General features: G+C 64.1%; 59 protein-coding genes (2 of these 59 running past the window's edge). 25 read left to right on the forward strand and 34 right to left on the reverse strand.

The genetic code is table 11. The features are described 5' to 3' along the window. Positions 1–588, reverse strand: the 5' portion of a protein-coding gene (locus CK230_RS21380) for a response regulator transcription factor (protein WP_095819116.1). The gene continues 114 nt to the left of window position 1, outside the view; the window shows 588 of its 702 coding nt (coding positions 1–588); it begins with the start codon at positions 586–588; its stop codon lies beyond the left edge, outside the window. A 341-nt stretch (positions 589–929) separates the two neighbouring features. Between CK230_RS21380 and CK230_RS21385 the strand changes: the two genes are divergently transcribed. The 3 genes from CK230_RS21385 to CK230_RS21395 all read left to right on the forward strand — a co-directional run bounded on the left by CK230_RS21385 (position 930) and on the right by CK230_RS21395 (position 3,803). Beyond that, entirely contained in the window at positions 930–2,540 is a 1,611-nt protein-coding gene (locus tag CK230_RS21385) for a phosphoenolpyruvate carboxykinase (RefSeq protein WP_095819117.1), read from the forward strand. A gap of 78 nt (positions 2,541–2,618) precedes the next feature. Further along, positions 2,619–3,056 carry an alternative ribosome rescue aminoacyl-tRNA hydrolase ArfB gene (gene arfB / locus CK230_RS21390; RefSeq protein WP_095819118.1) on the forward strand — a complete coding sequence of 146 codons (438 nt, stop codon included), beginning with the start codon at positions 2,619–2,621 and terminating at the stop codon, positions 3,054–3,056. 90 nt (positions 3,057–3,146) lie between these two features. Continuing rightward, positions 3,147–3,803 (forward strand): alpha-ketoglutarate-dependent dioxygenase AlkB, encoded by a 657-nt coding sequence (locus tag CK230_RS21395; protein WP_095819119.1) that lies wholly within the window; start codon positions 3,147–3,149, stop codon positions 3,801–3,803. Here CK230_RS21395 and CK230_RS21400 read toward each other — a convergent pair. Genes CK230_RS21400 through CK230_RS21410 form a run of 3 tightly spaced genes read right to left on the reverse strand, consistent with a single transcriptional unit; the run spans position 3,770 to position 6,878 of the window. Beyond that, positions 3,770–5,356, reverse strand: a complete 1,587-nt coding sequence (locus CK230_RS21400) for a hypothetical protein (RefSeq protein WP_141246069.1) — start codon at positions 5,354–5,356, stop codon at positions 3,770–3,772. The two genes, CK230_RS21395 and CK230_RS21400, sit on opposite strands and share 34 nt — an antisense overlap. Further along, a complete protein-coding gene (locus CK230_RS21405; protein ID WP_095819121.1) occupies positions 5,353–5,838 on the reverse strand; it encodes a GtrA family protein in 486 nt (161 codons plus the stop codon). The genes CK230_RS21400 and CK230_RS21405 overlap by 4 nt, the downstream gene beginning before the upstream one ends. A 2-nt stretch (positions 5,839–5,840) precedes the next feature. Further along, positions 5,841–6,878 carry a glycosyltransferase family 2 protein gene (locus tag CK230_RS21410; RefSeq protein ID WP_095819122.1) on the reverse strand — a complete coding sequence of 346 codons (1,038 nt, stop codon included), beginning with the start codon at positions 6,876–6,878 and terminating at the stop codon, positions 5,841–5,843. Positions 6,879–7,049: 171 nt separating this feature from the next. Between CK230_RS21410 and CK230_RS21415 the strand changes: the two genes are divergently transcribed. Then, positions 7,050–8,279 (forward strand): glycosyltransferase family 87 protein, encoded by a 1,230-nt coding sequence (locus CK230_RS21415; RefSeq protein WP_095819123.1) that lies wholly within the window; start codon positions 7,050–7,052, stop codon positions 8,277–8,279. A gap of 41 nt (positions 8,280–8,320) precedes the next feature. On the opposite strand, the gene coaA is transcribed toward CK230_RS21415, so the two are convergent. From coaA to hisB, 9 genes are all read right to left on the reverse strand, one after another. Beyond that, positions 8,321–9,280 (reverse strand): type I pantothenate kinase, encoded by a 960-nt coding sequence (gene coaA / locus CK230_RS21420; RefSeq protein ID WP_095819124.1) that lies wholly within the window; start codon positions 9,278–9,280, stop codon positions 8,321–8,323. Between the two features lie 23 nt (positions 9,281–9,303). Next, positions 9,304–9,627, reverse strand: a complete 324-nt coding sequence (locus CK230_RS21425) for a phosphoribosyl-ATP diphosphatase (protein ID WP_095819125.1) — start codon at positions 9,625–9,627, stop codon at positions 9,304–9,306. A gap of 71 nt (positions 9,628–9,698) precedes the next feature. Further along, positions 9,699–10,493, reverse strand: coding sequence for an imidazole glycerol phosphate synthase subunit HisF (gene hisF / locus CK230_RS21430; RefSeq protein ID WP_176480166.1), 795 nt, complete (start codon positions 10,491–10,493; stop codon positions 9,699–9,701). Next, complete coding sequence (locus CK230_RS21435; protein ID WP_095819127.1) at positions 10,490–11,329, reverse strand: arginase family protein; 840 nt, start codon at positions 11,327–11,329, stop codon at positions 10,490–10,492. The genes hisF and CK230_RS21435 overlap by 4 nt, the downstream gene beginning before the upstream one ends. Continuing rightward, the gene (gene hisA / locus CK230_RS21440; protein ID WP_095819128.1) at positions 11,329–12,072 is read right to left on the reverse strand and encodes a 1-(5-phosphoribosyl)-5-[(5-phosphoribosylamino)methylideneamino]imidazole-4-carboxamide isomerase; all 744 of its coding nucleotides are present in this window, start codon (positions 12,070–12,072) and stop codon (positions 11,329–11,331) included. Before hisA ends, CK230_RS21435 begins: the two co-directional genes overlap by 1 nt. A gap of 2 nt (positions 12,073–12,074) precedes the next feature. Beyond that, positions 12,075–12,365: a DUF1330 domain-containing protein gene (locus CK230_RS21445; protein ID WP_095819186.1), complete on the reverse strand. Its 291-nt coding sequence runs from the start codon at positions 12,363–12,365 to the stop codon at positions 12,075–12,077. A gap of 2 nt (positions 12,366–12,367) precedes the next feature. After that, a complete protein-coding gene (hisH, locus tag CK230_RS21450; protein WP_095819129.1) occupies positions 12,368–13,018 on the reverse strand; it encodes an imidazole glycerol phosphate synthase subunit HisH in 651 nt (216 codons plus the stop codon). A gap of 1 nt (position 13,019) precedes the next feature. Continuing rightward, complete coding sequence (locus CK230_RS21455) at positions 13,020–13,493, reverse strand: DUF2628 domain-containing protein (RefSeq protein ID WP_095819130.1); 474 nt, start codon at positions 13,491–13,493, stop codon at positions 13,020–13,022. A gap of 3 nt (positions 13,494–13,496) precedes the next feature. Then, entirely contained in the window at positions 13,497–14,093 is a 597-nt protein-coding gene (hisB, locus tag CK230_RS21460) for an imidazoleglycerol-phosphate dehydratase HisB (protein WP_095819131.1), read from the reverse strand. A 217-nt stretch (positions 14,094–14,310) separates the two neighbouring features. Between hisB and hslV the strand changes: the two genes are divergently transcribed. The 5 genes from hslV to CK230_RS21485 all read left to right on the forward strand — a co-directional run bounded on the left by hslV (position 14,311) and on the right by CK230_RS21485 (position 18,571). Then, positions 14,311–14,862 carry an ATP-dependent protease subunit HslV gene (gene hslV, locus CK230_RS21465; RefSeq protein WP_042637558.1) on the forward strand — a complete coding sequence of 184 codons (552 nt, stop codon included), beginning with the start codon at positions 14,311–14,313 and terminating at the stop codon, positions 14,860–14,862. A 50-nt stretch (positions 14,863–14,912) separates the two neighbouring features. Then, a complete protein-coding gene (locus tag CK230_RS21470) occupies positions 14,913–15,434 on the forward strand; it encodes a GNAT family N-acetyltransferase (protein WP_095819187.1) in 522 nt (173 codons plus the stop codon). A 4-nt stretch (positions 15,435–15,438) separates the two neighbouring features. Then, complete coding sequence (locus CK230_RS21475; protein WP_095819132.1) at positions 15,439–16,035, forward strand: DUF2585 domain-containing protein; 597 nt, start codon at positions 15,439–15,441, stop codon at positions 16,033–16,035. A 5-nt stretch (positions 16,036–16,040) separates the two neighbouring features. After that, on the forward strand, positions 16,041–17,351 hold the full coding sequence (hslU, locus tag CK230_RS21480) for an ATP-dependent protease ATPase subunit HslU (protein WP_095819133.1): 1,311 nt from the start codon (positions 16,041–16,043) through the stop codon (positions 17,349–17,351). A 260-nt stretch (positions 17,352–17,611) separates the two neighbouring features. Next, entirely contained in the window at positions 17,612–18,571 is a 960-nt protein-coding gene (locus CK230_RS21485) for a DUF1402 family protein (protein WP_095819134.1), read from the forward strand. Between the two features lie 15 nt (positions 18,572–18,586). On the opposite strand, the gene CK230_RS21490 is transcribed toward CK230_RS21485, so the two are convergent. From CK230_RS21490 to CK230_RS21505, 4 genes are read right to left on the reverse strand one after another with little or no spacing between them, the layout of a single operon-like run. After that, the gene (locus CK230_RS21490) at positions 18,587–19,396 is read right to left on the reverse strand and encodes a 3-methyl-2-oxobutanoate hydroxymethyltransferase (protein WP_095819135.1); all 810 of its coding nucleotides are present in this window, start codon (positions 19,394–19,396) and stop codon (positions 18,587–18,589) included. Between the two features lie 34 nt (positions 19,397–19,430). Further along, a complete protein-coding gene (locus CK230_RS21495) occupies positions 19,431–20,657 on the reverse strand; it encodes an FAD-dependent oxidoreductase (protein WP_095819136.1) in 1,227 nt (408 codons plus the stop codon). Positions 20,658–20,661: 4 nt separating this feature from the next. Continuing rightward, a complete protein-coding gene (locus CK230_RS21500) occupies positions 20,662–20,976 on the reverse strand; it encodes a MocE family 2Fe-2S type ferredoxin (RefSeq protein ID WP_095819137.1) in 315 nt (104 codons plus the stop codon). Positions 20,977–21,015: 39 nt separating this feature from the next. Continuing rightward, on the reverse strand, positions 21,016–22,122 hold the full coding sequence (locus CK230_RS21505; protein WP_095819138.1) for a fatty acid desaturase family protein: 1,107 nt from the start codon (positions 22,120–22,122) through the stop codon (positions 21,016–21,018). A 188-nt stretch (positions 22,123–22,310) separates the two neighbouring features. On the opposite strand from CK230_RS21505, the gene CK230_RS21510 reads away from it, so the two are divergent. The 7 genes from CK230_RS21510 (at position 22,311) to CK230_RS21540 (ending at position 29,773) form a co-directional block, all read left to right on the forward strand. Next, positions 22,311–23,342, forward strand: coding sequence for a LacI family DNA-binding transcriptional regulator (locus CK230_RS21510; protein WP_095819188.1), 1,032 nt, complete (start codon positions 22,311–22,313; stop codon positions 23,340–23,342). 340 nt (positions 23,343–23,682) lie between these two features. Then, positions 23,683–24,624, forward strand: coding sequence for a sugar ABC transporter substrate-binding protein (locus tag CK230_RS21515; protein ID WP_095819139.1), 942 nt, complete (start codon positions 23,683–23,685; stop codon positions 24,622–24,624). A gap of 108 nt (positions 24,625–24,732) precedes the next feature. Further along, a complete protein-coding gene (locus CK230_RS21520; protein WP_095819189.1) occupies positions 24,733–25,809 on the forward strand; it encodes an ABC transporter permease in 1,077 nt (358 codons plus the stop codon). A gap of 2 nt (positions 25,810–25,811) precedes the next feature. After that, a complete protein-coding gene (locus CK230_RS21525; RefSeq protein ID WP_095768022.1) occupies positions 25,812–26,582 on the forward strand; it encodes an ATP-binding cassette domain-containing protein in 771 nt (256 codons plus the stop codon). 79 nt (positions 26,583–26,661) lie between these two features. Next, on the forward strand, positions 26,662–27,654 hold the full coding sequence (iolG, locus tag CK230_RS21530) for an inositol 2-dehydrogenase (protein WP_095819140.1): 993 nt from the start codon (positions 26,662–26,664) through the stop codon (positions 27,652–27,654). 32 nt (positions 27,655–27,686) lie between these two features. Further along, positions 27,687–28,481, forward strand: a complete 795-nt coding sequence (locus CK230_RS21535; protein WP_095819141.1) for an SDR family oxidoreductase — start codon at positions 27,687–27,689, stop codon at positions 28,479–28,481. Between the two features lie 200 nt (positions 28,482–28,681). Next, on the forward strand, positions 28,682–29,773 hold the full coding sequence (locus CK230_RS21540; RefSeq protein ID WP_095819142.1) for a 3-deoxy-7-phosphoheptulonate synthase: 1,092 nt from the start codon (positions 28,682–28,684) through the stop codon (positions 29,771–29,773). Between the two features lie 22 nt (positions 29,774–29,795). Here CK230_RS21540 and CK230_RS21545 read toward each other — a convergent pair whose 3' ends face one another. Further along, positions 29,796–30,431, reverse strand: a complete 636-nt coding sequence (locus CK230_RS21545; protein WP_095819143.1) for a LysE family translocator — start codon at positions 30,429–30,431, stop codon at positions 29,796–29,798. A 127-nt stretch (positions 30,432–30,558) separates the two neighbouring features. On the opposite strand from CK230_RS21545, the gene CK230_RS21550 reads away from it, so the two are divergent. Beyond that, on the forward strand, positions 30,559–31,263 hold the full coding sequence (locus CK230_RS21550; RefSeq protein ID WP_095819144.1) for a YafY family protein: 705 nt from the start codon (positions 30,559–30,561) through the stop codon (positions 31,261–31,263). Between the two features lie 15 nt (positions 31,264–31,278). Here CK230_RS21550 and CK230_RS21555 read toward each other — a convergent pair whose 3' ends face one another. The 4 genes from CK230_RS21555 to CK230_RS21570 form a co-directional block, all read right to left on the reverse strand. Continuing rightward, positions 31,279–32,079 carry a class I SAM-dependent methyltransferase gene (locus CK230_RS21555; protein ID WP_095819145.1) on the reverse strand — a complete coding sequence of 267 codons (801 nt, stop codon included), beginning with the start codon at positions 32,077–32,079 and terminating at the stop codon, positions 31,279–31,281. 147 nt (positions 32,080–32,226) lie between these two features. Continuing rightward, on the reverse strand, positions 32,227–32,763 hold the full coding sequence (locus CK230_RS21560; protein WP_095819146.1) for a GNAT family N-acetyltransferase: 537 nt from the start codon (positions 32,761–32,763) through the stop codon (positions 32,227–32,229). Beyond that, complete coding sequence (locus CK230_RS21565) at positions 32,763–33,068, reverse strand: DUF1778 domain-containing protein (protein ID WP_095819147.1); 306 nt, start codon at positions 33,066–33,068, stop codon at positions 32,763–32,765. The genes CK230_RS21560 and CK230_RS21565 overlap by 1 nt, the downstream gene beginning before the upstream one ends. A gap of 89 nt (positions 33,069–33,157) precedes the next feature. Further along, entirely contained in the window at positions 33,158–34,264 is a 1,107-nt protein-coding gene (locus CK230_RS21570; RefSeq protein ID WP_176480167.1) for a LacI family DNA-binding transcriptional regulator, read from the reverse strand. Positions 34,265–34,889: 625 nt separating this feature from the next. On the opposite strand from CK230_RS21570, the gene CK230_RS21575 reads away from it, so the two are divergent. The 7 genes from CK230_RS21575 (at position 34,890) to CK230_RS21605 (ending at position 41,921) form a co-directional block, all read left to right on the forward strand. Further along, the gene (locus CK230_RS21575) at positions 34,890–35,852 is read left to right on the forward strand and encodes a sugar-binding protein (RefSeq protein ID WP_095819148.1); all 963 of its coding nucleotides are present in this window, start codon (positions 34,890–34,892) and stop codon (positions 35,850–35,852) included. Positions 35,853–35,958: 106 nt separating this feature from the next. Beyond that, positions 35,959–37,524 (forward strand): sugar ABC transporter ATP-binding protein, encoded by a 1,566-nt coding sequence (locus CK230_RS21580; protein ID WP_095819191.1) that lies wholly within the window; start codon positions 35,959–35,961, stop codon positions 37,522–37,524. Further along, positions 37,521–38,516, forward strand: a complete 996-nt coding sequence (locus tag CK230_RS21585) for an ABC transporter permease (protein WP_095819149.1) — start codon at positions 37,521–37,523, stop codon at positions 38,514–38,516. The genes CK230_RS21580 and CK230_RS21585 overlap by 4 nt, the downstream gene beginning before the upstream one ends. A 182-nt stretch (positions 38,517–38,698) precedes the next feature. Then, positions 38,699–39,541 (forward strand): transporter substrate-binding domain-containing protein, encoded by an 843-nt coding sequence (locus CK230_RS21590; protein ID WP_210201488.1) that lies wholly within the window; start codon positions 38,699–38,701, stop codon positions 39,539–39,541. Between the two features lie 77 nt (positions 39,542–39,618). Then, entirely contained in the window at positions 39,619–40,365 is a 747-nt protein-coding gene (locus tag CK230_RS21595; RefSeq protein ID WP_245430002.1) for an ABC transporter permease subunit, read from the forward strand. Positions 40,366–40,374: 9 nt separating this feature from the next. Beyond that, the gene (locus CK230_RS21600; RefSeq protein WP_245430003.1) at positions 40,375–41,106 is read left to right on the forward strand and encodes an ABC transporter permease; all 732 of its coding nucleotides are present in this window, start codon (positions 40,375–40,377) and stop codon (positions 41,104–41,106) included. Continuing rightward, entirely contained in the window at positions 41,106–41,921 is an 816-nt protein-coding gene (locus tag CK230_RS21605) for an ATP-binding cassette domain-containing protein (RefSeq protein WP_095819151.1), read from the forward strand. The genes CK230_RS21600 and CK230_RS21605 overlap by 1 nt, the downstream gene beginning before the upstream one ends. Positions 41,922–42,118: 197 nt before the next feature. Here the strand turns inward: CK230_RS21605 and phnN are convergent, their stop codons facing one another. The 10 genes from phnN to CK230_RS21655 form a co-directional block, all read right to left on the reverse strand. Beyond that, positions 42,119–42,745, reverse strand: coding sequence for a phosphonate metabolism protein/1,5-bisphosphokinase (PRPP-forming) PhnN (phnN, locus tag CK230_RS21610; protein WP_176480168.1), 627 nt, complete (start codon positions 42,743–42,745; stop codon positions 42,119–42,121). Further along, the gene (locus tag CK230_RS21615) at positions 42,742–43,881 is read right to left on the reverse strand and encodes an alpha-D-ribose 1-methylphosphonate 5-triphosphate diphosphatase (RefSeq protein WP_095819152.1); all 1,140 of its coding nucleotides are present in this window, start codon (positions 43,879–43,881) and stop codon (positions 42,742–42,744) included. Before CK230_RS21615 ends, phnN begins: the two co-directional genes overlap by 4 nt. A 122-nt stretch (positions 43,882–44,003) precedes the next feature. Further along, a complete protein-coding gene (locus tag CK230_RS21620; RefSeq protein ID WP_095819153.1) occupies positions 44,004–44,711 on the reverse strand; it encodes a DUF1045 domain-containing protein in 708 nt (235 codons plus the stop codon). Between the two features lie 420 nt (positions 44,712–45,131). Next, positions 45,132–45,944: a 5-deoxy-glucuronate isomerase gene (iolB, locus tag CK230_RS21625; protein WP_095819154.1), complete on the reverse strand. Its 813-nt coding sequence runs from the start codon at positions 45,942–45,944 to the stop codon at positions 45,132–45,134. A gap of 16 nt (positions 45,945–45,960) precedes the next feature. After that, entirely contained in the window at positions 45,961–46,173 is a 213-nt protein-coding gene (locus CK230_RS21630) for a hypothetical protein (RefSeq protein WP_059186834.1), read from the reverse strand. Positions 46,174–46,255: 82 nt separating this feature from the next. Then, positions 46,256–47,170, reverse strand: a complete 915-nt coding sequence (iolE, locus tag CK230_RS21635) for a myo-inosose-2 dehydratase (RefSeq protein ID WP_095819155.1) — start codon at positions 47,168–47,170, stop codon at positions 46,256–46,258. Between the two features lie 150 nt (positions 47,171–47,320). Further along, positions 47,321–49,171, reverse strand: a complete 1,851-nt coding sequence (gene iolD, locus CK230_RS21640) for a 3D-(3,5/4)-trihydroxycyclohexane-1,2-dione acylhydrolase (decyclizing) (protein ID WP_095819156.1) — start codon at positions 49,169–49,171, stop codon at positions 47,321–47,323. 53 nt (positions 49,172–49,224) lie between these two features. After that, positions 49,225–51,159, reverse strand: coding sequence for a 5-dehydro-2-deoxygluconokinase (iolC, locus tag CK230_RS21645; RefSeq protein WP_095819157.1), 1,935 nt, complete (start codon positions 51,157–51,159; stop codon positions 49,225–49,227). Positions 51,160–51,358: 199 nt separating this feature from the next. Then, the gene (locus CK230_RS21650; protein ID WP_095819158.1) at positions 51,359–51,679 is read right to left on the reverse strand and encodes a hypothetical protein; all 321 of its coding nucleotides are present in this window, start codon (positions 51,677–51,679) and stop codon (positions 51,359–51,361) included. A gap of 8 nt (positions 51,680–51,687) precedes the next feature. Then, complete coding sequence (locus CK230_RS21655) at positions 51,688–52,533, reverse strand: MurR/RpiR family transcriptional regulator (protein WP_176480170.1); 846 nt, start codon at positions 52,531–52,533, stop codon at positions 51,688–51,690. A 152-nt stretch (positions 52,534–52,685) separates the two neighbouring features. Here CK230_RS21655 and CK230_RS21660 point away from each other — a divergent pair, with 152 nt between their 5' ends. Beyond that, positions 52,686–53,801: a Gfo/Idh/MocA family oxidoreductase gene (locus tag CK230_RS21660; protein WP_176480171.1), complete on the forward strand. Its 1,116-nt coding sequence runs from the start codon at positions 52,686–52,688 to the stop codon at positions 53,799–53,801. Between the two features lie 68 nt (positions 53,802–53,869). Here the strand turns inward: CK230_RS21660 and CK230_RS21665 are convergent, their stop codons facing one another. Both CK230_RS21665 and iolG (CK230_RS21670) read right to left on the reverse strand, forming a co-directional pair. Further along, a complete protein-coding gene (locus tag CK230_RS21665; RefSeq protein WP_095819161.1) occupies positions 53,870–54,808 on the reverse strand; it encodes a sugar phosphate isomerase/epimerase in 939 nt (312 codons plus the stop codon). A gap of 34 nt (positions 54,809–54,842) precedes the next feature. Then, positions 54,843–55,170, reverse strand: partial view of an inositol 2-dehydrogenase gene (gene iolG / locus CK230_RS21670; protein ID WP_095819162.1) — the end only. 665 nt of this gene lie beyond the right edge of the window; 328 of the gene's 993 nt are visible here — the last part of the coding sequence; the start codon falls outside the window, past its right edge; its stop codon occupies positions 54,843–54,845.

The following is a 55,170-nucleotide window of genomic DNA, read 5'->3' on the forward strand; positions in this document are numbered from 1 at the left end:
GTCGTCGACATAGACCTGCTCATCATAGGCCGAATCCATCAGCGCATCACGGCTTTTCACCACGCCGGGGCGCTGCGCCAGCGAATGCAGGATGAGGAATTCGGTCACCGTCAGCGTCACCGGCTCGCCCTTCCAGGTGCAGGTATGGCGTTCCTGGTCCATTACCAGCTGGCCGCGTTCGAGCGAGCGGGCCTGCTGGGCGGGCGCCTTGGCCGCCGCCTCGCGGGCACTGGTCCGGCGCAGCACCGCCCGCACGCGCTCGACCAGGAGCCGCTGCGAGAAGGGTTTGCGGATGAAGTCGTCGGCGCCCATCTTGAGGCCGAACAATTCGTCGATCTCGTCGTCCTTCGACGTCAGGAAGATGACCGGCAGGTCGGATTTCTGCCGCATGCGGCGCAACAGTTCCATGCCGTCCATGCGCGGCATCTTGATGTCGAGGATGGCGAGGTTCGGCGGCCGCGCCGCCAGGCCCTCCAGCGCCGACGCTCCGTCGGTGTAGGTTTCGACCCGATAGCCCTCGGACTCGAGCGCGATCGACACCGAGGTCAGAATGTTGCGGTCGTCGTCGACAAGCGCGATTGTTGCCATTTCAAGCGGCTCCCTCATGAGCTGTCCCTTCTGTCGTCGAGAAGGGGCTTTTGCAGGACAAATTGGGTACAAAATGTGGCACGGGCCCTGTCCGAAGTCACGGGCGGCCTGCCGCTACACACCATCGCACCTATATCGGGATTGGACGATTGAAGTCTGCCAATCCTTTGTGCAACCTCCGTGATTTTTTGCACATATAAACGATTTAAACAACTTTCAAATTTTTTAAATCGATTAATGATTTGATATCATTCGGCTTTTCTGGTTCTGAACCTGACAGCCCCGGCGCGGGCTGCGGGAAATCACCCGTCACATGCGGCCAAATCCAGAGAGGAAATTTGATGTCGGAAGCCGGCAAACGCAACCCCGACTGCGCTATTGACGCGATCGGTCTGAAGACCACGGGCGTGGTGCGCTACAATTTCGGCGCGGCCGAACTCTACGAGGAAGCGATCCGGCGCTGCGAGGCAAGGCTGACCGCGCAGGGCGCGCTGGTCGCCGAGACCGGCCAGCACACCGGGCGTTCGCCGAAGGACAAATTCGTTGTCCGCGACGAGGCGACTGAACCGCATATCTGGTGGGACAACAACAAGGCGATCTCGCCCGCCCAGTTCGAGGCGCTGTTTGCCGATTTCCGTGCCCATGCGGCGGACAAGGATCTCTATGTCCAGGACCTGGTTGGCGGCGCAGACGCCGACCTCAAGCTGCCGACCCGGGTCATCACCGAATACGCCTGGCACTCGCTTTTCATCCGCAACCTGCTGATCCGCCCGCAAGCCGCCGAAGTCGAGCGCTTCCTCCCCGACATGACGATCATCGACCTGCCGTCCTTTCGCGCCGATCCGGCGCGTCATGGCACCCGCGCCGAAACGGTGATCGCGGTCGATCTGATCCGCAAGATCGTGCTGATCGGCGGCACGTCCTATGCCGGCGAGATGAAGAAGTCGGTGTTCACCATGCTGAACTACCTGCTGCCGGAAAAGAGCGTGATGCCCATGCACTGCTCCGCCAATGAAGGCCCGGCCGGCGACGCGGCCGTCTTCTTCGGCCTGTCCGGCACCGGCAAGACGACCCTTTCCGCGGATCCGTCGCGCACGCTAATCGGCGACGACGAGCATGGCTGGGGTCCGCACGGCATCTTCAATTTCGAGGGCGGCTGCTACGCCAAGACCATCAGGCTGTCGGCCGAGGCCGAGCCGGAAATCTTCGCCACCACGCAGCGCTTCGGCACGGTGCTGGAGAATGTCGTGCTCGATGCCGGCCGCGTGCCGGATTTCAACGATGGCAGCCTCACTGAGAACACGCGCTGCGCCTATCCGCTGGACTTCATCCCCAACGCCTCGAAGACCGGCCGCGCCGGCCATCCGAAGAACATCATCATGCTGACCGCCGACGCTTTCGGCGTGATGCCGCCGATCGCGAAATTGACCCCGGCGCAGGCGATGTATCACTTCCTTTCCGGTTACACCGCCAAGGTCGCCGGCACGGAAAAGGGCGTCACTGAGCCGGAAGCGACCTTCTCGACCTGCTTCGGCGCGCCCTTCATGCCGCGCCATCCCTCGGAATACGGCAATCTGCTGCGCGAGCTGATCGCCGAGCACAAGGTCGATTGCTGGCTGGTCAACACCGGCTGGACCGGCGGCGCCTACGGCACCGGCCGTCGCATGCCGATCAAGGTGACGCGCGCTCTTCTGGGCGCCGCGCTCGACGGTTCCTTGAAGTCGGCCGAGTTCCGCACGGACGCCAATTTCGGCTTCGAGGTGCCGGTGGCGGTTCCGGGCGTCGACGGCGCCATCCTCGACCCGCGCTCGACCTGGGCCGACAAGGCGGCTTATGACCGCCAGGCGGCAAAGCTGGTCGGCATGTTCGCGGTCAATTTCGAGAAGTTCGAGAAGCATGTCGATGCAACGGTCATGGGCGCGGCTCCTCGCCTGCAGGAAGCGGCCGAATAATCGCAGGCATCTTTCTTCCCAGGGCTCGGCTTGCGCCGGGCCTTTTCTTTTTGCGGCCGTCGCGTCATGAGTGCGTGCATGGCGAGCGACGACGACATCATTATCTCAGGCGAAGCGGTTATCCGTCCGGGCGACCTGCACGAGGATTTCATCCGATCCTCCGGTCCGGGCGGCCAGAACGTCAACAAGGTGGCCACCGCCGTGCAGTTGCGCTTCGACGCGGCGAACGCTTCGGGCCTTAGCGAGCGGGTCCGCGCCCGCGCGATCAAGCTTGCCGGCCAGCGCGCCACCAAGGACGGCGTCATCGTCATCGAGGCCGGCCGGTTCCGCACCCAGGAGCAGAACCGCGCCGACGCGCGGGCGCGCCTGACCGCGCTGGTCGCCAAGGCGGCCGAGCCGCCACCGCCACCGCGCAAGAAGACCAGGCCGTCCAAAGGCGCCGTGGAGCGCCGCCTCAAGAGCAAGGCAGGCCGGTCGACGGTGAAGAAGCTGCGGGGTCGGGTCGACAGCGACTGAGAACAGCATGCCGGAAGCGAGCGGCCGTTTTCGGGTCGCGGAACTGTTCCTTCGGTGGCATGCTCTCGGGCCAATTGATCGGATCGATCCATGCTCGTTCTGCCCAAAGGCGTCCGCCATATGCCGGGCTACATTGCTCGCCCCGCCCAGGAAGCGCTGGTCGAGGAAATAAGGCGCGTCGTGCAGGCGGCGCCCCTCTACGTGGCCGCCATGCCGCGCACCGGCAAGGAGATGAGCGTGCGCATGACCAATTGCGGCGCGCTCGGCTGGGTGACCGACAAGGAGCGCGGCTATCGCTACCAGCCGACGCATCCGGTGACGGGCGAGCCTTGGCCGCCGATCCCCGAGGCGCTACTGCAATTGTGGCGCGAGGTCGCGGCCTACCCGCATCCGCCCGAGGCCTGCCTTGTCAACTTCTATGCGGCGGATGCCAAAATGGGCCTGCACCAGGACCGCGACGAGCAGGATTTTGACGCACCCGTTGTGTCGGTCTCGCTGGGCGACGACTGCCTGTTCCGGGTCGGCCAGAGCACGCGGGAAGGCGGCACCAAATCGTTCAGGCTGAAGAGCGGCGACGTTGTCGTGCTCGGCGGAGAGGGGCGCCTCGCCTTCCATGGCGTCGACCGCATCTATCCCGCGACATCGGCCCTCCTGAAGAATGGCGGCCGCATCAATCTGACTCTGCGGCGGGTCACGATGCCGGCGGAGGCTGTTCAGCCTGCCGAGGGCCGATCGGGCCTTGCATAGTCGTTGCGCAGATAGATACGCAGGCGGCCTCGTTCGAAGAGCACGCGATAGCCGGCCAGGAAGCGATCGAAGCCGAAACGCTCGATCAACCGGTGTGTCCAGGGGCCGTCGTCCTTCTTGAAGATGATGAGATCCGGACGGAGGCGGTCGAACGCCTGGCGCTTTTCTTCGGCGTAGCGCGTCATGATCGCCTCGTAACGCGCCGCGCTGGCAGTGTCGCCGCTGCGGGTGGCTTGCACGTAGAGCGTCGTTGCATCTTGCCCGACCCAATCGTTGGCTCCGGCTGAAACATATCGCCCCCCGATCATGCGGCTCAGCGGATGTGCCGTATCCAGATCCGGACTGATGGTGGCGACGGTTGGTTCGAACACAGCCGCGCGAATGGTGTTCACCAATGCGCTGTCCGGCTTTTGCGTGACCCAGTTCAAGACAAACGCGGTCATGATCGCAAGCGACAGCAGTGCCGGCGGCGGATACGCCAGATAGGAGAGCAGTCCCGCCGATTGGCGTTTCATCCGTGGCAGGGCAAGCAGGCAGAGATTGGCCGCGACAGCCAGCGAAAGCGCGGGATAAGCGTGATAGGGCCAGCCCTTGGCTTGATAGAAGAGCGGCACCAGGGCCGCCGCCGATGCCGCCAGCGTTACGGCGGCCAGTTCCGGGAACCGGCCGACCGGCCAGCACCACAACGCGAGGAACCCCATGAAAAGCCAGGCGCAGCCGTAATAGGCCATGACATGCGCGGAGACGCTGCTTTTCGCGTAAAGCTCCACCAGCAGCGGGTAAACGTCGCGCAGGAATTCCGGATAGACGAGGAGGACGGCGACCAGATAGGCGACGCAAATGCCGCCGATGACCCAGTGCTCCAGCGCGAAGATCGGTTTCAGGCTGCGCCGATGCGCAGCGACAACCAAGGCCGAGGCCAGCACCATCACCGCATAGTAGGGCTTGACCAGCAGCAAGACGCTTCCGCAAAGGCCGGCAGAAGCCGCTATGGCGGCGCCCGGCTTGGCCTCGGCGTCCTTGCGCGCCCGCCAGGCATGAAGCGCCAGCAAAGGCATGAAAAGCGCGACGCCGAGGTGCTCGCGCTGGCTGAAGACGTTGCCGGGGAAGATCACCAGCACTGCGTAAAAGGCCGGTCCGAGAGCGGACAGGCTGGCCCTCTCGGGAAATCCCGCTCGTCTGACGATCGCGCCGGAAAACCAGACACCGGTCAGCGCAATGAGGTAAGTCCAGGCTTGGATAAGCATTTCCGGCGCCAGGCCGAGGATCCTGGCTATGGCCACCGGCGGCAGATAGAGCCATACGCTGAAGGGAGGATTGACCTCGCGCACCTGCGTATAGAGCCGCTCGCCCGAAAGCACGCGCTCGCAGATGATGATCAGCCAACTCGTGTCGGGGATCGTTCCCCAGCGCACCTGCCATAGGACAGCGATGGCCAGGAGAATGACAAAAGTGGCGACAGACCCGACATGGTGCGTTCGCGCGGACAGGAGGGAGACCCCCGCCATGGCATCGTCCGGCGTTGCAGTCGCGACCTGTTCCGACATGCTCATGGGCTGGCCGCCACGAAAACGAATTTCCGAAGCAACACGAAATTCAGCGCCGGCACCAGGATCGAGGACAGCGCCACCGGTACCGAGGGCGAAAGCCCGGCAACATCGGTGAGTACTGCGGCGAGCGCCAGCGAGAACAGGAACCCGATGGCGGTGGCCACGGCGAAGCGCGGGATCTCGAAGCCGACCGCGCCATCCGACATGAATGTCACGAAACGATGCCCGCAATAGGAAAACACGGCGCCGGCGCCGTAGCCCGCCATCGAGGCAATCGTCACCGGTATGCCGAGGCTGTGTCGGTCCGAAAGCGCCAGCGTGAGCACCGCATAGATCAATGTCGACACGCCGCCGATCGCAGCGAATCGCAGGATGCGGGCGGACTCCGAATGGCCCATGGCCCAGGCGATGAACCAACCACCCGCGAACGGCATATCGTCGGCCCTGTCAAGGATCGCTTCGGGGTCGGTCGCAGGTTGCCGCACGGTCAGCCGAACCGGCGTTCGAGCGACGCGGGCTGCCTGCCCGTCGTTGCGTCGGAGCGGCTCATCGCGGCGATCGCTTCCTCAAAACCGGTCAGCCGCTCGACCACATAGAGCGGCCGCCGTTTCACCTCCGCGTGGATGCCTCCGACATAGAGGCCGATCACGCCGGTCATGAACAGGTTGATGCCCGACAGGAAGGAGATGATGACTACCGTCGACGTCCAGCCGTGGACGGTGCCGCTGACGAACAGCCAGGAGAACAAGGCGTAGCAGCCGAGCAAGGCAGCGGCGCCGGAAACGGCGATGCCGCCCCACAGGGCCAGCCGCAGCGGCTTGTCGGAGAAGCTGACGATGCCGTGCACCGCCAGCCGCACCATCTTCCAGAACGGGTATTTGGTTTCGCCGGCCGCCCGCACCGGCCGCTCGAACGCCACCTCGGCCTGCTTGAAGCCCATCCAGCCGAACATGCCGCGCACGAAACGGTCCCGCTCCGGCATGCGCTTGAAGGTTTCCAACGCCTTGCGCCCGACGAGGCGGAAGTCGCCGACGTCGCGCGGGATGGTGACGGAGGTCATCTGCTCCAGCACGCGATAGAACAGGCTGGCGGTCAGCCGTTTGAGCAGCGTCTCGCCCTCGCGCTTGATGCGGCGGGCATAGACGATCTCGTAGCCTTCCTTCCATTTGGCGATGAGATCGAGCACCACTTCAGGCGGATCCTGGAGGTCGGCGTCCATGACGATGACGGCATCGCCCGCGGCCGCGTCCATGCCGGCGGTGATCGCGATCTGGTGGCCGAAATTGCGTGACAGTTCGATCAGTTTGAAGCGTGGTTCCTCGGCGGCCATGCCGCGCAGGAAGATGACGCTGGTGTCCCGGCTGCCGTCGTCGACGAAAATGGCTTCGGCGCTCGCATCCAGCGTATCGAGCAGGTTTGTGACCCGGCGCACCAGCAGCGGCAGCACCGCCTCTTCATTGAAGATCGGAATGACGAGTGAATAGACCGGGGCCTTGCGGCTCTCGGCATTGCCCGCATTGATCACCGATGCCTCCCGAGCACCCGCTGGAGTTGGGAGTGAAAGCTAATGGGATTTGCCTAAGGTGCCGTTAACTTATCGGATACGAGGGACGGGCGACGTCGCCTTGCCCGATGGAGGGGCGCTGCGGCCGGTGCCGGCAACGCGATCTTAAGGGCGCAAGGCTAAACAGGCTCCATGACCGAGGTCGCCATGCAATCAAGCCGGATCAGGTCGCGAAGCCTCTTTGACGTGGCCATCGTCACCATGGTGTCGATTGTCGCTTTCGGCATGGCGGACTTCTACCTGCGCAGATTGTGGACCATTGGCCCGGACGGCCTGTCGGCGCTCTCGAAGACGCTGCCTTACTGGGATTTCAGCAATCTCTGGGCCGGTGGGCGATTGGCGCTCGACGGCCATGTCGACGCGCTGTTCGACGTCGACGCCTACCGGGCGGCGCTCCGTGGCATGTTCGGGCCGGATCTCCCAAACCAGGAATGGAGCTATCCGCCGAGCATCCTGCTGATCGGTGCGCCGCTCGCGACGCTCCCGATATTCCCCGCCTATCTGGTGTGGACCTTTGGCACCGTTCTGTGTCTGTGGCTGGCGGTCCGGCCCCTGAAGCTGGGAGGAGCCGCCGAACTGGCGGTTGTCTTGAGCCCCGCCGTCATCTGGGACGCAGTCTTCGGCCAGAACGGCGCGCTGACGACCGCCTTGCTGATCGGCGGCCTCGCGGCGGCGCCAAGGCGCCCGGTGTTGGCGGGGATCCTGTTCGGCCTGCTGACGATCAAGCCGCATCTTGGCATCCTCGTCCCGTTCTGCCTGCTCGCCGGCGGCAATTGGCGAGCGATCGCCGCGGCCGCTGTGACAACGGCTCTCGTGGCGGCGGCCACGGGCCTGTCTTTCGGCTTCGATGTCTGGTCGCTGTTTTACACGCAAACCCGGCCGCTGATGACCGGGATCATGGAAGCACCCTTCCCCCAGCACTACCACGCCAATGCCATAACCGTTTTCTTCACGGCACGGGCGCTCGGCCTTGGTGTCCCGGCTGCTTATGGCCTGCAGGCGATTGCCACGATTGCCGCCATCGGCGCCGTCGTCTGGCTCTGGCGGCCGGGCCGGCAGGCGGAGCATCGTGAAAAGGTCGTGCTCACCGCGGTTCTTGCGATCCTCGCCACACCCTATGGCTATACCTACGACACGATCGCTGTGGCGGTGGCGGTTGCCCTGCTGTGGACGACGGTTTCGAGACCGCCCCGTGTCGCCCTCGCGATCTGCTGGCTCTACGCGTTCGTCGCGCATATCCTCAACAATGCCGGTTTGCACATCGGCGTGCTGGTGCCGTCGTTTCTTGCCGGCTGGATGTTTTTCTGGATATGGGTGCGAAGCCGTGGAGCGCAGCCGCGCCGGGAGCCGTCAGCGGCGTAGTCGATTGGGCGGCGTCATCAAGCGACGCGTCTCAGCCCCGATCAAAGCTTCCTCAGCGCCACTTCCTCGATCAAATGGTTGGCGCCCTTGCGCAGGATGAGGTCGGCGCGCGCCCTGGTCGGCAGGATGTTCTCGCGCAGGTTCTTCAGGTTGATATTGGCCCACAGCCCCTCGGCGATGGCGCGCGCGGCATCCTCGGAAAGCTGCGAATAGCGGTGGAAGAAGGAGTCCGGATTGCGGAAGGCGGTCTCGCGCAGCCGCATGAAGCGCTGGATGTACCACTGGTGGATCAGCTTCTCGTCGGCATCGATATAGATGGCGAAGTCGAAGAAGTCGGACAGGAACGGCACTATCTTGCCGTCCTTCGGCAGCTTGCCCGGCTGCAGCACGTTGATGCCTTCGAAGATCAGGATGTCGGGACGGTCGATGGTCACGAATTCGCCCGGAATGACGTCGTAGGTCAAATGCGAATAGACCGGCGCCTGGACGCTGCTTTGCGCCGACTTGATGCCGGACAGGAATCTCAGCAGCGCGCCGACATCGTAGCTCTCGGGAAATCCCTTGCGCTCCATGAGGTTCTCTCGGCGCAGGATCTCGTTGGGCAACAAGAAGCCGTCGGTGGTGATGAGATCGACCTTGGGGCTCGACGGCCAGCGCGCCAGCAGCTCCTTCAGCACGCGCGCCGTGGTCGACTTGCCGACCGCGACCGAGCCGGCGATGCCGATGATGAAAGGCGTCTTGACGATGTCCTGCACCTTGAAGAAGGCCTGGCGCTGCCGGAACAGCAACTGGCTCGCCTCGACATGCGCCGACAGCAGGCGCGACAGCGAAAGATAGATGCGCTTGACCTCTTCGAGGTCGACCGGGTCGTTCAGCGAACGCAGGCGATCGATCTCGTCCCCGGTCAGTGTCAGCGGCGTGTCGGCGCGAAACTGCGACCATTGCTCGGCGGAAAAGAAACGATAGGGGGAATATTTCTCGGTAGGAGCAAGCTGGTCCATCGAGTTTCCTGCCCTCCTGCCGGTCAACCCTCTGACCGGGCTGCCTTTTCGGCGATACCCGAGCTGCCGGTACGGCCCTCGAGCTCCTTGAGCACGTCGTCCAGAGGAATGCCCGCGATGCCGAGGACGACAAGCCAATGATATATAAGATCGGCGCTTTCCGAAACGAGGGCTTTCTTATCGCCCTTGACGGCGGCGATTACGCTCTCGACCGCCTCTTCGCCGAGCTTCTGCGCCGCCTTGTCCATGCCCTTGGCGAACAGTTTCGCGGTCCATGAATCCGGGTCGCCGGAATGGGCGCGTTGGTGGATGATCGTTTCCAGCTCGGCGAGCGAAAATTGAGCCATAGCAGTCATCTATCTGCTTGTTTAAGCATGATCTTTTCCGAAAACCAGTCCCCACCTTCCAGGACCATGCTTTAAGCCCGATGGACGGCCGAGTCCAGCCGCATCGGCAGGCCGGCCCTGGCCATATATGCCTTGGCCTCGGCGATCGAGTAGGTACCGAAATGGAAGATCGAGGCGGCAAGCACGGCACCCGCATGCCCGTCGCGTATGCCTTCGACCAGGTGATCGAGCGTTCCGACGCCGCCCGAAGCGATCACCGGCGCGCGCACCGCGTCGGCGACGGCGCGGGTCAGCGCGATGTCGTAGCCGGCCTTCGTGCCGTCGCGGTCCATCGAGGTGAGCAGGATCTCGCCGGCGCCGCGATCGACCATGCGTGCGGCGAAGTCGACGGCGTCGATGCCCGTCTTCTCGCGCCCGCCATGGGTGAAGATCTCCCAGCGGTCCGCCTCGCCGGCTGCCGACACCTTCTTGGCGTCGATGGCCACGACGATGCACTGGTTGCCGAACTTGTCGGCGGCTTCCGCGACGAAATCCGGGTTCTTCACCGCCGCCGTGTTGATCGACACCTTGTCGGCGCCGGCCAGAAGCAGCTTGCGGATGTCGGCCACCTGGCGCACGCCGCCGCCGACGGTGAGCGGCATGAAGCATTGCTCGGCCGTCCGGGCGACGACGTCGAAGATCGTCTCGCGATTGTCCGACGATGCGGTGATGTCGAGGAAGCAGAGTTCGTCGGCGCCCGCGGCATCATAAGCCTTGGCGGCTTCGACTGGATCGCCGGCATCGATGAGGTCGACGAAATTGACGCCCTTGACCACGCGGCCGTTCTTGACGTCCAGGCAGGGGATGACGCGGGCTTTCAGCATCACTTGCCTTCCAGGGTGGACAGCAGGTCGACCACCAGCTCGCCGACAAGCGGCGGCACGTCGCCCTTGGGGTCGAAGGCCGGATCGTAGGCGGAAATGGTGAGCCCGGCGATGGTGAGCGGGCCGGCGAGGCCGCACATCGCCGTGCGCACCTGCTCCGGCGCCGGGCCGCGGGGCGTGGTGTAGCGGTTGGCCTGCAGCTTCTCGGGATCGTGCACGTCGAGATCGACATGCATGTGGACCTGGCGCGCGCCGTCAGTCTTCAGTCTCTGCGCCGCGCTCTTCCAGTCCGGGCATTCGGTCCGGACGATCGGCAGCTTTTCCAGCAGTTCTCTTTCGGCGGCGTCGAGGTCGCGCGCGTTGACCAGGACGCTGCGCGACGGATCGACCGGCTTGAAGCCAGGGATCTGGTTCGCCATCCGCCGCCAGCAGAGGCCGAGCACGGTGGCCAGCGCCATGCCGTCGAGGAAGCCCGTTGTGGTGGTCTCCGGCGTGTTGAGGTCGCCATGCTGGTCGGCCCAGATGATGGCGTCGGCGCCGGCGCCTGCCACGGCGCCGGCGGCGGTCAGGCAGTTACCGGCCAGCACGATCGGAAACCGCTTCTTGTCCAGCGCCATGCGGACTTCGCCTGAAACGGCGTTGCAGACGGCAAAGCCGGTGCCGATCTCGCGCTCTTCTTCGTCCTCGACCACCTTGCCGATGTCGTTCACCTCGACGTCGTGACCGGCAAGCCTCAGCGCATCGGCCAATCCGCCGGAAATCAGCGCGTCCGGACCCTGGCCGCAGCCGCTGTGGAAATGGCCGCTGTCATAGGATGCCAGGATGATCGAAATGTTCACTATTCTGCCTCCGCCCGCTCGCCGCGCAGGATCGCCAGCGCCTCGGCCGGGTCGATACGTCCGTCATATAGGGCGCGGCCGGAGATCGCGCCTTCCAGTTTCTTTGCATCGGGCATGGTCATGCGCACGATGTCGGCAATCGATGCGAGGCCGCCAGATGCGATCACGGGAATGGAAACCGCCTCCGCGAGATCAATGGTCGAATCCCAGTTGATGCCGGTCAGCACGCCGTCGCGGTCGATGTCGGTGTAGATGATGGCGGCCACGCCGGCGCCCTCGAATTTCCTGGCGAGCTCGATGACGCCGAGCTCGGAAGCCTCGGCCCAGCCTTCCACTGCGACCTTGCCGCCCTTCGCGTCGATGCCGACCGCGATCTTTCCCGGAAAAGCCTTGCACGCTTCCTTGACGAGTTCGGGTTCGCGCACCGCCACGGTGCCGAGGATGACGCGCGTCAGGCCCCGGTCCAGCCAGTCTTCGATCTGCGGCAAGGTGCGGATGCCGCCGCCGAGCTGCACCGGGTTCTTCGTTGCCTTGAGGATGGCCCCGACCGCTGCACTGTTGACGCTCTGGCCCTTGAAGGCGCCGTTGAGGTCGACGACATGCAGCCACTCGAAGCCCTGGTCCTCGAAAGCCTTGGCCTGCGCGGCGGGGTCGTCATTGTAGATGGTGGCGGTGGCCATGTCGCCGTGCTTCAGGCGCACGCACTTGCCGTCTTTGAGGTCTATTGCCGGAAACAGGATCACGGTCAGGCACCCTCGACGATGACGAAATGGCCGGTCGAAGCGGCAAGCCGGAATTTCGAGGCGTGCTGATATTCAGGCGAATGATAGCATTCGATCGCCCTGTCGTAGGACTCGAACTCCACCAGCACGTGACGGTTGCCGGTCGGTCCTTCCGGACTCTCGTAGCGGCCCGCACGGATCGGGAATTTCGCGCCGTATTTCGCGAAAGCGACGGCATTCGCTTCGATATACTGCTTGTAGACGTCCGGATCGCGAACATCGATCATCGCCATCCAATAGCCCTTCCTGCTCATTTTCAGGGCCTCCATTTCAGGAAGTTGGTGATCAAAGCCAGGCCGAGCGCCTGGCTCTTCTCGGGATGGAACTGCGTGCCGGCGAGGTTGTCGCGGGCGACCGCGGCCGTCACCGGGCCGCCATAGTCGGCTGTCGCCAGCACCTCGTCAGGGTCCTTCGCCTCAAGATGGTAAGAGTGGACGAAATAGGCATGCAGCCCTTTCGGTCCGGTCTCGATGCCGGAAAACAGCGGGTGCTCGCGCGTAAGCTCGATCGTGTTCCAGCCGATCTGCGGGATCTTCAGCGTTGGGTCGGAGGGCTGGATCTCCTTGACGTCGCCGGCGATCCAGCCAAGGCCCTTGGTGATGGTCTTTTCCAACCCGCGTTGCGACATCAGTTGCATGCCGACGCAGATGCCGAGGAACGGCCGCCCCTTGGCGATTGCCGCTTCCTCAACCGCCTCCCACATGCCTGGCACCGCGTGCAGGCCGGCGGCGCAGTCGGCATAAGCGCCGACACCCGGCAGCACGATGCGGTTGGCGGACCGCACCCGCTCGGCATCGGCCGTCAGCTCGATCGTCGCGGCAATGCCTCCCTCGCGCGCCGCGCGCTCGAAAGCCTTGGTGGCCGAGCGCAGATTGCCCGAGCCGTAATCGATGATGGCTACCCGCATGTCAGGGCCTTCCAGGCGTATGGGTCAGTCCCAGCGCCATGCCGGTCTGCGGCGGGCGCGCCAGCGACGCGTCCGGTATGATGCGCGGCATTGGCGTTGGCTCTGCCTCATGGTCATCGACCTCCGCCGCAAAGCGTATCTCGGCATCGGCGAGATTGCCGGCCTCGACCGCGCCCCATTCGCGCCAGCCGCGCCGCCGCAGCGTCGCGATGCGCAGGGCCTGGCCTTCGAAGCCGACATAGAGCGAGACCAGCAGTGACAGCATTGATCCGGCCCATTCGAGCCCGAGCCTCTCACCGATCGCCGACAGCACCGCCATGACGACGAAGGCCAACACCGCCTCGATCCACAGCCGGTTCCAGGCGAGCCAGAGCGGCGAGAACAGGAAACCGAGCCAGGTGAAGCTGTCGCGCACGAAACGGACGTCCTCGGCTTTTTTGCCGGCCGGCGGCTCCATCACGACATAGATCGCCATAGCCTATCCTTTCAGGGATCCCTTGGTGGACGGCACGGCATCCGGCTGGCGCGGATCTGGCTCGAGTGCTGCCCGCAGCACGCGCGCCACGGCCTTGAAGCAGGTCTCGGCAATATGATGGTTGTTGGCGCCGTAGTGGTTGGTCACATGCAGCGTGATGCCGGCATTCTGCGCCAGGGCCTGGAAGAACTCGCGCACCAGCTCGGTGTCGAACGTGCCGATCTTCGGCGACGAGAACGCGACGTTCCAGACCAGGAACGGCCGGCCGGAGACGTCGATCGCCGCCCTGGTCAGCGTCTCGTCCATGGCAAGATCGATCGAGGCATAGCGCATGATGCCGCGCCGTTCGCCCACCGCCTTGCTCAGCGCCTGGCCGATGGCGATGCCGGTGTCCTCGACGGTGTGGTGGTCGTCGATATGCAGGTCGCCCTTGGCCTTGATGGTCATGTCGATCAGCGAGTGGCGCGACAGCTGGTCGAGCATATGGTCGAAGAAGCCGACGCCGGTCGAAATGTCGGCTTTGCCCTTGCCGTCGACATCGACCGAAACCGAAATCTCGGTTTCCTTGGTCTTGCGGCTGACTTCGGCCGAACGCGTCATCGCTATGTCCTTGTTGCCTGGTTTAGAGGCGCCGGGGCTTGAAAACGAGAGCCTTCTATCAGCATGATCCGGCGATTGCCAGTTTCCATTCCGGCCGCTATCGGCCTCGGCCGAGGGGCGGTTTGCAATCGTTCGCCATGTGCATACATATGGCCGATCCAACTCACTCGTACCGCGCCAATCGCCTTTCCAAGGGATAGCGCGCATCGGAGCTAAAATGTCGAATGAACTCAGCATGCACGCCACGACCATCATCAGCGTGCGCAAGGGCAACAAGGTCGTGATCGCCGGCGACGGCCAGGTCAGCCTTGGCCAGACGATCATGAAGGGCAATGCCCGCAAGGTGCGCCGCATCGGCAAGGGCGGCAGCGTCATTGCCGGCTTCGCCGGCGCTACCGCCGACGCCTTCACCCTCTTGGAGCGGCTCGAAGCCAAGCTCGAGCAATATCCGGACCAGCTGACCCGCGCCTGCGTCGAGCTCGCCAAGGACTGGCGCACCGACCGCTATCTGCGCCGCCTGGAAGCCATGATGCTGGTCGCCGACAAGTCGGTCTCGCTAGCGCTGACCGGCAATGGCGATGTGCTCGAGCCCGAACATGGCGTCATGGCCATCGGCTCCGGCGGCAATTACGCCCTGGCCGCGGCCCGCGCGCTGATCGACACCGACAAGGACGCCGAGGAGATCGCCCGCAAGGCCATGCAGATCGCGTCCGACATCTGCGTCTACACCAACAACAATTTTGTTGTCGAAACGCTCGATGCCGCTTGAGCTGGCAGACCATGATCCCAAAAAGTGGGAACCGGTTTTTGGATAAGATCATGGTCACTCAGCAGCATAGCTACGATTTTCGGCCGGTCACCGAAAAGGACCTGCCGTTGATCGCCCAATGGCTGCGCGAGCCGCATGTCGCTGAGTGGTGGGACGATCCGGAAAAGGAAATCGCCGAGATTCGCGAGCATATCGATTCGGTCTCGGTGGAGCCGCTGATCGTCGAGCTCGACGGCAGGCCGATCGCCTATCTGCAGAGCTATGACCCGCATATGGAGGACGACCATCCCTATGCCGACCAGCCCTTCGGCACGCTGGGCGTCGATCTCACGATCGGCCCGCCGGAGCTGGTCGGTGTGGGCCATGGCTCGGCAATCCTGAGCCAATTCGTCGAGGAGCTGTTCGAGGAAGGCGCGCCGCGCGTCATCATCGATCCGCATCCCGACAATGGCCGGGCCATCCGCGCCTATGAGAAGGCTGGCTTCAGGTCGATCGGCCGCAGGCATTCGCAATATGGGGACGTCGTGCTGATGGCCGTCGATGCGGACGACGATGAAAATCTGGGGGACTGACCGAATGACCGCGCCTGAGGACAAGACGCTTTCCGCCTATGAGGACAGCTGGCGCATGGGCCTGCTGCTCGTGCTCGCCTTGATCGTCTTCCAGGCGGGCACCTTGTACGGCATGGGGCATCCGCCGATCTGCACCTGCGGCTACGTCAAGCTCTGGCACGGCGTGGTCAACAGCTCGGAGAATTCCCAGCACATCGCCGACTGGTACACCTTCTCGCATATCATCCACGGCTTCCTGTTCTATGCGCTGGCCTGGGCGCTGTTCCCGCGCTCGCCGGTGGGCTTAAGGCTCGCCTTCGCCGTCCTCATCGAAGGCGGCTGGGAAATCCTGGAGAACAGCCCCTTCATAATTGACCGTTACCGCGCCGGCACGATCTCGCTCAACTATTACGGCGACTCGATCATCAACTCACTGTCCGACACGCTGTTCATGGCGCTGGGATTTGTGATGGCGCGAAAGCTACCTATATGGGTGATCGTGGCCCTGGCGCTCATTTTCGAGCTCGGCACGGGCTACATCATCCGGGACAATCTGACGCTCAACGTGATCATGCTGCTGCATCCGTTCGAGTCCATCAGGCAGTGGCAAAGTGGAATTTGAGTAATATGAGCACCTTTTCTCCCCGCGAAATCGTTTCGGAACTCGACCGCTTCATCATCGGCCAGAAGGACGCCAAGCGCGCCGTGGCCATCGCGCTTCGCAACCGCTGGCGTCGCCAGCAGCTGGAAGGCCAGATGCGCGAAGAGGTGATGCCGAAGAACATCCTGATGATCGGCCCGACCGGTGTCGGCAAGACCGAGATCTCGCGCCGCCTGGCGCGGCTCGCCGGCGCGCCCTTCGTCAAGGTCGAGGCGACCAAGTTCACCGAGGTCGGCTATGTCGGCCGCGACGTCGAGCAGATCGTGCGCGATCTCGTCGAGGTCGCCATCGGCCTGACCCGCGAAAAGATGCGCGAGGACGTCGCGGCGCGCGCCCAGATCAACGCCGAGGAGCGCGTGCTGGAAGCCCTCGTCGGCAAGACGGCGAGCCCGGCCACGCGCGATAGCTTCCGCAAGAAGCTGCGCGACGGCGAGCTCGACGACAAGGAGATCGAGATCGAGGTGGCCGACACCGGCAATGGCGGCATGCCAGGCTTCGAGATCCCCGGCATGCCCGGCGGCAATGTCGGCGTGCTCAACATCAACGACATGCTGTCGAAGGCGATGGGCGGCCGCAGGACCAAGACCCGCAAGACCACGGTCCGCGATTCCTATGCGCTGCTCGTCAACGACGAGTCCGACAAGCTGCTCGACCAGGACGAGGTCGTGCGTCGCGCGCTGGAATCGGCCGAGAACGACGGCATCGTCTTCCTCGACGAGATCGACAAGATCGCGGCCAGGAGCGACATTTCGGGCGGCCCGTCGCGCGAGGGCGTACAGCGCGACCTGCTGCCGCTGGTCGAAGGCACCACGGTCGCCACCAAATACGGGCCGATCAAGACCGACCATATATTGTTCATCGCGTCCGGCGCCTTCCACGTCTCCAAGCCGTCCGACCTTTTGCCGGAGCTGCAGGGCCGCCTGCCGATCCGCGTCGAGCTGCGGGCGCTGGAGAAGTCGGATTTCGTCCGCATCCTCACCGAGACGGAAGCGAGCCTCATCAAGCAGTATATCGCGCTGATGAAGACCGAGGGCGTCGAGCTGACCTTTACCGACGACGCCATCGATTCGCTCGCCGGCATCGCGGTGGACCTCAACGCCAGTGTCGAGAACATCGGCGCCCGGCGCCTGCAGACGGTGATGGAGCGCGTGCTGGACGAGATTTCCTACGATGCGCCGGACCGCAACGGCACGGCGGTCACCATCGATGCCGCCTATGTCGAGAAGCATGTCGGCGACCTGTCGCGCAACACCGACTTGTCGCGGTTTATCCTCTGATTTGTGAAGTCGGGCCGGCCTCAGCCGGCCCGACTTGGCCGGCCGACCAACTTCGGGTGTGGCCGAATGGAAGCATCTGGCCACCATTTTTGGTGGCGGGCCTAAGCCTTCTCTCGACTCTGTCGGACGCTTTACCTAGGTTGCCGCGCGTTCTGGAAGCGATTTCAGGAAAACTGTCCAGCGGTTTTCGCCTGAAATCGCGTTCAATCAAATGGTTGGGGTGGATCGGCGATAGCCGAGCCGCCCCAAAGCGGCGGCGGATGAAGAAGTACCTGTTTCTTTTTGTGTGTCTTGCACTGGCGGGGGCGGTGACGATCGCCGATGCCGCGACCATGGTGCCTCCGGGCAACCGCAACGCCGTGCAGCCGGATATTCCCGGCGCGTCCAGCCGGCGCACCCAGGCAACCAACACCACCTTCCAGGCCAAGTACCGGAAAGTCTACGCGTTGCTGCAGAACGATGCCGAGCTGCGCGGCAAGATCAGGAAGGTGGCGGCTGCCTATGGCATCGATCCGATGCACATTGTCGGCGCCATCGTCGGCGAGCACACCTACAATGTCGACGCCTACGACCGGCTGCAGACCTATTACGTCAAGGCGATGTCCTATCTGTCGAGCAAGCTGACCTTTGCCTATGAGGGCGAGGATGTCAGCGATTTCGTCCAGCGGCCGGAATTCAAGAAATGCGCCGGCATGGACGACAGCTACGATCTGTGGGAATGCCGCGAGCAGGTCTGGAACCATGCCTTCCGCGGCAAGACTGTCGGCGGCACAAGCTTCCCCAACGACCGCTTCGGCGCCACCTTCTTCCAGCCCTATTATGCCGGCCAGACTTTTGGCCTCGGCCAGCTGAACCCGCTGACGGCGCTGCAGATGAGCGATCTCGTGCACAAGGTCTCCGGCCTGCCGAAGCTCGATGTCGAGGATCCCAATGCGGTCTACAAGACCATCATGGATCCGGACCTGACGCTGCCTTACGTCGCTGCGACCATCAAGAAATCGATCGACGCCTATCGCAGCATCGCCGGCTTCGACATTTCGAAAAATCCTGGCCTGACGGCGACGCTCTACAATGTCGGCAACCCCGAGCAGCGCGCCTATGCGCTGAAGGCCGAGAACGACAGGCGCCGCGCCGCCGGCGAACCGGAAAAGCTGCCCGAGGAGAATTATTACGGCTGGCTGGTCAACGACAAGCTCGATGAGCTGAAGGCGCTATTTTAGCCAACGCGGGGGCACTCAGCGTCCCTCCGATTCCAGATACGCCTCGAATTTGCGCATTTCCTCCGGGCCCGCCTCCACCATGTGGCGCGGCTCCGGATAGGCGCCGGACTGGATATCGTCGGCATATTCGCGGAAGGCGGCGATGCGCTCGTTCTGGAGGCGATCGAACTCCGCCGCGAAGTCGCGGTAGCGCTTGGCATGGCGGGGATAGTGGCCGCGATTGGAGCCGAGCACGTCTTCCGAGAACAGATATTGCGCGTCGCAGCCGGCGCCGGCGCCCATAGAGATCATGACCAGCGGCGTGCGCTTGGAGATCGCGCTTGCGACGCCGGCCGGCACCACCTCGATCTCGGCCGCGAAGGCTCCGGCCGCTTCGAGGTCCTTGACCTGCTTCCACACGAAGGCGGCGCTTTCGGCGGTCTTGCCGACCGCCTTGAAGCCGCCCGTCCAGGTCGCATGCGCTGGGATCAGGCCGACATGGCCGCAGACCGGAATGTGCTCGTCGCGCAGTCGGCGGATCGTCCGCAGGCTGGCCGAGCAATACATGGCGTCGGCGCTTGCCGCGCGCAGCCTGACGGCCATGCGCAGGATCTCGTTCGTGGTGGCGCCCAGTTTTATGCGTTCATCGCCGGGAATGGCAAAGCAAGTGGGCGCGGCGTCGCGAAAACGCGGGTCAAGCATCACATCATATGGAACCGAGATGAGGTCGATACCGGCGCGTTCGGCGGCCTCGGCCTCTTCAAGCGAAAAGACGCGCAGCTTCGAGAGCTGGCGCTTACCCTTCAGCGACTGCAAATCGGCTACGGTCGGTCTGCTGCGTGCCATATCTCTTGATCCCTCAATGCCGGTTGGAGGCGAACTACGCCGCGAGCAGCGATTTCAGCTTGACCGCCTGCGAGCCCAGCGCTTCAGGCGCCGGCTTCGCCCGCCCGGCGATCAGCATTTCCGCCAGGCGGATGTCGCGCGCCACCGCATTGCCGGGGCCGATCCCGCTGGCGGCGACCAGCCTGCCGTCCTGCGCCAAATGGAACAGGATGAAGGCGCCGTCGTCGAGGTCGCGCCGCACGATGCTCTTGCCCTCGTCCGACAGCCCGGCGATCTGCAAAGTGAGCCCATACTGATCCGACCAGAACCAAGGCACGGCGGCGTGCGCCTCGTCGGCGCCCAGCATGTTCCTGGCGGCCAGCGCGCCCTGTTCCTGCGCGTTGCGCCAGGCCTCCAGCCGCACCCGCCGGCCGCCATAGACGGTGAGCGGGAACGAGCAGCAATCGCCGGCGGCGAAGATGTCCGGGTCGGCGGTGCGCAGGCGCTCGTCCACGGCGATGCCGTTGTCGATCGCCAGCCCCGCCTCGGCGGCAAGCACCGTCACCGGCACTGCGCCGATGCCGATCACGGCGAGATCGGCGACGATCTTCTGTCCGTCTGCCAGCGCGATGGCGACTTCCTTGCCGTCATCGGCGATTGCGGCGAGCCCCTGGCCGGTGCGGATCGAAACGCCTTCGGCCTCATGCGCCTTGTGGATAATCCCGGCGATCTCGGCCGGCACGCCGCGCATCAGGATGCGTGGTTGCGCCTCGATGACGATGACCTCGGCACCGAGTTTCCGGGCCGAGGCGGCAAGCTCAAGCCCGATGAAGCCGCCGCCGATGATGGCGACGCGACTTCCGGCGCTGAGATGGGCACGCATGGCGAGGGCGTCGTTGAAGGTCCTCAAATAGACGCAGCGCGAGCCGAGGCCCAGCATCGGCAGCTGGCGCGGCACGGACCCGGTCGCCAGCAGCAGTTTGTCGTAGGGAAGGGAAGAGCCGTCCGACAGCTGCACGACATGCGCGGCGCGGTCGACCGCAACGGCCCGGACGGAATGGATGTGTCGGATCGCGCGTTCGGCGAAGAGCGCATCGGTGGCGATCGCCTTGATGGCGGGCGCTTCGCCGGTCATCGCGTCCTTCGACAGCGGCGGCCGCTCATAGGGCAGATGCGGCTCGTCGCCGACCAGCGTCACCGGCCCTTCATAGCCGAGATCGCGGAGCGCAAGCGCCGCGCGTCCGCCGCACTCGCCCGCACCGATGATCGCTATCCCCGCCATTGTCTCACCCGATCCGGATCAGGATTTTTCCGGCGTCGACCTTGACCGGATAGGTTTTCAGGTTGACGCAGACGGGTGCGCCGCGCGCGTCGCCGGTCTTGTAGTTGAAGCGGCCGTTGTGCTTGGGGCATTCGATGATGTCATCCATCACCAACCCGTCGGCCAGGTGCACCTTTTCATGCGTGCACAGGCCGTCGGTCGCGAAATATTCGTCGTCCGGGCTGCGGTAAATGGCGAAGGTGCGGCCGGCATGGTCGAACCGCATCACGTCCTCTTCATCGATATCCCCGGCCGCGCAAGCCTCGACCCAGTCGCTCATCTCGTCCTCCTGAAATTCACGGTCAGCTGGTCGGGCTGCTCACTCGGCCGCCGCCGCCACCGGATTGTCGTTGTGCAGCTCTTCCCGGTAGGGCTTCGCCGTCGGCGGCAGCGCGCGCTTGAGGAAATAATCCTCGTTGCGCAGCTGGCGCAGGAAGGCCGGGATCATCTCTCGATAGCCGGCGAGGATCGACGGCGTGGGCGCCGGCAGGTCGTGCTTTATCATCTCGTGCAGCTTCGGCAGCGCGTGATAGGGCACCATCGGGAACATGTGGTGCTCCACATGATAGTTCATGTTCCAGTAGATGAAGCGGCTGATCGGGTTCATCAGCACCGTGCGGCTGTTCAGGCGGTGGTCGATGACATTGTCAGCGAGGCCGCCATGCTGCAGCAGGCCGGTCATCACGTGGTGCCATGCGCCGTAGAGGCGAGGCAGGCCAATAAGCATCAGCGGCAGCCAGGAATGCAGATAGAGGGCCAAGGCGATGGTCGCCAGATAGATGGCGAGCCAGATGCGTGCCACCCGGATCGCCTTCGGCTGCTCCGGCTCGGGAATGAAGGTCTTTTCCGCGGCGCTGATGACGCCGGCGGCATTGCGCACCATGTCGACCATTGCGTGCCAGGCGTCGAGAATACCGAAGAAGTTGAGCACCGCGCGCAAAAGGTCCGGCGGCCGCATGACGGCGATTTCGGGATCGCGGCCGACGATGATGGTGTCGGTGTGGTGGCGCGTGTGGCTCCAGCGCCAGGTCACCGGATTGCGCATGATCATGAAGCAGGCGAGCTGGTAGACGGCGTCGTTCATCCACTGCGTGCGAAAGGCCGTGCCGTGGCCGCATTCGTGCCAGCGGGAATCGGTCGAGGAACCGTAAAGCGTGCCGTAGACGAAGAAGAACGGCACGCACCACCAGCTTCCCCAGAACCAGATGCCACCCGCGGCGCTGACCACGAAAGCGGCGAGCCAGATGATGGTGTCGCGGATCGCCGGTTGGTCGGAGCGCTGCATCAGCTCCTTCATCTGCTTGCGCGGGATATCGGTGTGATACCACTCTGCCGCGGCGAGACCGTTCTCTATCGCGAGCCTGGCGTCTCGCCCGGTCAGGCTGTAGTCGCGCGGCGACGCCGCCGAAGACGTGATTGCCGTCATTGGGGTTCCTCCGCCAGCGCCTTGGCTAACCGCCCCGGCCGTGCGGGACTCGCGCATCGCTGACTTTCGACCTCAGCATAGCGCAAAGTCTGATAGTCTCAACATCACAAAGATAGTTTCTATCATTTCCTATCAACATGAGATATCGTGAATCGGATATCCGGAGCCGGGCAAGCGAGGAATCATTCATGGCAAAGCGACCGACAATCACCGACCTCGCGCGCATCTCGGGCGTCAGCGTCGCCACCGTCGACCGGGTGCTGAACAGCCGCCTCCCAGTGCGTGAGGAGACGGCGCGCCGGGTCTACGACGCCGCCACCGAGATAGGCTATCACGCCGCCGGGCTGATCAAGCAGCGCATGCGCCAGGAATTGCCGGAATATCGGCTCGGCTTCCTGCTGCTCAGGGGCAATGATGTCTTCTATGGCGATTTCGCGAAGGAGCTCGAACTGGCGGTCGCGCAGTCGCAGCGCTTTCGCGGCACTGCGACGATCGATTTCGCCGCCTCGCTGGCGCCCGATGAGATCGCCGCGCAGATGCGCAGGCTGGCGGCCAAGTCGAGAGCCATCGCCGTCGTCGGCCCGGACCATCCCAACCTCACGGCGGTCGTGGAAACGCTGAAGGCGAGGGGACAGCCGGTCTTCTCGCTTCTGTCGGACTTCGCCGCCGGCATCCGCGAGGGCTATGTCGGGCTCGACAACCGCAAGGTCGGGCGCAGCGCGGCGTGGATGATCGCCAAGGCCGCTAGGAAGCCGGGCAAGGTGGCGCTGTTCGTCGGCAGCCATCGCTTCCACGGCCATGAGCTGCGCGAGATCGGCTTCCGCTCTTATTTCCGCGAGCATGCGCCGGACTTCACCGTGATGGAGACGCTGGTCAACCTCGAGGCCAATGACGTGACGCATGACGCCATGCTCGATCTCCTGGCGCGCCATCCCGATCTCGCCGGCTGCTATGTTGCCGGCGGCGGCATGGAAGGCGCGGTCTCGGCGCTGAGGACGGCGAACCCGGCTGAGATGCCAGTCGTCATCTGCAACGAGATCAACGCCGTCTCGCGCGCGGCGCTTGCCGACAACATTCTCACCATGGTGATCTCGACGCCGCTCTCCGCGCTCTGCCGGGAACTCGTCGGGCTGATGGCGCATGCCATCGAAAGCGGTGCCGCCAATGCGCCTGGGCAGACCTTCCTGCCCTTCGACATCTATCTGCCGGAAAACATCTAGCGTCCGCCGTGAAAGAATCCATCAGGCTGATGGATTCTTTCATGGCGGGTTGCTCCTATTCGGGCCTAGGTTTCAACGATTTTTGTCGTCGTCATGCTCCTGATGAACGAAAAACCGGCCACCCCGGTCGGAATCGCCCTTGACGTTTCCCAAACCAAATGGAATAAATATTTCACTAACTAGGCCTTTTGGTTCTTTCGTTCCGAAGCGCCTGTTCGAACGGAGGAAGAGGCGTCCAGCCGGATTGGCGACGCCGCGTGGCCGCAGGGAAAGATTCCCCGGGCAAACCGGGGATTCCGGTTCAATGGGTGCAGCCGGACACCAAGTGGAGGAGAATAAAATGAAGAAACTTCTTTTGGGCGTCGCGCTTTCGGCGCTGATGTGTTCATCCGCCTTCGCCGCCAAGATCGGCGTTTCGATGGCCCTTTTCGACGACAACTTCCTCACCGTCCTGCGCAACGGCATGATCGCGCAGGCTAAGGGCATGAGCGGCGTCGAGCTTCAGGTCGAGGACGCGCAAAACGACGTTGCCAAGCAACTCGACCAGATCAAGAACTTCGCCGCCTCGGGCGTCGATGCGATCATCGTCAACCCGGTCGATACCTCGGCCACCCAGGCGATGTCGGATGCGGCCGCCGCGGCCAAGATCCCGCTGGTCTATGTCAATCGCGAGCCGGTCAACGTCGACAAGCTGCCCGACAACCAGGCTTTCGTCGCTTCCAACGAAGCCGATTCCGGCACGCTCGAGACCAAGGAAGTCTGCCGCCTGTTCAAGGAAGCCGGCAAGAAGGAAGCCAATGTCTATGTGATCATGGGCGAACTTTCCAACCAGGCCGCGGTGCAGCGCACCAAGGACATCGACGAGGTTATCGCCACGCCGGACTGCAACTTCATCAAGATCATCGACAAGCAGACCTCGAACTGGAAGCGTGACGAGGCGCAGAACCTGATGACCAACTGGCTGTCGTCCGGCAAGGCGTTCGATGGTGTCATCGCCAACAACGACGAAAGCGCCATCGGCGCCATCCAGGCGATGAAGGCGGCCAATATCGACATGAAGTCGGTCGTCGTCGGCGGCGTCGACGCCACCCAGGACGCGCTGGTTGCCATGCAGGCCGGCGATCTCGACGCAACGGTCTTCCAGGACGCCGCCGGCCAGGGCGCCGGCGCGCTCGACGCGGCGCTGAAGCTCGCCAAGGGCGAGAAGGTGGACAAGAAGGTCTACATCCCCTTCCAGCTCGTGACGCCGGCGAACATCGACAAGTTCTTGAAGAAGAACTGAGGCGCCTCGATACCAGCGGCGCGTCCAATCGGAACAGACGCGCCGCTTCGCCCTTCCTCCCGCCCGCGCGGGAGGCAGGACAAGGTGCGCCCGACGGAGGAAGAAGACGTGTCACAGACATCGCATGGCATTGGCGGGCTGAGCTATGACGCCAAGAAGCGTCCATGGCCGGCCGAGTTCAACGTGTTCCTGGCGCTGGTCATCCTGGTCGGCGCCTTCGAGCTGGTCGGCCGTGTCTTCCTCGGCGACAGCTTCCTGTTCAACACCCGCGAGAACGTCTCCGGCCTCTTCAACGAGCAGCGCCTGCAGATCATCATCCTGCAGGTGTCGATCGTCGGCATCATCGCCATCGGCGTCACCCAGGTCATCATCTGCGGCGGCATCGACCTGTCCTCGGGCTCGATCGTCGGCGCCACCGCCATGATCGCCATGAGCTTCGCGCAGGTCGCGACCGTCAACGGCAATCCCAACCCCAAGGCGATGTTTTTGGCACAGGGCTGGACCGACCTGCCGGTCATCGTGCCGCTGCTGGTCGCCATCGGCTGCGGCCTGTTCGCCGGCCTGATCAACGGCCTGCTGATCGCCTACACCCGTATCCCGCCCTTCATCGCCACGCTCGGCATGATGGTCACCGCCCGCGGCATCGCCAAATGGTGGTCCAAGGGCCAGCCGATCTCCTTCCCGACCGACAGTTTCGCGGCCATCGGCAAGGGCCTGATGCCGGTCGTCATCTTCATATCGCTGGCGCTCCTCTTCCAGCTGATCCTGACCTATACGAAATACGGCAAGCACTGTTACGCCATCGGCTCCAATGAGGACGCCGCGCGCATGTCCGGTATCAAGATCGCCAACCACAAGGTGCTGGTCTATGCGATCGCCGGCATCCTGGCCGCGATCGCCGCAGTGGTGCTGTCGTCCAAGAATCTCACCGCCCAGGCCGGCATGGGCGTCATGTACGAACTCGACGCCATCGCCATGGCGGTCATCGGCGGCGTTTCGCTGTCGGGCGGGCGCGGCTCCATCATCGGCACCGTGATCGGTTCGCTGATCTTCGGCGTCATCATTTCCGGCTTCACCTTCCTGCGCCTCGACGCCTATTATCAGGAAATGGTGAAGGGCGTGATCATCGTCGGCGCGGTCGTTCTCGATCAATGGCGCCAGCGCCGCCGGGCGATAGGAGCTTGACCATGTCGGACATCGTTCTGAAGACCGAAAACCTCACCAAGCATTATGGCGGCGTGCACGCGCTGCAGGAGGCGAATTTCGAGCTGCGCAAGGGCGAGCATGTCGCCATCATGGGCGACAACGGCGCCGGCAAGTCGACCTTCGTGCGCCAGATCACCGGCGTCGAGCAGCGCACCGACGGCAAGATCTGGTTCGACGGCAAGGAGGTCAATTTCGCCGGCCCTATCGAGGCGCGCGAGGCGGGCATCGAAACCGTGTTCCAGAACCTCGCTTTGGCCGACGATCTCGACGTGCCGTCGAACCTGTTTCTCGGCCGCGAGAAGGTGCTGTTCAACCTCGGCCCCTTCTCCATCCTCGACCGCAAGGCGATGCGCAAGGCGACCGAGGCGGCGCTTGTCCGCACGGCGGTGAAGATACCGAATCTCTCCAGCACCATCCGCCACATGTCGGGCGGCCAGCGCCAATGCGTGGCGATCGCCAGGACGGCGACCTTCGCCTCCAAGCTGATCATCATGGACGAGCCGACGGCGGCGCTCGGCGTGCAGGAGACTGCGCAGGTCGAAAACATCATCCGCACGCTGAAGGAAAACGGCGAGCCGCTGATCCTGGTCAGCCACAACATGCGCCAGGTGTTCGACCTGGTCGACCGCATCGTCGTCTTCCGCCGTGGCCGCATCGTCGCCAATTTGCGCAAGCAGGACACCGACGGCAACGACATCGTCGCCTACATCACCGGCGCCAAGACCGGACAGGCGGAGCTGCAGGCGGCCTGACGGCGCCACGACGGGAACAACCAATCGTCTGCGTCGAGAGGCGCGGACCGCCTATAAACCCACCCTCGAAGGACATTCCATGACACTCCGCTTCGCTCTTCTCGGCGCCGGCCGCATCGGCAAGGTGCACGCCCGCGCCGTCGGCTCAAATCCGCAGGCAAAACTGGTCGCCGTGGCGGACGCCTTCGAGAAAGCGGCGACGGAACTGGCCACCGCCTATGGCGCGGAAGTCCGCACCATCGAGGCGATCGAAAAGGCCAAGGACATCGACGCCGTCATCATCTGCACGCCGACCGACACCCATGCCGACCTGATCGAGCGCTTCGCCAAGGCCGGCAAGGCGATCTTCTGCGAGAAGCCGATCGATCTCTCCGTCGAGCGCGTCGAAAAATGCCTGGCCGTGGTCGAGAAGACCGGCGCCACGCTGATGGTCGGCTTCAACCGCCGCTTCGATCCGCATTTCGCCGCGGTGCGCAAGGCGATCGACGATGGCGCCATCGGCACGGTCGAGATGGTCACCATCACGTCGCGCGATCCAGGCGCCCCGCCGCTCGACTACATCGCCCGCTCCGGGGGCATTTTTCGCGACATGACCATCCATGATTTCGACATGGCGCGCTTCCTGCTCGGCGAGGAGCCGGTTGCCGTCAGCGCCCACGCTTCGGTGCTGGTCGACAAGAAGATCGGCGAAGCCGGCGATTTCGATTCGGTCAGCGTTATCCTCGAGACCGTATCCGGCAAGCAGGCCGTCATCTCAAACTCGCGCCGCGCCACCTATGGCTACGACCAGCGCATCGAGGTGCATGGCTCCAAGGGCATGGTTGCGGCCGAGAACCAGCGGCCGGTGTCGATCGAGCTCGCCAATGACAAGGGCTACACCCGTCCGCCGCTGCACGATTTCTTCATGACCCGCTACATCGACGCTTACGCCAACGAGATCGCCTCCTTCATCGCCGCAGCGACTGCCGGCAAGAAGGCGGCGCCGAGCGGCAAGGATGGGCTGGTCGCGCTGAAGTTAGCCGACGCGGCGCTGAAGTCGGCGAAGACGGGCAAGACCGTCCGCGTCGACTGATCGTTAGAAACACGGATTACAGGAGCACAGCGATGAGCGTTTTGGCCGATCGCAATTCAGAAACGCGCGCCATCGTCACCGGCGGCGCGCAGGGTATCGGCTTCGCCGTCGCCGAGGCGCTTGCCGATGAGGGCTGCCGCGCGCTGGCGCTGATCGGCCGTTCGCAGGAGAAGGGCGACAAGGCGGTGGCGGCGCTGAAGAAAAACGGCGTCGATGCCATCTTCATCAGCGCCGATGTCGCCAAGGTCGCCGACTGCAAGCGCGCCGTCGAGACGGCGATCAAGCATTTCGGCACGCTGAACGCTTTGGTCAACGCCGCCGCCACGTCGGCGCGCGGCTCACTGGTCGAGACGTCGGAAGAACTCTTCGACCAGATCTTTGACACCAATGTGCGCGGCCCCTTCTTCCTGATGCAGGGCCTTGTCGCGCATCTGCTGGAGCGCAAGGCGCCCGGCTCGATCGTCAACGTGCTGTCGATGTCGGCCCATGCCGGCCAGTCCTTCCTCACGCCCTATTCGACCAGCAAGGGCGCGCTGATGACGCTGACCAAGAATGTTGCAAGCGCCTACCGAAAGAACCGCATCCGCTGCAACGCCGTGCTGCCGGGATGGATGGACACCGAGGGCGAGGCGATCGTGCAGAAAAAATGGCATGGAGCGTCGGATGACTGGCTGGAGAAGGCCGAGGCCGCGCAGCCGATGGGCCAGCTGGTGAAGCCGGCGCAGCTTGCCCGATTGATCACCTATATGATCAGCCCCCAGGCCGGCGTCATGACGGGATCGCTGGTCGACTACGATCAGAATATAGCCGGTGTGATCGGGGAGTAGTGACAAACGCCCTCGCATCGACTATATGAGCCGCATGATCCACCTGACCGCCTCGTTTTGGTACTTTAGCTACGGTAGCTCGCTGGCGGCGGGAGGATTGCGCTCGATCTGAAAACTCCAGATCAAAATCCGACAAGCCGCCAGACCTGGCGGCTTTTTTGTTTCAGCCGGCAGGTCTCCTAAACCAGGAGCAGAAAGCCGTGTTGACCACCACAGACGACCTTCGGGTCACCGAAATCAGAGCCTTGAGCACGCCGGACGAGGTGATGCGCGAGATACCGCGCTCGCTCACGGCGACGCGCACCGTTGCCGCTTCGCGCAACGCCATCCATTCGATCCTTACCGGGGCCGACGATCGACTGCTTGTCATCGTCGGCCCTTGCTCCATCCACGATCCGGTCGCGGCCGTTGACTATGCCAGCCGTCTGGCGGCGCTGCGCGAGGCCCTGGCCGACCGGCTCGAGATCGTCATGCGCGTCTATTTTGAGAAGCCGCGCACAACGGTCGGCTGGAAGGGGCTGATCAACGATCCCGACCTCGACGGCAGCTTCAACATCGAGAAGGGCTTGCGAATGGCGCGCAATGTGCTCTCGGCCGTCAACAATCTCGGCCTGCCGGCGGCGACCGAGTTCCTCGACATGACCATCCCGCAATATATTGCCGATCTCGTCGCCTGGGGCGCTATCGGCGCGCGCACCACCGAAAGCCAGATCCATCGCGAGCTGGCCTCCGGCCTGTCCTGCCCGGTCGGCTTCAAGAACGGCACCGACGGCAATCTCAGGATCGCCGGCGAGGCGGTGAAGTCGGCCGCGCAGCCGCACCATTTCATGGCGGTGACCAAAGGCGGCCGCAGCGCCATCGCAGCGACCACCGGCAATGAGGATTGCCATGTCATCCTGCGCGGCGGCATTCAGCCGAATTACGATGCCGCCAGCGTCGACGCGGCCGCCGCCGAGCTCGGCCGCATCGGTGTGGCGCCGCGGCTGATGATCGATGTCAGCCACGCCAACAGCGCCAAGAAGCCGGAGAACCAGCCCAAGGTAGCGCATGATGTGGCGGGCCAGGTCGCGGCAGGCGACGAGCGCATCATCGGCGTCATGATCGAGAGCAATCTCGTCGCCGGCCGCCAGGACGTCGTGCCCGGCAAGCCGCTTACCTACGGCCAGAGCATCACCGATGGCTGCATCGACTGGGCGACCACCGAAACCGTGCTGCACGGCCTTGCCGGCGCCGTCGAATGGCGCCGGTCGGCGAAACGCGAGATGCTCGCGACCCGTCAGGGTGCGGCTTGAGCGAAACTGGAGAGGGCGGCGATCACGCCGCCCTCAAGCCTTCCCAGGCCGTGAATATTGAAACGGCAAACAGCAGCAGCCCTGCACCGCGTCCGGCCAGGATGGTCGCGCGTGGATTGTCGACCAGCAGCCCCCGGCTGCGGCCGGCGGTGACGGCGAGCCCGCCATAGATCGCCGCCTGCGTGGCGACCGTCAGCAATCCCATGATCGTCGCCTGCATCCAGATCGGGCCGTAAGCCGGCTTCAGGAATTGCGGATAGACGGCAAGGATGAAGAGATAGGCCTTCGGATTGATCAGGCAGGTGACCAGGCCCTGGCGAAACGCCTTCCAGGCCGAGCGGCTGCCGGCCGGGCCGTCATCGCCGACGGTGATCGAGCTGCGCATCAGCGAAATGCCGATATAGGCCATGTAGGCGGCGCCGGCGATAAGCAGCGGCGTGAACAGGATCGGCACGAAATGCATGAGCAGGCCGACGCCGATCGCCCCATTCAGCGTGTGCACCGCACCGCCGAGCATGATGCCTGCGGTCGCGGCCAGGCCTCGATTGCTGCCGCCGGTCAGCGCATTGGCCAGCACGAACAGCATGTCCATGCCCGGAACGGCGATGATGCCGAACAGAAGCACGAAGAACAGCCAGAGGTTTTCGGTGTAGCTCATGTCAGTTGCCTGTCGCCTCGTCCGCTTGGGTGCAAAGGAATCTGTTGATTTTCAAGCGGGTAGGCGGCCCTATTAGGTCACCCCAACTGACGGGGATGTGTCAGTTGCATTTCGGTCGAGTGGAAAAATGCGCAAGGCCTCGCGCCTGTTCGAGATCATACAGATCCTGCGGCTGGCCAAAAAACCGGTGACGGCGGCGACGATCGCCGAGCGGCTGGAGGTAACGGTGCGCTCGGTCTATCGCGACATTGCCGCCCTGCAGGCGATGCGCGTGCCGATCGAGGGCGGGCGCGGCATTGGCTACATATTGCGCCCCGGCTTCGATCTGCCGCCGCTGATGTTTTCCATCGAGGAGATGGAAGCGATCGTGCTGTCGCTGGCGCTGCTCGAGCGCACCGGCGATGACGAGTTGAAGCAAGCGGCGAAACGCGTCGGCGCCAAGATCGCCGGCGCCGTGCCGCTGCCCTTGCGGCAGACGCTCGACGCTAATGCGCTTCACGCCTGGGGTTTTGCGGCGCCTTCCGCTTCCGCGATCGACCTCGCGCTGGTTCGCCGCGCCATCCGCGACGAGGAGAAGCTCAGCCTCTCCTACCGCGACGAGGCGGGACGGCCGACGGAGCGCATCATCCGTCCGGTTGCGCTGATCTATTATGCCGAGACCGCCAACATCGTCGCCTGGTGCGAATTGCGCCAGGCCATCCGCAATTTCCGCAGCGACCGCGTCGAGGACTGCCGGCCGGCGGGCCTGTGGTTCAAGGGCGAAGGCGACCGGCTGCGCCAGGTCTGGGTCGACGGCTGGGAGACCAATGTCGCGGCGGCAGCCGGCAATTGACGCATTGCCCCACTTTCAGGGCACGATGCCGCGACACGCCCAGGCGACATTGGCGAAGGATCGCGGGCCGTCGGGCCGCCCGGCCTGATAGGCATCGCGCACCGCAGCCTCGACGCGCCCCCGCTCGGCCGCATCCAGCGTGGTCATATATTTGCCGAGCGGCCCTTCGCCGGCGCCGATCGGCGCCCAGAAGTCGTCGAAATTCGCGTAGTCCATGCGGATCATCAGCTCGGTCTCGCTGACATCGGCGAGACCCTGCTCGACAAAGGTCCGCTTCATCTCGCCCGGCTGCATCATCGGCTGGAAGCAATAGCGGCTGCGCATCTGGCGTCCGCTTTCGCTGAGCGCCGCCACGGTGTCGATTATCATGCGCATGCCGGTCATGCCGCCATAATGGTCCCAGACCACCGCCGCGACCACGCCGCCCGGCCGCACCACACGACGCATCTCGGCCACCGCCTTGCCGGCCTCCGGCACGAAATGCAGCACCAGCAGCGCCAGCGCGCGGTCGAATGCACTGTCGGTGAAGGGCAGCGCGGTGGCATCGGCCTGGCTGATGGTAACACGCGGATCGGTGTTTTTCTCCTTCGCCGCCGCGACGAAGACGGGCGAGAAGTCGATGGCCTGGATTTCGGCGAGATCGGTCGATTTCGCCAGCTCGAATGTCAGGCTCCCGGTGCCGCACCCGACGTCGAGGATTGTCTCGCCGGCGGCCAATCCTGCGAACTCGATGAATTTGGGCGCGAGCCTGCGGCTCCAGCGTCCCATCAGCTGCTCGTAACCGGATGCCGCATGGACGGTGAAGGTGGACGTCATCTGAGCCTCCCATTCATGAGCGTAGGCTAAACGACGGCGCAATTGCTGCATAGGCGTCGGGGGCAACCTCGTTGTCAGAGCAAGGATAGCGTGGCGTGCCCGAATTTTATGTGGGCAATCTCACGCTCCCCTGGCTATGGATCGGGCTCAGACCTTCGAGAATAACGCCTGCACGGTCTCGATCGGCAGCAGCATGACTCGCTCACCCAGCGGAGACGCAACGAAGCCGTGCCGTTGATAGAAGCCCATGGCGGCATCGTCGATAGCATGCGCCACCACGGCGCGAACTCCGGCGATGTCCGAGACAGCGAGACACCTGCGCAGCGCGTCGGAAAGCAAGTCGCCCCCCAGCCCAGTTCCCTGGAACGTCTGATCCACCGCAAGGCGGCCGATCAGCAGCAGTGGTACTTGCTCGGGCATGCTGCGTCGGAGCTTCGCGGTTGGAAGCGCGATCCGTTCTTCCATCGCCGTCGAGATCGCATAATAACCGACGACGCGATTTCTCGTGCCCGCCTCACAAACGACATAGGTTCGGGCGGACAGTCCTTCACCAACCAAGGCACGGTTTCGCAGCCAGTCATCAAGAGATGAATGCTTGCCATTGTGAAATTCAGAGACGTCGTGGCTAATGGTCAGCCGTTCGGGAGCGCGGACTCGCGATCCTCGCGGTGGGCCAGCCGACATTAGCGTTCCCAGGCCGGTCTGCGCGTCATACGCGAGCGAAGCTCCTCCGACGGTTTGTTCGGAGCATCAAGCAGGTCAAGAAATCTCTCGTGCGCGTCCGTACCGAGAAAGAAGGCGCGCTGGTCGAGAATGGTCTCTTCGGCTTGCTTGCGGGCACTGTCCAGCATGAACTCCGACAGCTTCTGTCCGCGCAAGCTCGCTGCGCGATTGAGAATAGCCTTCGTTCCCGCCGAAGCACGGATTTGAATTATGTCATCCTTGCGCGCTATGTCGTGATTGCTGTCAGCATGACCGGACTGCGCCATCGAATCCTCCTGTGTTCAGGATAAGACATTTAGTGGCTGTCAATACAATGTCAACACATAGCAAATTTCGACGTGGCGAACTGGGCTTCCTAACCCTTCGCATCCGCCACACTTTCCCGTTCCACCAGCGGGCACTCCAGCTTGGTGATGGGATACCGGCCGCGGCCGGGCGTCGGCGGCGTTTCGAGCTGCTCGATCGCCCATTGGCCCATCGCCAGATGCGGCAGGATCGAGGTGGTCAGCGGCGGGAAGAGATGGCGGGCGATCTCCTCGTCGTCATAGCCGACCACGGAGATGTCCTGCGGGATATGCAGGCCGGCTTCCTTCAGCGCCTCGTAGCAGCCGATCGCTGTGCGGTCGTTCTGGCAGAAGATGGCAGTGGGACGCTCCTTGAGCCCGAGCAGCTTGACCGTGGCGGCGTAGCCGGCGCTGGCCGACCAGTCGCCCTCGACCACCAGCTCGGGATCGAAGGGAATATCGGCGGTGGCCAGAGCGCGGCGATAACCTTTCAGCCGGTCCTGCGCGGCCTGCATCCACGGCTCGCCGGTGATGGTGGCGATACGGCGATGGCCATGCGCGATCAGGTGCCTGGTGGCGCTCTGGCCGCCGGCGATCTCGGAGGGAACCACGGCCGGGAAGGCATAGTCGGCGGTGTAGCAGTTGAGCAGGATGACCGGGATGTCGAGGCTGTAGAGAAAATCCGGCGCGGCGATCTCGCGGGTGAAGATGGTCATGTAGATCAGCGCCGAGATGCCGCGCCGCGTCAGCGCTGAAATCGCGCGCGGCTCCATCACCGCGTCGCCCATGGTCTGCGCCACCAGAAGCACGTTGCCGGCGTTCCACGAGGCCTGCCGCGCCCCCTCGATGGCGACAACCGCCTCGGGGCTGGTGGCGAGCTGGTCGACCGCGAAGCCGATGACGCCGTCCAGGCCTTCGAATGGCGTCACCGGCGGCCTGAGCGCCGAGAAGACCGGCGGCGAATAGCCCAGCGCCCGCGCCGCCTCGATCACCCGGTCGCGTGTCTGCTGCGACAGCCTGATCCCCGGCGAATTGTTGAGCACGAACGACACCGTCGCCTGCGAGCAGCCGGCGGCGCGCGCAATGTCGGTCATGGTGACGCGCCCCTTCGGCTTGGCCGCCGGCTTGCGGCGCCTGGAACTCCCGGGTTGATCACGCAGTTCTGTCGGTTCGCTCATAGTCGTTTCCCAAACGCCGCCGGCTCTAGAGCAAAGGCGGCGGCAACGGCAAGATGGTCGAGCCCGTCGCGTTTATCGAGATTGCGCCGATTAATACATATTAGCAGGCAGGGCATGCAAATCGCCGGCTACGCCGCTTCACGACGAAACCAGTCAGACAAGGTCAGCAATGCTGACAATTCGGCCATTTTCCGCACGGCAGTAAGCCTTGCCGCGCTCGCTCTCCTCACTCTCCGGCGCGTCCTTCGACAAGCGTCTCCTCCGCGTCGAAAGCGCCCTCGCGCTTCATAACTAATAGTCTTTACTAATAGCCGTAAGCGTTCTACTGTCAACTCGCCGTTGACCGACCGGGCCTCCGTTCGGCGCGGCAGGTGCGAGGGACGCTTGCTCGAAACCTGGCTTTATCGCCGGTCTGGGCCTGCATCCACTCTCACGAAAATGTCAGACAAATCGGACTATTTACGAACGCCACATGAGTGTCTAGTGTCTCGACCGCGGCCCGATCGGCACCGTTCTTAAGTCGGCGGACCTTTGCGCCAGACCCTTGAGGAGGAGGGTTGTCCGGACCGCAGCCGAGACATCGGCGACGAGTTCTACAGTCAGGTTCTACAAGGGAGGTTGAACTATGAAATCCATGATCCGTAACGCATCTGTCGCCGCGGCGGCTCTGCTCATCGGACTTGCGGCCACGACGGTTACCCGCGCGGACGACAAGCCGACGCTGGCCTTCGTCGTCAACGGTGCGTCAGACTTCTGGAAGGCGGCGGAAGCCGGCGTCAAGAAGGCGCAGGGCGAGCTGCCCGACTACAATCTCGAGCTCAAATATCCGGAACAGTCCTCGGTCGCCATCCAGCAGCGGCTGATGGACGATTTGGTGACGGCAGGCGTCAAGGGCATCATGGTCTCGGCCGTCGATCCCAAGACCTCGACCGACGGGCTGAACAAGATCGCGTCGCAAACAGCGCTGTTCACCACCGACTCCGATGCCCCGCAGACCAAGCGCGTCGCCTATATCGGCTCGTCCAATGTCGATGCCGGCAAGCAGGCGGCCGAGATCGCCAAGAAGGCGATGCCGGATGGCGGCAAGTGCCTGGGCTTCGTCGGCCTGCTCGGCGCCGACAACGCCAAGGAGCGCATCCAGGGCATGAAGGACGGGCTCGCCGGCAGCAAGATCGAGCTGGTCGACGTGCGCGGCGACGATATCGACCAGGCGCGCGCCAAGAAGAATGTCGAGGACGCGCTGGTCGCCAGCCCCGACATCACCTGCATGGTCGGCTTCTACTCCTACAACACGCCGCGCATCTATGAAGCGCTGCGCGACGCCGGCAAGCTCGGACAGATCACCGTCGTCGGCTTCGACGACGATCCGATCACGCTGGGCGGCGTCAAGGAAGGCACGGTCGCCGCGACCGTGGTGCAGCAGCCGTTCGAGTGGGCCTATCAGGGCATGAAGCTGATGGCTTCCTACCTCAAGGGCGACAAGTCGGGCATTCCGGCCGACGGCTTGATCATCATCCCGACCAAGATCATCGGCAAGGATGACGTCGACACCTACGCCGCCAACCTCAAGGCGATGCAGGGCAAGTAAGCCCGGCACGGTTGCGCCGGCTCAAGGGGTTCCTTGAGCCGGCGTTCGTATTGACGGACCCGCCAAGGCCGGTCAGTCTGTGGCCCACCGGCTGCTATCAGGCGCGATGACCTCTACCGACACCAATCACCCAGACACCGCTCCGTTCCTGAGCCTCGAGGCCGTGCGCAAGACCTATCCGGGCGTTGTCGCCCTGGACAGGTTCTCGATGGAGGTCCGGCCGGGCGAGGTCATCGGCCTTGTCGGCGAAAACGGCGCCGGCAAATCGACGCTGATGAAGATCCTCGGCGGCGTGACGTGGCCGGACAGCGGCACTATCACCGTCGACGGCGTTGCGCATGACGGACTGACCGTCGAGCAGAGCATCGGCTCAGGCATCGCCTTCGTGCATCAGGAATTGAATCTTTTCGAAAACCTCGACGTCGCCGCCAACATCTTCTTCGGCCGCGAGCCGCTGCGCGCCGGGCCGCTGAAGCTGGTCGACCGCGCCAGGCTGCGCGAAATGGTGGCGCCGCTCCTGAAGCGCGTCGGCGCCAATTTCTCGGCCGACGCGCCGGTCGCATCGCTGTCGCTCGCCCAGCAGCAGATGGTCGAGATCGCCAAGGCGCTGTCGATCAGGGCTCGGCTGGTGATCCTCGACGAACCGACCTCCAGCCTGCCGATGGCGGAAACCGAAAAACTGCTCGACGTCATCAAGGGACTGAAGGCGCAAGGCATCAGCGTCATCTTCATCTCGCACCGGCTGCATGAGATCGAGCGCGTTGCCGACCGTGTCGTGGTGCTGCGCGACGGCACGCTGGCCGGCACGCTGGCGAAGGACCGGATCAATCACGACGAGATGGTCAGGCTGATGATCGGCCGCATGCTGAAGGAGCGCGAGAAGGCGGGCGAAGCCACGCGCGCGCCGGGCAGCGTCGCGCTGTCTGCCGACGCGATCCGCACCAGCACCTATCCGGACCGGCCGGTCAGCCTCGAGCTGAGGCGCGCGGAGATCCTCGGTCTCGCCGGCCTAGTCGGCTCCGGCCGCACTGAGCTCGCGCGCGTGCTGTTCGGCATCGACGAGCGGCTCGGTGGCAGCGTCACGCTCGACGGCAAGCCGCTCAATGTCGGCTCGGCCGCCGACGCCGTGGCGAACGGCATCTTCCTGGTGCCGGAGGACCGCAAGCTGACGGGTATACTGCTCGATCTCTCGATCGCGCAGAACATTTCGCTGCCCAACCTGCCGGCTCATGCGAGGCGTTCGCTGGTCTCGGCCGGCGCCGAGCTCGCGACGGCGGAAAAGCAGAAGAAGAACCTCGGCATCAAGGCGCCCTCGGTCTTGACCCGCACCGGCACGCTCTCGGGCGGCAACCAGCAGAAGGTGGTCCTCGCCAAATGGCTGGCGATGAACCCCAAGGTGATGATCCTGGACGAGCCGACGCGTGGCATCGATATCGGCGCCAAGGCCGAAATCTACGGGCTGATGCGGGCGCTGGCCGATGCCGGCGTCGCGGTGCTGATGATCTCCAGCGACATGGAAGAGGTGATCGGCGTCTCGGACCGCATCGCGGTCATGCATGAGGGGCAGATCTCCGGCATCCTCGACAAAGAAGATTTCAGCCAGGAGAACGTGCTCTTGCTGGCGGTCGGCAAGAAGCCGAAACTGCTGCAAGCCGCGGGAGGAGTCGAATGAGCAAGAAAGATCTCGGCCTGCTGATCCTGATCCTGGTGGTCGGCGCGGTGGTGACGGCCATCAATCCGCGCTTCCTGTCGGCGATCAACCTTGCCAACACCTCCAACCTCGTCGCGCTGTTCGGCATCCTGTCGATCGGCCAGGCCTTCGTCATCATCACCGGCGGCATCGAATTGTCGGTTGGCTCGCTGATCGCCCTGCTCGGCACGTTGTTCATCGACTTCATCGCGGTGCGCGAATTGGACTGGCCGCTGGCCTTCGTGGTGATCATCGTGCTCGGCGCAGTCATCGGCTTCGTGCATGGCTGGCTGATCACAAGGCTGAAATTGCAGCCTTTCGTGGTGACGCTGTGCGGCCTCTTGATCTACCGCGGCGTGGCGCGTTTCTACACCGCCGACGGCACGGCGGGCTTCGCCTTCGGGCAGAATTTCCCGACACTCGAATTCCTGACCGCTGGCCGCTCCTACGGCCTGCCGAACTCCTTCATCGCGCTGATCGTCATTGCCATCGTCATGTGGGTGGTGCTGCACCGCTCGGTGTTCGGTCGCTATCTCTACGCGATCGGCAAGAACGAGGAAGCGGCGAAATATTCCGGCATCCGCACCGGCCGGATCATCATCGCGGCCTATGTCATCTGCGGCGTTCTGACGGCGCTGTCGGCGATCTATTTCGCCATGTACACGCGCTCGATCTCGCCGGCGAGCCACGGCCAGTTCTACGAGCTCTATGCCATCGCGGCCGCCGTGCTCGGCGGCTTTTCGCTGCGCGGCGGCGAAGGCTCGCTGGTCGGCGTGATCCTCGGCACGGTGCTGTTGCAGGAGCTGCAGAACCTCGTCAACCTGCTCGGCATCCCCTCATCGCTCAATTTCGCGGTGATGGGCGGCGTGATCCTGATCGGCGTGCTGGTCGACCAGCAATGGGGCGTCTTCCGCGCTCGGCGCCGCATGATCGAGGCGACGCGCCAGAACGTTGCGGGCGCGCCGGCGGAGTAGCTCGCTCCTCCCGCCAACGGCCTGATTGGATCGATGCTCGCGCCTGAGCCGCCGGGCGAGTTCGGATTCGTCGACGAATTGCAACAACCCGTGAACCGGAAAACAGCCCTTGTCGGCGAATCGGGGCTGGGCTAAGCAATTGGTATCTGAGGGTTCCAAGAACAAAAATGGGAGAAACTACCGTGACATCATCACGTTGGATCGCGCTCGCGGCGCTGGCGTTGACCTGCTCGACCCCGGCACTGGCCAAGGACTGGAAGACCGTCTCCGTCGCCATGGAGGGCTCCTACGCCCCCTGGAACCAGACGGACGCCAGCGGCAAGATCGTCGGCTTCGAGGTGGATATCCTCAACGACGTCTGCGCCCGCGCCAAGCTCGAATGCAATATCGTGGCGCAGGATTGGGACGGCGTCATTCCCGGCCTAACCGCCGGCAAATTCGACATCGTCATGGACGGCATGTCGATCACCGAAGAGCGCATGAAGACGATCGACTTCTCGATCCCTTATGCGTCTTCGCCGGTGGCTTTCCTGGCTGACAAGAACGGTCCGCTGGCCAACCTGTCCAACAAAGGCAAGATGATCGACCTGTCGAAGGACGACGCCGAATCCAAGGCGGCGCTCGACACGCTGCGCAAGGAGCTCACCGGCAAGAATGTCGGCCTGCAGGTCTCAACCACCGAAGCGACCTTCGCCGACAAATATCTGAAGGACGTCGCCAACGTCCATGAATACAAGACCACCGACGAGCACGACCTCGACCTGATGGCGGGCCGCATCGACGTGGCCTTCGCCGACACCACCTATTTCCTCGGCACGCTGGCCAAGCCCGACGCCAAGGACCTGGAATTCGTCGGGCCGCAATTCAAGGGTGGTCCGATCCTCGGGCCGGGCATCGGCGCCGCCTTCCGCAAGACCGACAAGGACCTGCAGGACATCTACAACAAGGCGCTCAAGGCCGCGCTCGACGACGGCTCGGTGTCGAAATACAGCCTGCAGTGGTTCAAGATCGACATTACCAAGTGATGTCGCAACGGGAGCAGCCAAGACTGCTCCCGTTTTTGCATTGAGACAAGCAACCGTCGCCGGGAGGGAAGGCGCACGTGGAGTTTCTCAGCGATCTGCAGGCGCAGTTTTCGACGGCCTATGAGCTGCTGGCCGCCGGCTGGGGCGTGCAACTGCTCTGGGGCATTGGCTGGACGCTCGCCGTCACCGTTGTCTCGATGCTGATCGGGGCTGTGCTGGGCTCGCTGGTGGCGTCCGCCAAGCTTTCGCATCGCGGCGGATTGAGGTTCATCGGGGAGAGCTACACCACGGTTTTCCGCGGCGAACCGGAACTTTTGATCATCTATCTTTTCTATTACGGCGGCACGCAGGTGCTGACCGGCGTGGCGCGGTCCACCGGGTCGATCGGCTCGACGGACATCTTGAACATGCCGAGCTTCCTCGGCGGCGTGCTCGCGGTCGGCATCATTTCTGGCGCCTACCAGGCCGAGGTTTTCCGCGGCTCGTTCCTGGCGATCCATCGCGGCGAGCTGGAGGCGGCCCGCGCCTACGGCATGTCGGCCTGGCTGCGGTTTCGCCTCGTGATCGTGCCGCAGGTGCTGCGCCTCGCTGTGCCGGGGCTGGGGAATGTCTGGCAATTGACCATCAAGGATTCGGCGCTGATCTCGGTCACCGGCGTCGCGGAGCTGATGCTCACCGCGAACAAGGCCGCGCGTTCGACGCATCATTCGCTGCTTTTCTACACGGTCGCAGGCATACTCTATCTGGTGATGACCTCGATCTCGACGCCGATCTTCGAGAAGGCCGAGCGTTACACCTCGCGCAGTTTCACGCGGCCGAAGTGAGAGGTGGCGGTGGCTTTCGACTTCTACGTTTCGACCATGTGGAGCGTGCTCAAGGCGCTGCCGCTGACGCTCGAGATCTGGTTCTTCGGCATCGCCTTCGGGCTCGTTATCGCCACCGGCCTGACCTGGCTGCGGGCTTCCGGTTCCAAATTGGGCGAGTATTTCACCCGTGCCTATGTCTTCATCTTCCGCGGCTCGCCGCTTCTGGTGCAGCTCTATTTGATCTATTTCGGCCTCTCCCAGTTCGACTTCGTCCGCCACAGCCCGATCCTGTGGCCGATCCTGCGCGATCCGATGTATTGCACGATCGTCGCCATGGCTTTGAACACGGCGGCCTATGAGAGCGAGATTTTCCGCGGCGCGCTGCGGGCGGTGCCGGTCGGCCAGATCGAAGCGGCCAAGGCGTTCGGCATGTCGGCCTTCACCCGCTTCCGCCTCGTCACGCTGCCCATCGCGCTGCGGCTGGCGCTGCCTGCCTATTCGACCGAAATCATTCTCATGACCAAGGCGACCGCGCTCGCCTCCGTGGTCACGATCATGGAGATGATGGGAACGGCGCAGAAGATCCAGCACGACACGTTCCGGCCGATCGAGGTGCTGACCTGCGCCGGCGTGATCTACCTGCTGCTCAATTTGTCGATCGCCCGGCTGTTCGCCTGGGTCGAATACCGGCTTTCACCGCATCTGCGGCCGCCGCCCGAGCAGAGCCAGCAAATCAGACCCGTACCGGAGGTGTTGTGATGTCGGCAAATGTCGCTGCTGCCGCGAAGGCAGCACCGCCCCCGGGCGACAAGTCGGCCATCAGCGTCAGGGACATGCGCAAATGCTTCGGCGACCATGAGGTGCTCAAGGGCATTTCGCTCGAAGCGCACAAGGGCGATGTGATTTCCATCCTCGGCTCATCGGGCTCCGGCAAGAGCACGATGCTGCGCTGCATCAATCTCCTGGAGACCCCTGACTCCGGCGAAGTGCGGGTCGACGGCGAGCTCATCAAGATGAAGCAAAGCCGCGACGGCCGTCAAATGCCGGCCGATATCCGCCAGGTGGAGCGGATCCGCGCCAACCTCGCCATGGTGTTCCAGAGCTTCAATCTCTGGTCGCACATGACCGTGCTGGAAAACCTCGTCGCGGCGCCGACGCATGTTTTGAAGCGGCCGCGCGCGGAGTGCCTGGAGCAGGCCGAGGCGCTGCTGAAGCGCGTCGGCATATGGGAGCGGCGCAACTACTATCCGCCGCATATGTCGGGCGGCCAGCAGCAGCGCGCCGCGATCGCCCGCGCCCTGGCGATGAACCCCAAGGTGATGCTGTTCGACGAGCCGACATCCGCGCTCGATCCGGAACTGGTCGGCGAGGTGCTGCGGGTCATGCGCTCGCTGGCCGAAGAAGGGCGCACCATGCTGGTCGTCACCCATGAAATGGGCTTCGCCCGCGACGTGTCCAGCAAGGTGATGTTCCTGCACAAGGGCGAGGTGGATTCGGTCGGCGAACCGAAGGAGATGTTCGCCAAACCGCCGACGCCGCAATTCAAGCAGTTCATCGCCAACTTCAACAAGTAGGCGCCTCTCCTTCTCCCCTTGTGGGAGAAGGTGGATCGGCGCGAAGCGCCGAGACGGATGAGGGATGTTCCAGCTTGGCAATGGCGTTCGCCTGGCAGCACCGTTGTGCCCAACCGCGAGCGCTTCGTTCCTTCCAGCACCCCTCATCCGGCCGCTTCGCGGCCACCTTCTCCCACAAGGGGAGAAGGGCAAGGCGCTTAGATCATGTCCGACAGGTCCGAAAACGCCATCGCCTTGCGCAGCACCTCGGCGAAGCGTTCGCCGGCGGCCTCCTTGTCGCCGCTATTGTCGATCGAGGTGACGTCCGGTCCCGTCAGCTTGACGCTGGTGCTGCGCGCCAGGCGGGCAAGCACCTCCCCGCGCGATTCGCGGCCGCGCGCCGCCAGCCGTTCGGCGAGGATCTCCGGCGCCGCGGTGATCTCGACCACGGCCAGATTGGCGTAGCGTTCGCGCAGCGCCGGGATGACCGCGCGGGAGACATTCGCCACAGCAACATGGCCGTTCGCCACCGCCCAGTCTACATCGGCCGGCAGGCCGTAGCGCAGGCCGTGCGCGTCCCAGCACAGGCAGAACGCGCCGTCCGCCTCCGCTTCGGCAAAGGCGGCGTCGGCCAGCGTGTCGTGGTCCTCGCTTGCCGTGTCGCTCGGCCTGGTGATGACGCGGCGCACGAATTCCAGCCGCGTCTCGCCGGCAAAGCGCAGCCTGGCGTAGCCGATCACCGTATCCTTGCCGGCGCCGCTAGGGCCCACCACCGCGACGAAGACGCCGTTGCGGATCGGCAGGCTCTCGGCCAGCTCGCGCTCGATGAGGGCCGAGACCATCATGCGACCCGGCGGCCCTGGCGCCACACGGTGCGCACGACCGGCACATGGTCGTCGACGCGCACGCGCACCAGGTCGGCGCGACGGCCGGGCTCTATGACGCCGCGGTCGGCGAGGCCGACCGCTTCGGCCGGGTTCTTGGAGACCATCGCTACCGCCTGCGGCAGCGTGATGCCTTCGACGACGTCGCCGAGGAAGAAGGCCGACTGGATCAGGCTGAAGGGGATGTAGTCCGACGACAGGATGTCGAGCAGGCCGTCGGCGGCAAGCGTGCGCGCCGAGACATTGCCGGAATGCGAAGCGCCGCGCATGACGTTCGGCGCGCCCATCAGCACGCCGAGACCTGCCGCCTTCGAGGCCTTGGCCGCTTCTTCCGTCGTCGGGAATTCGGCGACGCGCACGCCCTGCTCGATCGCTTCATCGACATGGCCGGCGGTCGCGTCGTCATGGCTGGCCAGCACGATGCCGCGTTCCTGGCACGCGGCCGAGATGAAGACCCGGTTCGGGCCGGAATTGCGGGCCGATTCCGCCATCCGCTTCTCGCAGAATTTCTGGAAGTCGCGGTCGGTCAGCTTCAGCTTGCGCTGATAGTAATAGGCATAGGTCTCGAGGTTGACGAACTGGCGCTGTCCGGGCGCATGGTCCATCAGCGAGGCGAGCTTCACCCGATCGTCGGTTTCGAAATTGGCGAAAGCCTCGAGGCAGTCCGGCGCCGAGACCTCGCAGCGCAGATGGATGAAATGGTCGGCCCTGAGCCGATCCTGGCGCACGCTGTCCTCGATCGCGTCGGCCAATTTGCGCACATCGTCGGATTTCAAGTCGGCGTCCTCGTCCATGCCGACGCGCAAGGCGTCGAGCACGGTGGTGATGCCGGCGGTCGCCACTTGCGCGTCATGGGCAAGCACGGCGGCGATTGGGTTCCAGCGCACTTTCGGGCGCGGCGCGTAGTGGCCCTCGAGATGATCGGTGTGCAGCTCGACGAGGCCCGGGATGATATAGTCGCCGCCCATATCCTCGCCGGCGCCGGCGGCGCCCGGTTCGACGGCGGCGATTAGGCCGTCGCGCAACAGGAGCGAGCCCTTGACGATTTCGTCGGGCAGCACGATGCGGGCATTGGTGAGAACGGTTTCGGCGGTCATCTCGGGCGGTCCTGTCTCAAGCGGTCATTTCAGAGCAATTCCAGGAAAAGTGTTTTGCGGTTTTCCGTCCGGAATTGCGTAAACAAAAAGATAGGGCGGGTCAGCGTTTCCGCTGATCCGCCCTATGCGGTCTTGCGGGCCTGGCCACGGCCAAGCGCATGATGGGAAAGCACCATGAACGGGGCGCCAGGCTCGCTTTCGACGAACAATGTCAGCGCATCCACCGGCACCGGCTGGCGCAGCACGTCGGCGAACAGGCCGTCGATTGCCGCGCGAAGACGCGGGCTTTCCTCGGGCCCGACGCGTCCCGACAGCGTCATGTGGAAGCGGAATGTTTCGAACACATAGGGATAACCCCATTGGCAGAGGTTGCGGAACTCGTCCGGCTTCAGCGCATCGGGGCTGCGGCGCTCGATCTCGGCCTCGGTCAGCGGTGCACGGAAACTGTCGAAGGCGCGCACGACCTCGCCGGCGAAATCGTTGAGCGGCGCGAACTGCGTTTCCGGCACCAGCGCGAAGAAGCCGTCGATCTGCCCGACGATAAGGCGTGGGATGACGACGGGCGGCGTCGCCTCGGCGAAACTGTCGAGCGCGGCGCGCAGCGAGGCTTCCGTCTCGCTCGGCGCCAGCCGGAACGGCGCCTTCAACGTTGCATGGAACCCGTAGCGCCGGGCGGACGCGGTATGGAAGGCAACCTCCGCGGCCGACAGATCGCCGACGGCCTCGACCGGCCGCGTCGCCGCGCCGAACGGGTCGCGGCCCAGCCAGTTCGCCGCAATGCGCGCCAGCTTCTCGTCCTGCCCCGGTGTGTAGTAGATGGCGTAGCGCATGGGCGTTCCTCGTCAAGCGCGCTGCACGCTCCGAGGGATCATGCGACGCGCTTCAAGTCATTATCCTGGCAAGTCGGTCCCAAAAACGCCAAGGCGTTTGCGGCGACATGCACCGGAACCGCTGCCATAGGTGATTTCCATGACGGATTGACGAAGCTTTCATGGGTTTTCGAAGGCAAGTCCAGTCGCGAGGTGGTTAGCCGACGATTTTTCCCGGCTGGACCAGCGGCTTTGCCGAGCTGCTTAGGGTGTGTGTTGAGATTCAGGTCATGCCGAGTCGGAGTCGAAGACGGGCGCGAAGCGACCAAACTGGGCGGCTTCCGAGAACCGGAGCGGAGCGTACTTGAAGTACGTGAGCACCGGAAGCGCAAGAAACCGCCATTTGCAGGCCGGGATCACCTGAATATCAACATACCTCAATCAGGCCTTCATCAGCCATTCGTGCTCGGCCGCGTTGTGGAATTTCCACGTCCGCTTCGGTCCGGCCATGACATTGAGGTAATAGAGGTCGTAGCCGTGGCAGGCCGCGCAGGGGTGATAGCCCTTCGGCACCAGCACGACATCGCCGTCCTCGATCGCCATCGCTTCGTCCAGCTCGCGCACGCCGTTGCGGTCGGCGTCGGTGTAGACGCGCTGGAAGGCAAAACCCTGGGGCGGGTTGAGGCGGTGGTAATAGGTTTCCTCGAGATAGGATTCCACGGGGAGATTGTCCCGGTCGTGTTTGTGCGGCGGATAGCTGGACGTATGGCCGCCGGGCGTGATCACCTCGACCACCAGCAGCGAATCCGCCGGCTTGCCCTCGGGCAGGATGTTGGTGACATAGCGCGTGTTGGTGCCCTTGCCGCGCACCTCCTGGCCGAGATCGTCAGGCCCGATGACGCGCACCGGCAGGCCGCCGTTTAGACCCGGCGCAGAGCAGACGGCGAGCTCCAGCTCAGTGTCGGCGGTCACCGACCATTCGGTGCCTTGCGGCACGTAGACCGACCACGGCTTGCCATCGAACGGCGACATGCGCTCGCCGAGCAGCCCGAGATCCTTGCCGCCGGCCGAGGCCTTGCCTTTGCCCGTGACGAAGACTAGGCAAACCTCGCGATCGCCCGTCTTGCCGGACGCCGTCTCACCCGCTTCCAGCCGATGCAGGTCGAAACCGACATAGGTCCAGCCGGCGCTTTGCGGCGTGACGTGCGCGACATGGCCGTGGCCCTTGTCGGCCCTGACGATGAGTTTCGACATGCGGGGCTCCTTTGGATCATTCCTTCGGCTCGGCTGGAGGCTTCGCTTCCTCGGCCGGCTTGTAGAGATAGAAAAACTGCCACACCGCATAACCGGCGAAGCCGAGCGCGATGACGCCCCAGAACGGCGTGCCGGAGGCGAACTCGATCACCGACCAGATGAGGCAAACCGCCACGACGGCGATGCGGCGCCACAGTGGCCGGAAGAAGGGATGTTCATAGTCTTTCATCGCGCCAATCCAGGATTTGCCCAAAGCGCAACGGATAAACCGGGCGCCCTGTCTAATCCACCGTTCATGTCTAATCCACCGTTCAGGCCGGAAAACCTTGCGTCTCCACCGTGTAGCCGGCGGCCGTCATCACCCGCATCAGCTCCTTGTGGCCGACTTGGGCCATTTTCAGCGGCGGGTTCTTCTTCGGATCCTGCTCGGCTTCCACGACGAACCAGCCCTCATAGCCATGATCGGCGAAACGCTGGACGATGGCGCCGAAATCGAGCGAGCCGTCGCCCGGCACGGTGAAGGCACCGAGCGCCACAGCATCGAGGAAGGACTGTTTCGAACGGTCGAGCCCGTCGATCACGCCCATGCGCACGTCCTTCACATGGACGTGGTTGATGCGCTTGTGGTGGTTGTCGATGGCGCGCAGCACGTCGCCGCCGGCAAAGGCGAGATGGCCGGCATCGAGCAGCAGCGGAATGCCTTCGCCGGAATGGCGCATGAAGGCGTCGAGCTCCGGCTCGGTCTCGACCACCGCCGCCATGTGATGATGGTAGGACAGCGGCATGCCCTGCTCGGCGCACCACTCGCCAAATTCGGTGACGCGCCGGCCATAGGCCTTCATCTCGTCGCCGGTGAGTTTCGGCTTGGTGGCTAGAGGCTTGGAGCGGTCGCCCTGGATCGAACGGCCAACCTCGCCATAGACGATGCAGGGGGCGTTGACCGCCTTGAACAGGTCGATCATCGGCTGGATGCGATCCTTGTTCCTGGCCAGGTCCTCATTGACCAGCGTTCCGGAGAACCAGCCGCCGCAAAGCGTGACATCCGCCTCTTTGAGGATCGGCAGCATCACCTTGGGATCGTCGGGAAAGCGGCGGCCCTTTTCCATGCCGGTGAAGCCGGCCGAGCGCGACTGGCGCAGACACTCCTCCAGCGACACGTCATCGCTCAGTTCCACGAGATCGTCGTTCCACCACGCGATGGGGGACATGCCCAGTTTGGCTTTCAAGTCTTCACTCCAATGTCAGTTCGTTTCTACCCTCCCCTTTTGTGGGGAGGGTCGCTGCAAAGCAGCGGGGAGGGGGCAGTGCCGCCCCCCACCCGGACCTTCGGTCCGACCTCCCCACAAGGGGGAGGTAGGGAGTTGGCAGCGCCGGCTTCAATTACCGATGCTTTGCATCTGCTTTTTGTCCTCATACGCCTTGCGCGCGGCGTTGACTTGCGGCCGCGACGAGACTTCCGGCACGGCGACATCCCACCAATGGCCGCCGGCTTCGGTCGATACAAGCGGATCGGTATCGATGACCAGCACCGTCGTCTTGTCGTTCTTCTTCGCCTTGGCCAGCGCCGACTCCAGCTCGGCGATCGAGGCCACCTTCTCGGCCACGGCGCCGAGGCTCGCCGCATGCGCGGCAAAATCGACGTCGGGCAGCACCTCGTGGCGCGCGTCCTTGAGCAGATTGTTGAAGTTGGCGCCTCCGGTCGCCATCTGCAGCCGGTTGATGCAGCCATAGCCACGATTGTCGAGCAGCACGATGGTGAGCTTCAGCCCCAGCATCACCGATGTGGCGATCTCGGAATTGAGCATCAGATAGGAGCCGTCGCCGACCATGACGACGACCTCCTGGTCGGGCTTCGCCATCTTGACGCCGAGCCCACCGGCGATCTCGTAGCCCATGGTCGAGAAGCCGTATTCGGCATGGTAGGAGCCCGGCGCGCCAGCCTGCCAGAGCTTGTGCAATTCGCCCGGCAGCCCGCCGGCGGCATGCAAAAGGGTGATGCCCGAGCCCATGGCGCGCTGCACGGCGCCGATCACCTGCGCGTCCGACGGATAGGCGGCGTTGGTCGAGGCGGTCACCTTGGCGGCGGCGGCCTGCCACTCCGTCTTGCCCTTCAGCGCATTGTCGGTCCAGGCGGCGGGCGCCTTCCAGCCCTTCAGCGCGGCGCTGAGGTCTGCCAGGCCCTCGGCCGCGTCGGCGACCAGCGGCAGCGCCCAATGCTTGCCGGCATCGAAACCTTGCGTGTTCAGCCCGACAATGGTGCGGCCGGCATTCTTGAACAGCGCCCAGGAGCCGGTGGTAAAATCCTGCAGCCTGGTGCCGACGGCGAGCACGACATCGGCTTCCTCGGCCAGCCGGTTGGCGGCCGATGTGCCGGTCACGCCGACAGCCGCCATGTTGAGCGGATGGTCGTCGGGCAGCGAGGATTTGCCGCCCTGCGTCTCGCAGACCGGAATGCCGGCGCCCTGCACCAGCTTTGCGAGCTCGTCCGAGGCCTGCGAGTAGAGGACGCCGCCGCCGGCGATCACCAGCGGCTTCTTCGCCCCCTTCAGCGCCGCGACGGTGGCGGCCAGCTCGTTGCGGTCCGGGCGCAGCCGACGCGGCGTCCAGACCCGCTCGGCAAACAGGCTTTCGGGATAGTCATAGGCCTCGGCCTGCACGTCCTGGCAGAGCGAGAGCGTCACTGGGCCGCATTCGGCCGGATCGGTCAGCACCTGCATGGCGCGACTGAGCGCGGGGATGATCTGCTCCGGCCGCGTGATGCGGTCGAAATAGCGAGATACCGGGCGGAAGCAGTCGTTGACGCTCGCCGTGCCGTCGGAGAAATCCTCCGCCTGCTGCAGCACCGGATCGGGCAGGCGGTTGGCGAAGACATCGCCTGGCAAGAACAGGACCGGCAACCGGTTCACATGCGCGAGCGCCGCCGCCGTCACCATGTTCAGAGCGCCGGGGCCGATCGAGGAGGTCGCGGCCATGAAGCGGCGGCGGAAATTGGCCTTGCCATAGGCAATCGCCGCATGCGCCATCGCCTGTTCGTTATGGGCGCGGAAAGTCGGCAGCTCTTCGCGCACCTGGTAGAGCGCCTCGCCGATACCGGCGACATTGCCATGGCCGAAGATCGCCCAGACGCCGCCGAAGATCGGCACCGTCTTGCCGTCGATCACGGTCATCTGCCGGCTGAGAAAGCGGGTCAGCGCCTGCGCCATCGTCAGGCGAACGGTCTTGCTCATTTGTCGTTTCCTCCGGCTTTTGTTGACGCCGTTTTCTTATGCTGCCCGTGTTCTTATGCTGCTTTACGGCCGCGCGCGGCAAGCCACGCTTCGGTCAACTGTTCGAAACGGGACGCCATGTCGGCGACAGCCTCGTCATCCGACATCCGGCCTGCCAGCCATTGTTCGGCGGCGTTGATGAAGATGGTGCGGCCGACGGCAAATCCTTTCACGATCGGCGCATTCGCCGTGGCGGCGAAAGCCGCGACCAGTTCGTCCTGCGGCGCCTCCAGCCCGAGCAGCACGACGCCGCGGCACCACGGATCATTCCTGACGATCACCTGCTCGATCTTCGCCCACGCGCCTGCCGAAGCCTGCGGTTCGAGCTTCCACCAGTCCGGCTTGATGCCCAGCGCATAGAGTTCATCCAGCGCGCGCGGAATGGTGGTGTCGTCGAGCTTGCCATGCTTGCCGGCGATGATCTCGACCAGCAGTTCCCGTCCGACTTTCCGGGCCGCCTCGAACAGCGCGCGCAGCTTCTGCTGCTGCTCGACTTTCAGCTCTTCCGGATCGTCCGGGTGGTAGAAGCACAGGCACTTGATGCAATGGTCGACCGGCCATTCGGTGAGCTGCGAGCCGATATCCTGCGAGAATTCGAAGCGCAGCGGCCGCGATCCAGGCAATTCGACCGGGCGGCCGAGCCAGGCAAAGGGATGACGGGCGAATTCGAACATGGCGTCGCGGCCGTATTTCTCATCGATCAGCATGCCGTAGCCGTCGCGGCCGGCCGCGACCTTGGCAGCCGCCTTCACGGTCAGCACCTTGAAGTCCGAAATACGCGCAACGTCGGCGCCGACCCTGGCCGCGACGTCCTCAAGCTGCACGCGGTGGTCGCAGGCCAGCGCCATCAGCGAGGGAATGTCGCGCCTTCGCGTCGTCGCCCAATGGATGTGGTTGATCGCCGCGTCCTTGCGCAGCGCCAGGTGCTTGCTGCCGTGCTTCAGGAAGAACTGCAGCTCCTCGAAGGTCGGATATTCCGGCGCGCAGAGCAGGCGCGACACGGCAAAGGCGCCGCAGGCATTGGCCCAGGTGGCGGCGGTGGCAAAGCTTTCACCGCCGAGCCAGCCGCGCAGGAAGCCCGACATGAAGGCGTCGCCGGCGCCGAGCACATTGTAGATCTCGATCGGGAAACCCTTGCCGACAATGCCGTCCTCGAGGTCGTCGCTGATCGGCCCGTCATAGACGATGCAGCCCTTGGCGCCGCGCTTCAGCACGATGGTGGCCGACGACAGCGCGCGGATCGTCTTCAGCGCGCTCAGGCAATCGTCGGCGCCCGAGGCGATCATGATCTCTTCCTCAGTGCCGACGATCAGGTCACAATCCGGCAGCACCGTCTTCAGCTGCGCTGAGACGCGGTCGGATTTGACATAGCGCTCGAAACCCTCGGCATGGCCGGCAAGGCCCCAGAGGTTCGGGCGGTAGTCGATGTCGAAGACAACCTTGCCACCCCGGGCCTTCATCAGGCGGATTGCCTTGCGCTGCGCGGCATCCGAGTTGGGCCGCGAGAAATGCGTGCCGGTGACGACCACCGAGCGCGCCGAGGCGACGAAAGCCTCGTCAATATCCTCTTCCGCGAGCGCCATGTCGGCGCAGTCGGAGCGGTAGAAAATCATCGGCGAGACGCCTTCGCTCTCGACCGAAAGCAGCACCAGCGCCGTCAGCCGTTCCTTGTCTGTCTTCAAGCCGTCGACCGAGACGCCCTCGCGCCGAAGCTGCTCGCGGATGAAGCGGCCCATCTGCTCGTCGCCGACGCGCGTCAGCAGCGCCGAGCGCAGGCCGAGCCTTGCCGTGCCGACGGAAATGTTGGCCGGGCAGCCGCCGACCGACTTGGCGAAGGAGGTGATGTCCTCCAGCCGCGAGCCGATCTGCTGGCCATAGAGATCGACCGAGGCGCGACCGATGGTGATGACGTCGAGCGGCGGGTATTTCCCTTCCACGGCTTCGCCCATTCGAACCTCCCATCGGCCTTGTTGTGCAGAGCGGCGTTGTTTTGGACAGCACGCGCAAGCGACGGCGTGGTGCCGTCAATATGAAATATTAATTCCAATCTGTAGTCAATATGGAATGAGCGTTCCTTTGCGGGAAAGTGCCAATGAAATGCCGAAAAACACCTCCCGACGGATGGGTACACTATGCCGTGGTGGACAATCAGCTGCGCGCCACAAGGGTATATGATTTCATCAGATCGAGTATCGTCTCGGCCTGCGCGGAGAGCTCGTCCGGCACATCGAGCTGGATGAAGAGAATGTCCGTTCCCTGCTCAATTCCGAACAAGCCGGCAAGCGGTCGGGGACCGTCGAACCGGCATGATACCCATCGCGGCGGTGATGCGTCTGTGTCAGTTTCCTTGAGGTCGTCTTCGAGAACCTTGCGCAAACCCTCATCAAGGGTTTCGCCGGCCATATACCCTAGTTGATCGATCAACGGGTTCCAATTCGCCAGCCAGACCCAACCCCGGACGAAGGCCATCTAAGAACCTAGCCCTTGCGCCGGCGTCCGGTTTCGCGGCGCTTTTCGCCGACGGCGACGGTCAGCGCCATGGCCAGCGCCATCGTCGCCGAGATCGAGCGGAAGCCGCCGAAATCGGCCTCGGCGACCTCGAACCAGATCTTGGCGAATTGCGCCAGCGGCGAGAAGGACGAGTCGGTGATCGCCACGATCGGCACGCCCTGTTCGGCAATCGCACGCGTCTCCTCGATAGTCGCCGGCGCGTAAGGCGAGAAGCTGATGGCGATGACGGCGTCGCGCGGCGTGGCGAAGCCGATCATCTCGGCATTCAGTCCGGCAGCCGACTCGATCAACTGGTTGCGGATCTTCAGCTTGCCCAGCGCATAGGCGATGTAGGACGCGACCGGATAGGAGCGGCGCTTGGCCAGCACATAAATGGTCTCGGCTTTCGCCAAAAGCGCGATCGCCTCTTCGAAATGCGCGTCGTTCAACGCGCGCGAAATGTCGCTGAGCGAGGTGCTGGCGGCGGCGACGAAACCGTCGAAGATCGCCCGGTGGCCGGCGCCTTCCTCCGCCTTGGCGCGGAGCGCCGCCAGTCTTTCGTCATAGGACGAATTGCGTTCGCGCAGCCGCTCGCGAAAAACCTGCTGCAGGCTGGTGAAGCCGTCGAAGCCGAGCTGCTGGGCAAACCGGATCAGCGTCGAAGGCTGCACGCCGGCGGAAGCGGCAATGCTTGCCGCCGTGCCGAAGGCGATATCGTCGGGGTTGTCGAGCGCGTAGGCGGCGATCTGGGCGATGCGCTTGGGCAGGCTCGCGCGCCTGTCCAGGATCGTCGCGCGCAACGTTTCGAAATCGCGAGGCACCCGTTCGTCCATCGTCGCTCCGTCCGCGCCCATATGGTTTGTCCCTCTCCTGCCTCATCATAGCGAGTTCGCGCAAGAACGCCATAAAAAATGATTTGTATGTTCCATTCGCAGCCAAAATGGACTAATCAATCCATACTTGTATTTCCCTCTTCTCGGAGACGATCGACATGGTCGGAGTGGGCCTCATCGGCACGGGCTTCATGGGCAAGTGCCACGCCATCGCCTGGAACGCGGTGGGCACCGTTTTCCCCGATGTCGACAAGCCGAAGCTAGTGCATCTGGGCGAGGTGAATGACGAGCTTGCCCGGCGCAAGGCCGGCGAGTTCGGCTTCGCCAAGGGCTCCGGCGACTGGCGCGCCGTGGTCAACGATCCGGAGGTCGATGTCGTCTCGCTGACCACGCCCAACCAGTTCCATCCCGAGATGGCGATCGCCATCCTCGAAGCCGGCAAGCATCTGTGGTGCGAGAAGCCGATGGCGCCGTGCTTTGCCGAAGCCGAGACGATGGCGGCCGCGGCGAAGACATCCGGCAAGGTCGCGGTGCTCGGCTACAACTACATCCAGAACCCCGCCATCCGCCACATCGGCGCGCTGCTCGAGGAGAAGGTCATCGGCGACGTCAACCTCGTGCGCATCGAGATGGACGAGGACTTCATGGCCGATCCGGAAGCGCTGTTCTTCTGGAAGCATGAGGCTTCGTCCGGCTATGGCGCGCTCGACGATTTCGCCGTCCATCCGCTGTCGCTGATCAAGGCGCTGTTCGGCCGCGTCAGCCGCGTCATGTGCGACATGGTCAAGCCCTATGCCGACCGTAAGACCGCTGCCGGCGCCCGCCGCGCGGTCGAGACCTACGATATCGCCAGCGTCTTGATGCATCTCGAGAACGGCGTAGCCGGCACGCTTCTGGTCAACCGCTCGGCCTGGGGCCGCAAGGGCCGCATCGCCATCCAGATTTTCGGCTCGAAGGGCTCGATCCTCTACGACCAGGAGCGGATGAACGAGTTCCAGCTCTACTTGACCGCCGACCGGCCGACCGAGCAGGGCTACCGCACCATCCTGGTCGCGCCGCACCACAAGCCCTATGATTCCTTCCTGCCGGCGCCCGGCCATGGCCTGGGCTTCAACGACCTCAAGATGATCGAATGCCGCGAGCTTCTGATGCGCATCGCCGGCAAGCCGGCCCGCATCATCGACTTCGACGAGGGGCTAGAGATCGAGCGCGCCGTGCATGCCATGGCGCGCTCGTTCCAGGAGCAGCGCTGGGTGGATGTGAGGTGATCGGGCCGAGCGCTGAGACCGGTTTGGTGCCCCACGGTGACCGGCCAATGCGGATTCGGGTCTGAGCATCAAGCCAGGTTGATGGCGACATTACGCAGCAACGCCACGGATTTGCGCATGCCTTCCATCGGCGACAGCATCATGTCCTCGTGCTCGATCGAGAGCACGTCGTCGTAGCCTGCCTGCTTCAGCGCGGTGCAGAACTGCCGCCACCAGGTCTCGCCATGGCCGTAGCCGAGCGTGATGTAGTTCCAGGCCCTTTCGGCATAATGGTTCGGCGGACGCGCATCGAGCACGCCGTCGATGGCCGCCGGTATCGGTTCGACGCGCGTGTCCTTGGCGTGGACATAGTAGATCGCCGAGCCAAGCTTGCGCACGGCGGCGATCGGATCGGCGCCCATCCACATCGGATGGCTCGGATCGTAGTTCGCGCCGACCGTCTCGCCGACGGCCTCGCGCAGGCGGAACAGCGTCTGGACATTGTAGACGGCCTGATGGCCGTGCAGTTCAAGGCACAATTTGGCTATGCCGAGATTGTTCGCGTACGCAACGAGATCGCGCCAGTAGGGAATGATGCAATCGTCCCACTGGTAGCGCTGGATGTCGGCGCATTCGGGCGGCCAGTCGGTGATGATCCAGTTGGGGTTGGCATCGCCGGGTCCGCCGGGCAGCCCGGACATCATCACCACGCGGTCGATGCCCATCAGGCTCGCCAGCCGGATCGTGTCCTCGGTCACCTGGCGGTGCTGCTTGCCCTGCGCTCCCGGATGCAGCGGGTTGCCCGAGCAGTTGAGCGCCGCGATCGTCAGCCCGTGGTCGCGGACCTTGGCGACGAATTCGGCCCGGGTCGCAGCACTGTCCAGCATCGCCGCCAGATCGATATGCGGCGCCGACGACCAGTTGCCGCAGGCGAATTCCAGCGTCTCCAGCCCGAGCTCGGCCGAGGCGCGCAGCATCTCGTCGAAGGACAGGTCGCCAAGGCTGTCGGTGATCATGCCAATCTTCATGTCGGTGACTCCCGCTTGCCTTCAGACCATCCGCTCAGAGTTTTACCGGCTCGAACCTGCCGGATCGGGCCGATGCAAGCGCCGCCTCGCAAAGGATCATCGCCTTGCGGCCATCGCTGGCGGTGACCGCCGGCTTCCTGCCGGTTTCGACGCAGGTGATGAAGTGATCGATCTCGGCGGCGTAGGACTCTGCATACCGTTCGACGAAGAAATAGTAGGGCTTGTCGCGCGATATGCCCTTGCCGCCATACATTTCCACCGAGGTCGGCAGCCGGTTGCCGGCCTGCAGCATGCCGTCTGCGCCGTGCACCTCGATACGCTGGTCATAGCCATAGGCGGCCCTGACGCTGTTGTTGATGTGA

Source organism: Mesorhizobium sp. WSM3859, from assembly GCF_002295065.1.
GTDB lineage: Bacteria > Pseudomonadota > Alphaproteobacteria > Rhizobiales > Rhizobiaceae > Mesorhizobium.

What these genes read in the sequence shown, in the direction of transcription:
- CK230_RS21385 (WP_095819117.1), top strand. Translation starts at nt 930, where the DNA reads ATGTCGGAAGCCGGCAAACGCAACCCCGACTGCGCTATTGACGCGATC.
- arfB (WP_095819118.1), top strand. Translation starts at nt 2,619, where the DNA reads ATGGCGAGCGACGACGACATCATTATCTCAGGCGAAGCGGTTATCCGT.
- CK230_RS21395 (WP_095819119.1), top strand. Translation starts at nt 3,147, where the DNA reads ATGCTCGTTCTGCCCAAAGGCGTCCGCCATATGCCGGGCTACATTGCT.
- CK230_RS21400 (WP_141246069.1), bottom strand. Translation starts at nt 5,356, where the DNA reads ATGAGCATGTCGGAACAGGTCGCGACTGCAACGCCGGACGATGCCATG.
- CK230_RS21415 (WP_095819123.1), top strand. Translation starts at nt 7,050, where the DNA reads ATGACCGAGGTCGCCATGCAATCAAGCCGGATCAGGTCGCGAAGCCTC.
- coaA (WP_095819124.1), bottom strand. Translation starts at nt 9,280, where the DNA reads ATGGACCAGCTTGCTCCTACCGAGAAATATTCCCCCTATCGTTTCTTT.
- CK230_RS21425 (WP_095819125.1), bottom strand. Translation starts at nt 9,627, where the DNA reads ATGGCTCAATTTTCGCTCGCCGAGCTGGAAACGATCATCCACCAACGC.
- CK230_RS21445 (WP_095819186.1), bottom strand. Translation starts at nt 12,365, where the DNA reads ATGAGCAGGAAGGGCTATTGGATGGCGATGATCGATGTTCGCGATCCG.
- hisH (WP_095819129.1), bottom strand. Translation starts at nt 13,018, where the DNA reads ATGCGGGTAGCCATCATCGATTACGGCTCGGGCAATCTGCGCTCGGCC.
- CK230_RS21455 (WP_095819130.1), bottom strand. Translation starts at nt 13,493, where the DNA reads ATGGCGATCTATGTCGTGATGGAGCCGCCGGCCGGCAAAAAAGCCGAG.
- hisB (WP_095819131.1), bottom strand. Translation starts at nt 14,093, where the DNA reads ATGACGCGTTCGGCCGAAGTCAGCCGCAAGACCAAGGAAACCGAGATT.
- hslV (WP_042637558.1), top strand. Translation starts at nt 14,311, where the DNA reads ATGTCGAATGAACTCAGCATGCACGCCACGACCATCATCAGCGTGCGC.
- CK230_RS21470 (WP_095819187.1), top strand. Translation starts at nt 14,913, where the DNA reads ATGGTCACTCAGCAGCATAGCTACGATTTTCGGCCGGTCACCGAAAAG.
- CK230_RS21475 (WP_095819132.1), top strand. Translation starts at nt 15,439, where the DNA reads ATGACCGCGCCTGAGGACAAGACGCTTTCCGCCTATGAGGACAGCTGG.
- hslU (WP_095819133.1), top strand. Translation starts at nt 16,041, where the DNA reads ATGAGCACCTTTTCTCCCCGCGAAATCGTTTCGGAACTCGACCGCTTC.
- CK230_RS21485 (WP_095819134.1), top strand. Translation starts at nt 17,612, where the DNA reads ATGAAGAAGTACCTGTTTCTTTTTGTGTGTCTTGCACTGGCGGGGGCG.
- CK230_RS21490 (WP_095819135.1), bottom strand. Translation starts at nt 19,396, where the DNA reads ATGGCACGCAGCAGACCGACCGTAGCCGATTTGCAGTCGCTGAAGGGT.
- CK230_RS21495 (WP_095819136.1), bottom strand. Translation starts at nt 20,657, where the DNA reads ATGGCGGGGATAGCGATCATCGGTGCGGGCGAGTGCGGCGGACGCGCG.
- CK230_RS21500 (WP_095819137.1), bottom strand. Translation starts at nt 20,976, where the DNA reads ATGAGCGACTGGGTCGAGGCTTGCGCGGCCGGGGATATCGATGAAGAG.
- CK230_RS21505 (WP_095819138.1), bottom strand. Translation starts at nt 22,122, where the DNA reads ATGACGGCAATCACGTCTTCGGCGGCGTCGCCGCGCGACTACAGCCTG.
- CK230_RS21510 (WP_095819188.1), top strand. Translation starts at nt 22,311, where the DNA reads ATGGCAAAGCGACCGACAATCACCGACCTCGCGCGCATCTCGGGCGTC.
- CK230_RS21515 (WP_095819139.1), top strand. Translation starts at nt 23,683, where the DNA reads ATGAAGAAACTTCTTTTGGGCGTCGCGCTTTCGGCGCTGATGTGTTCA.
- CK230_RS21525 (WP_095768022.1), top strand. Translation starts at nt 25,812, where the DNA reads ATGTCGGACATCGTTCTGAAGACCGAAAACCTCACCAAGCATTATGGC.
- iolG (WP_095819140.1), top strand. Translation starts at nt 26,662, where the DNA reads ATGACACTCCGCTTCGCTCTTCTCGGCGCCGGCCGCATCGGCAAGGTG.
- CK230_RS21535 (WP_095819141.1), top strand. Translation starts at nt 27,687, where the DNA reads ATGAGCGTTTTGGCCGATCGCAATTCAGAAACGCGCGCCATCGTCACC.
- CK230_RS21545 (WP_095819143.1), bottom strand. Translation starts at nt 30,431, where the DNA reads ATGAGCTACACCGAAAACCTCTGGCTGTTCTTCGTGCTTCTGTTCGGC.
- CK230_RS21550 (WP_095819144.1), top strand. Translation starts at nt 30,559, where the DNA reads ATGCGCAAGGCCTCGCGCCTGTTCGAGATCATACAGATCCTGCGGCTG.
- CK230_RS21555 (WP_095819145.1), bottom strand. Translation starts at nt 32,079, where the DNA reads ATGACGTCCACCTTCACCGTCCATGCGGCATCCGGTTACGAGCAGCTG.
- CK230_RS21560 (WP_095819146.1), bottom strand. Translation starts at nt 32,763, where the DNA reads ATGTCGGCTGGCCCACCGCGAGGATCGCGAGTCCGCGCTCCCGAACGG.
- CK230_RS21565 (WP_095819147.1), bottom strand. Translation starts at nt 33,068, where the DNA reads ATGGCGCAGTCCGGTCATGCTGACAGCAATCACGACATAGCGCGCAAG.
- CK230_RS21570 (WP_176480167.1), bottom strand. Translation starts at nt 34,264, where the DNA reads ATGAGCGAACCGACAGAACTGCGTGATCAACCCGGGAGTTCCAGGCGC.
- CK230_RS21575 (WP_095819148.1), top strand. Translation starts at nt 34,890, where the DNA reads ATGAAATCCATGATCCGTAACGCATCTGTCGCCGCGGCGGCTCTGCTC.
- CK230_RS21580 (WP_095819191.1), top strand. Translation starts at nt 35,959, where the DNA reads ATGACCTCTACCGACACCAATCACCCAGACACCGCTCCGTTCCTGAGC.
- CK230_RS21585 (WP_095819149.1), top strand. Translation starts at nt 37,521, where the DNA reads ATGAGCAAGAAAGATCTCGGCCTGCTGATCCTGATCCTGGTGGTCGGC.
- CK230_RS21605 (WP_095819151.1), top strand. Translation starts at nt 41,106, where the DNA reads ATGTCGGCAAATGTCGCTGCTGCCGCGAAGGCAGCACCGCCCCCGGGC.
- phnN (WP_176480168.1), bottom strand. Translation starts at nt 42,745, where the DNA reads ATGATGGTCTCGGCCCTCATCGAGCGCGAGCTGGCCGAGAGCCTGCCG.
- CK230_RS21615 (WP_095819152.1), bottom strand. Translation starts at nt 43,881, where the DNA reads ATGACCGCCGAAACCGTTCTCACCAATGCCCGCATCGTGCTGCCCGAC.
- CK230_RS21620 (WP_095819153.1), bottom strand. Translation starts at nt 44,711, where the DNA reads ATGCGCTACGCCATCTACTACACACCGGGGCAGGACGAGAAGCTGGCG.
- iolB (WP_095819154.1), bottom strand. Translation starts at nt 45,944, where the DNA reads ATGTCGAAACTCATCGTCAGGGCCGACAAGGGCCACGGCCATGTCGCG.
- CK230_RS21630 (WP_059186834.1), bottom strand. Translation starts at nt 46,173, where the DNA reads ATGAAAGACTATGAACATCCCTTCTTCCGGCCACTGTGGCGCCGCATC.
- iolD (WP_095819156.1), bottom strand. Translation starts at nt 49,171, where the DNA reads ATGAGCAAGACCGTTCGCCTGACGATGGCGCAGGCGCTGACCCGCTTT.
- iolC (WP_095819157.1), bottom strand. Translation starts at nt 51,159, where the DNA reads ATGGGCGAAGCCGTGGAAGGGAAATACCCGCCGCTCGACGTCATCACC.
- CK230_RS21650 (WP_095819158.1), bottom strand. Translation starts at nt 51,679, where the DNA reads ATGGCCTTCGTCCGGGGTTGGGTCTGGCTGGCGAATTGGAACCCGTTG.
- CK230_RS21655 (WP_176480170.1), bottom strand. Translation starts at nt 52,533, where the DNA reads ATGGACGAACGGGTGCCTCGCGATTTCGAAACGTTGCGCGCGACGATC.
- CK230_RS21665 (WP_095819161.1), bottom strand. Translation starts at nt 54,808, where the DNA reads ATGAAGATTGGCATGATCACCGACAGCCTTGGCGACCTGTCCTTCGAC.